The organism is Paenibacillus sp. 2TAB19 (assembly GCF_052115185.1).
Taxonomy (GTDB): Bacteria; Bacillota; Bacilli; order Paenibacillales; family Paenibacillaceae; genus Pristimantibacillus.
This window is the reverse complement of record NZ_JBFRGE010000032.1, coordinates 1-57671: the sequence shown is the minus strand read 5'-3', so window position 1 is coordinate 57671 and position 57671 is coordinate 1. Positions and strand designations below refer to the sequence as shown.

Annotated in this window: 51 protein-coding genes, 1 riboswitch and 1 other annotated feature (1 of these 53 running past the window's edge); of the genes, 42 read left to right on the top strand and 9 right to left on the bottom strand. The window is 50.9% G+C overall.

Going from position 1 to position 57671, the window contains the following annotated elements:
• The 7 genes from rny to pduL form a co-directional block, all read left to right on the top strand.
• On the top strand, positions 1–1108 hold the 3' portion of the coding sequence (gene rny / locus AB4Z33_RS16185) for a ribonuclease Y (protein WP_442050885.1). The gene continues 434 nt to the left of window position 1, outside the view; only the last 1108 of its 1542 coding nucleotides appear in the window; its start codon lies beyond the left edge, outside the window; its stop codon occupies positions 1106–1108.
• Positions 1109–1198: 90 nt separating this feature from the next.
• Entirely contained in the window at positions 1199–1999 is an 801-nt protein-coding gene (locus AB4Z33_RS16180) for a TIGR00282 family metallophosphoesterase (protein WP_442050884.1), read from the top strand.
• A 136-nt stretch (positions 2000–2135) separates the two neighbouring features.
• Positions 2136–2396, top strand: coding sequence for a stage V sporulation protein S (locus AB4Z33_RS16175; RefSeq protein ID WP_006036664.1), 261 nt, complete (start codon positions 2136–2138; stop codon positions 2394–2396).
• A 225-nt stretch (positions 2397–2621) separates the two neighbouring features.
• Positions 2622–3557: a dipeptidase gene (locus AB4Z33_RS16170; RefSeq protein WP_442050883.1), complete on the top strand. Its 936-nt coding sequence runs from the start codon at positions 2622–2624 to the stop codon at positions 3555–3557.
• 401 nt (positions 3558–3958) lie between these two features.
• Positions 3959–5716, top strand: a complete 1758-nt coding sequence (locus AB4Z33_RS16165) for a 2-oxoacid:acceptor oxidoreductase subunit alpha (protein ID WP_442050882.1) — start codon at positions 3959–3961, stop codon at positions 5714–5716.
• On the top strand, positions 5694–6560 hold the full coding sequence (locus tag AB4Z33_RS16160) for a 2-oxoacid:ferredoxin oxidoreductase subunit beta (protein ID WP_442050881.1): 867 nt from the start codon (positions 5694–5696) through the stop codon (positions 6558–6560). Before AB4Z33_RS16165 ends, AB4Z33_RS16160 begins: the two co-directional genes overlap by 23 nt.
• A gap of 94 nt (positions 6561–6654) precedes the next feature.
• Positions 6655–7227 (top strand): phosphate propanoyltransferase, encoded by a 573-nt coding sequence (gene pduL, locus AB4Z33_RS16155; protein ID WP_442050898.1) that lies wholly within the window; start codon positions 6655–6657, stop codon positions 7225–7227.
• Positions 7228–7553: 326 nt separating this feature from the next.
• On the opposite strand, the gene AB4Z33_RS16150 is transcribed toward pduL, so the two are convergent.
• Positions 7554–9047 (bottom strand): MDR family MFS transporter, encoded by a 1494-nt coding sequence (locus tag AB4Z33_RS16150; RefSeq protein WP_442050880.1) that lies wholly within the window; start codon positions 9045–9047, stop codon positions 7554–7556.
• 191 nt (positions 9048–9238) lie between these two features.
• Here AB4Z33_RS16150 and AB4Z33_RS16145 point away from each other — a divergent pair, with 191 nt between their 5' ends.
• From AB4Z33_RS16145 to AB4Z33_RS16130, 4 genes are all read left to right on the top strand, one after another.
• Positions 9239–9841: a TetR/AcrR family transcriptional regulator gene (locus AB4Z33_RS16145; protein ID WP_442050879.1), complete on the top strand. Its 603-nt coding sequence runs from the start codon at positions 9239–9241 to the stop codon at positions 9839–9841.
• 122 nt (positions 9842–9963) lie between these two features.
• Entirely contained in the window at positions 9964–11556 is a 1593-nt protein-coding gene (gene miaB, locus AB4Z33_RS16140; RefSeq protein WP_442050878.1) for a tRNA (N6-isopentenyl adenosine(37)-C2)-methylthiotransferase MiaB, read from the top strand.
• A 23-nt stretch (positions 11557–11579) separates the two neighbouring features.
• A complete protein-coding gene (locus AB4Z33_RS16135) occupies positions 11580–12089 on the top strand; it encodes a RicAFT regulatory complex protein RicA family protein (protein ID WP_442050877.1) in 510 nt (169 codons plus the stop codon).
• A 150-nt stretch (positions 12090–12239) separates the two neighbouring features.
• Positions 12240–12458, top strand: coding sequence for a hypothetical protein (locus AB4Z33_RS16130; RefSeq protein WP_442050876.1), 219 nt, complete (start codon positions 12240–12242; stop codon positions 12456–12458).
• A 90-nt stretch (positions 12459–12548) separates the two neighbouring features.
• On the opposite strand, the gene AB4Z33_RS16125 is transcribed toward AB4Z33_RS16130, so the two are convergent.
• Genes AB4Z33_RS16125 through AB4Z33_RS16115 form a run of 3 tightly spaced genes read right to left on the bottom strand, consistent with a single transcriptional unit; the run spans position 12549 to position 16235 of the window.
• A complete protein-coding gene (locus AB4Z33_RS16125) occupies positions 12549–13685 on the bottom strand; it encodes a Ger(x)C family spore germination protein (protein WP_442050875.1) in 1137 nt (378 codons plus the stop codon).
• A complete protein-coding gene (locus tag AB4Z33_RS16120) occupies positions 13682–15136 on the bottom strand; it encodes a spore germination protein (RefSeq protein WP_442050874.1) in 1455 nt (484 codons plus the stop codon). Before AB4Z33_RS16120 ends, AB4Z33_RS16125 begins: the two co-directional genes overlap by 4 nt.
• Positions 15123–16235 (bottom strand): GerAB/ArcD/ProY family transporter, encoded by a 1113-nt coding sequence (locus AB4Z33_RS16115; RefSeq protein ID WP_442050873.1) that lies wholly within the window; start codon positions 16233–16235, stop codon positions 15123–15125. Before AB4Z33_RS16115 ends, AB4Z33_RS16120 begins: the two co-directional genes overlap by 14 nt.
• Before the next feature lie 112 nt (positions 16236–16347).
• Between AB4Z33_RS16115 and AB4Z33_RS16110 the strand changes: the two genes are divergently transcribed.
• The 3 genes from AB4Z33_RS16110 (at position 16348) to AB4Z33_RS16100 (ending at position 18355) form a co-directional block, all read left to right on the top strand.
• The gene (locus AB4Z33_RS16110; protein WP_442050872.1) at positions 16348–16578 is read left to right on the top strand and encodes a hypothetical protein; all 231 of its coding nucleotides are present in this window, start codon (positions 16348–16350) and stop codon (positions 16576–16578) included.
• Positions 16579–16695: 117 nt separating this feature from the next.
• Positions 16696–17193, top strand: coding sequence for a sigma-70 family RNA polymerase sigma factor (locus AB4Z33_RS16105; RefSeq protein ID WP_442050897.1), 498 nt, complete (start codon positions 16696–16698; stop codon positions 17191–17193).
• Complete coding sequence (locus AB4Z33_RS16100) at positions 17183–18355, top strand: anti sigma factor C-terminal domain-containing protein (protein ID WP_442050871.1); 1173 nt, start codon at positions 17183–17185, stop codon at positions 18353–18355. Before AB4Z33_RS16105 ends, AB4Z33_RS16100 begins: the two co-directional genes overlap by 11 nt.
• A gap of 118 nt (positions 18356–18473) precedes the next feature.
• Here the strand turns inward: AB4Z33_RS16100 and AB4Z33_RS16095 are convergent, their stop codons facing one another.
• A complete protein-coding gene (locus AB4Z33_RS16095; protein WP_442050870.1) occupies positions 18474–19097 on the bottom strand; it encodes a biotin transporter BioY in 624 nt (207 codons plus the stop codon).
• A gap of 124 nt (positions 19098–19221) precedes the next feature.
• Here AB4Z33_RS16095 and AB4Z33_RS16090 point away from each other — a divergent pair, with 124 nt between their 5' ends.
• Together AB4Z33_RS16090 and AB4Z33_RS16085 are read left to right on the top strand one after the other, a co-directional pair.
• Positions 19222–20067: an ATP-binding cassette domain-containing protein gene (locus AB4Z33_RS16090; RefSeq protein WP_442050869.1), complete on the top strand. Its 846-nt coding sequence runs from the start codon at positions 19222–19224 to the stop codon at positions 20065–20067.
• A complete protein-coding gene (locus AB4Z33_RS16085) occupies positions 20057–21766 on the top strand; it encodes an ATP-binding cassette domain-containing protein (protein WP_442050868.1) in 1710 nt (569 codons plus the stop codon). The genes AB4Z33_RS16090 and AB4Z33_RS16085 overlap by 11 nt, the downstream gene beginning before the upstream one ends.
• Here AB4Z33_RS16085 and AB4Z33_RS16080 read toward each other — a convergent pair.
• The gene (locus tag AB4Z33_RS16080) at positions 21761–22357 is read right to left on the bottom strand and encodes an HAD-IA family hydrolase (protein ID WP_442050867.1); all 597 of its coding nucleotides are present in this window, start codon (positions 22355–22357) and stop codon (positions 21761–21763) included. The genes AB4Z33_RS16085 and AB4Z33_RS16080 overlap by 6 nt on opposite strands.
• Positions 22354–23535: an MFS transporter gene (locus AB4Z33_RS16075; RefSeq protein WP_442050866.1), complete on the bottom strand. Its 1182-nt coding sequence runs from the start codon at positions 23533–23535 to the stop codon at positions 22354–22356. The genes AB4Z33_RS16080 and AB4Z33_RS16075 overlap by 4 nt, the downstream gene beginning before the upstream one ends.
• A gap of 174 nt (positions 23536–23709) precedes the next feature.
• Here AB4Z33_RS16075 and lepB point away from each other — a divergent pair, with 174 nt between their 5' ends.
• The 6 genes from lepB to AB4Z33_RS16045 all read left to right on the top strand — a co-directional run bounded on the left by lepB (position 23710) and on the right by AB4Z33_RS16045 (position 30628).
• Entirely contained in the window at positions 23710–24255 is a 546-nt protein-coding gene (lepB, locus tag AB4Z33_RS16070; RefSeq protein ID WP_442050865.1) for a signal peptidase I, read from the top strand.
• A gap of 16 nt (positions 24256–24271) precedes the next feature.
• On the top strand, positions 24272–24607 hold the full coding sequence (locus AB4Z33_RS16065; RefSeq protein WP_442050864.1) for a DUF4184 family protein: 336 nt from the start codon (positions 24272–24274) through the stop codon (positions 24605–24607).
• Positions 24586–25233: a DUF4184 family protein gene (locus AB4Z33_RS16060; RefSeq protein WP_442050863.1), complete on the top strand. Its 648-nt coding sequence runs from the start codon at positions 24586–24588 to the stop codon at positions 25231–25233. Before AB4Z33_RS16065 ends, AB4Z33_RS16060 begins: the two co-directional genes overlap by 22 nt.
• A 181-nt stretch (positions 25234–25414) precedes the next feature.
• On the top strand, positions 25415–26893 hold the full coding sequence (locus tag AB4Z33_RS16055; protein WP_442050862.1) for a sensor histidine kinase: 1479 nt from the start codon (positions 25415–25417) through the stop codon (positions 26891–26893).
• Entirely contained in the window at positions 26871–27566 is a 696-nt protein-coding gene (locus AB4Z33_RS16050) for a response regulator transcription factor (RefSeq protein WP_442050861.1), read from the top strand. Before AB4Z33_RS16055 ends, AB4Z33_RS16050 begins: the two co-directional genes overlap by 23 nt.
• Positions 27567–27598: 32 nt before the next feature.
• A complete protein-coding gene (locus AB4Z33_RS16045; protein ID WP_442050860.1) occupies positions 27599–30628 on the top strand; it encodes an efflux RND transporter permease subunit in 3030 nt (1009 codons plus the stop codon).
• A gap of 91 nt (positions 30629–30719) precedes the next feature.
• Here the strand turns inward: AB4Z33_RS16045 and AB4Z33_RS16040 are convergent, their stop codons facing one another.
• Positions 30720–31124 carry a cupredoxin domain-containing protein gene (locus tag AB4Z33_RS16040; protein ID WP_442050859.1) on the bottom strand — a complete coding sequence of 135 codons (405 nt, stop codon included), beginning with the start codon at positions 31122–31124 and terminating at the stop codon, positions 30720–30722.
• 222 nt (positions 31125–31346) lie between these two features.
• Between AB4Z33_RS16040 and AB4Z33_RS16035 the strand changes: the two genes are divergently transcribed.
• From AB4Z33_RS16035 to AB4Z33_RS15965, 15 genes are all read left to right on the top strand, one after another.
• Positions 31347–32174, top strand: a complete 828-nt coding sequence (locus AB4Z33_RS16035; protein ID WP_442050858.1) for a VanW family protein — start codon at positions 31347–31349, stop codon at positions 32172–32174.
• An 84-nt stretch (positions 32175–32258) separates the two neighbouring features.
• Positions 32259–32594 carry a DUF3889 domain-containing protein gene (locus AB4Z33_RS16030; protein ID WP_442050857.1) on the top strand — a complete coding sequence of 112 codons (336 nt, stop codon included), beginning with the start codon at positions 32259–32261 and terminating at the stop codon, positions 32592–32594.
• 97 nt (positions 32595–32691) lie between these two features.
• Entirely contained in the window at positions 32692–33003 is a 312-nt protein-coding gene (locus tag AB4Z33_RS16025; RefSeq protein ID WP_442050856.1) for a heavy metal-binding domain-containing protein, read from the top strand.
• Between the two features lie 228 nt (positions 33004–33231).
• On the top strand, positions 33232–35625 hold the full coding sequence (locus AB4Z33_RS16020) for a DUF4350 domain-containing protein (protein ID WP_442050855.1): 2394 nt from the start codon (positions 33232–33234) through the stop codon (positions 35623–35625).
• A gap of 56 nt (positions 35626–35681) precedes the next feature.
• Positions 35682–36614 carry an ATP-binding cassette domain-containing protein gene (locus AB4Z33_RS16015; protein ID WP_442050896.1) on the top strand — a complete coding sequence of 311 codons (933 nt, stop codon included), beginning with the start codon at positions 35682–35684 and terminating at the stop codon, positions 36612–36614.
• Entirely contained in the window at positions 36611–37507 is an 897-nt protein-coding gene (locus AB4Z33_RS16010; RefSeq protein ID WP_442050854.1) for an ABC transporter permease, read from the top strand. Before AB4Z33_RS16015 ends, AB4Z33_RS16010 begins: the two co-directional genes overlap by 4 nt.
• 82 nt (positions 37508–37589) lie before the next feature.
• Positions 37590–39347, top strand: coding sequence for a hypothetical protein (locus AB4Z33_RS16005; protein WP_442050853.1), 1758 nt, complete (start codon positions 37590–37592; stop codon positions 39345–39347).
• Between the two features lie 12 nt (positions 39348–39359).
• A complete protein-coding gene (locus tag AB4Z33_RS16000) occupies positions 39360–40349 on the top strand; it encodes an AAA family ATPase (RefSeq protein WP_442050852.1) in 990 nt (329 codons plus the stop codon).
• Entirely contained in the window at positions 40346–41329 is a 984-nt protein-coding gene (locus AB4Z33_RS15995; RefSeq protein WP_442050851.1) for a DUF58 domain-containing protein, read from the top strand. Before AB4Z33_RS16000 ends, AB4Z33_RS15995 begins: the two co-directional genes overlap by 4 nt.
• Before the next feature lie 43 nt (positions 41330–41372).
• Positions 41373–43355: a vWA domain-containing protein gene (locus AB4Z33_RS15990; protein ID WP_442050850.1), complete on the top strand. Its 1983-nt coding sequence runs from the start codon at positions 41373–41375 to the stop codon at positions 43353–43355.
• Entirely contained in the window at positions 43339–46227 is a 2889-nt protein-coding gene (locus tag AB4Z33_RS15985) for a VWA domain-containing protein (protein ID WP_442050849.1), read from the top strand. The genes AB4Z33_RS15990 and AB4Z33_RS15985 overlap by 17 nt, the downstream gene beginning before the upstream one ends.
• A gap of 117 nt (positions 46228–46344) precedes the next feature.
• A complete protein-coding gene (locus AB4Z33_RS15980) occupies positions 46345–46656 on the top strand; it encodes a rhodanese-like domain-containing protein (protein WP_442050848.1) in 312 nt (103 codons plus the stop codon).
• A gap of 127 nt (positions 46657–46783) precedes the next feature.
• Positions 46784–47047, top strand: a binding site (T-box leader).
• Positions 47048–47115: 68 nt separating this feature from the next.
• Entirely contained in the window at positions 47116–49038 is a 1923-nt protein-coding gene (locus AB4Z33_RS15975; protein WP_442050847.1) for an arginine--tRNA ligase, read from the top strand.
• Positions 49039–49125: 87 nt separating this feature from the next.
• The gene (locus AB4Z33_RS15970) at positions 49126–51375 is read left to right on the top strand and encodes a heavy metal translocating P-type ATPase (protein ID WP_442050846.1); all 2250 of its coding nucleotides are present in this window, start codon (positions 49126–49128) and stop codon (positions 51373–51375) included.
• Positions 51372–52058: a sulfite exporter TauE/SafE family protein gene (locus AB4Z33_RS15965; RefSeq protein ID WP_442050845.1), complete on the top strand. Its 687-nt coding sequence runs from the start codon at positions 51372–51374 to the stop codon at positions 52056–52058. Before AB4Z33_RS15970 ends, AB4Z33_RS15965 begins: the two co-directional genes overlap by 4 nt.
• A gap of 6 nt (positions 52059–52064) precedes the next feature.
• On the opposite strand, the gene AB4Z33_RS15960 is transcribed toward AB4Z33_RS15965, so the two are convergent.
• Entirely contained in the window at positions 52065–52523 is a 459-nt protein-coding gene (locus AB4Z33_RS15960; RefSeq protein ID WP_442050844.1) for a FixH family protein, read from the bottom strand.
• A 185-nt stretch (positions 52524–52708) separates the two neighbouring features.
• A riboswitch (cobalamin riboswitch) is annotated at positions 52709–52950 on the top strand.
• Between the two features lie 414 nt (positions 52951–53364).
• Between AB4Z33_RS15960 and AB4Z33_RS15955 the strand changes: the two genes are divergently transcribed.
• From AB4Z33_RS15955 to AB4Z33_RS15935, 5 genes are all read left to right on the top strand, one after another.
• A complete protein-coding gene (locus tag AB4Z33_RS15955) occupies positions 53365–54357 on the top strand; it encodes an ABC transporter substrate-binding protein (protein ID WP_442050843.1) in 993 nt (330 codons plus the stop codon).
• Positions 54358–54360: 3 nt separating this feature from the next.
• On the top strand, positions 54361–55398 hold the full coding sequence (locus AB4Z33_RS15950; protein ID WP_442050842.1) for a FecCD family ABC transporter permease: 1038 nt from the start codon (positions 54361–54363) through the stop codon (positions 55396–55398).
• A 5-nt stretch (positions 55399–55403) separates the two neighbouring features.
• A complete protein-coding gene (locus tag AB4Z33_RS15945) occupies positions 55404–56183 on the top strand; it encodes an ABC transporter ATP-binding protein (protein WP_442050841.1) in 780 nt (259 codons plus the stop codon).
• 41 nt (positions 56184–56224) lie between these two features.
• Positions 56225–57289 (top strand): nicotinate-nucleotide--dimethylbenzimidazole phosphoribosyltransferase, encoded by a 1065-nt coding sequence (gene cobT, locus AB4Z33_RS15940; protein WP_442050840.1) that lies wholly within the window; start codon positions 56225–56227, stop codon positions 57287–57289.
• Positions 57290–57671: bifunctional adenosylcobinamide kinase/adenosylcobinamide-phosphate guanylyltransferase (locus AB4Z33_RS15935; protein WP_442050839.1), on the top strand; the 382-nt coding region annotated here is incomplete at its 3' end. It abuts the gene before it with no gap.

Genomic DNA, 57671 nt, shown 5'->3' with positions numbered 1-57671 from the left:
GGAAGATGCGAAATCAATTATTTTGTCGAATGTCGAACAGGAAGTACGACATGAGACAGCACAAATGATTAAAGAGATCGAGCAGCAAGCGAAGGAAGAAGCGGACAAAAAAGCGCGCGACATTATTTCCCTAGCTATTCAACGCTGTGCGGCGGATCATGTGGCAGAGACGACGGTATCTGTCRTAACATTGCCTAATGAAGAGATGAAAGGCCGCATTATCGGGCGCGAAGGCCGCAATATCCGTGCTTTGGAAACATTGACCGGTATCGATCTCATCATCGACGATACACCGGAAGCGGTCATTTTGTCTGGATTTGACCCGATTAGACGTGAAATTGCTCGTACATCTTTGGAGAAACTTGTGRCTGACGGACGTATTCACCCTGCCCGTATCGAAGAGATGGTCGAGAAATCCCGCAAAGAAGTGGATGAGCGTATCCGTGAATACGGTGAGCAGGCTACTTTCGAGGTTGGGGTGCATGGCTTGCATCCAGATCTAATCAAGATTCTGGGCCGATTGAAATATCGGACGAGCTATGGTCAGAACGTATTGAAGCACTCCATGGAGGTTGCTTACCTGACAGGTCTGATGGCTGCCGAGCTAGGCGAGGATATTACGCTCGCGAAGCGCGCAGGCTTGCTGCATGACATCGGGAAAGCGCTTGACCACGAAGTGGAAGGCTCACACGTTGAGATTGGCGTAGAGCTTGCTAAGAAATACAAGGAGCATCCTGTTGTTATTAACAGTATCGCTTCCCATCACGGCGATTGCGAGGCAACTTCCGTTATCGCAATGCTCGTTGGAGCAGCTGATGCTTTGTCGGCTGCGCGTCCTGGAGCACGTCGTGAAACGCTTGAGACGTACATCAAGCGACTGGAGAAGCTTGAAGATATCTCCGAGTCGTTCGAAGGCGTTGAGAAGTCGTACGCGATTCAAGCTGGTCGTGAAGTGCGCGTTATGGTACAGCCAGAGAAGATCGATGATACGGAAGCGTTCCGACTTGCACGCGACATTACGAAGAAAATCGAGAGCGAACTCGATTATCCGGGGCATATTAAAGTCACCGTTATTCGTGAGACAAGAGCGGTCGAATACGCGAAATAAACAACGAACCACATATGCAATACCGAAAAGTGGCTGCTCGTCAGCCACTTTTCTGCATATAGCGTACAAATAGAAGGAAGTGGATTAAAAGTGAGCACGAACGTATTATTCATCGGCGATATTGTAGGCAATGTAGGAAGAAGCGCGCTTAAACGGGTATTGCCCGCGCTGAAGAGCAAATATAATCCGCATATTATTATTGTGAATGGCGAGAATGCAGCCGCCGGCAGAGGCATTACGGCGAACATAGCGAAGGAATTTTTCGAATGGGGTGTCCACGGCATTACGATGGGCAACCATACGTGGGATAATAAAGATATATTCGAATGGATCGACGATGAGCCAAGACTCGTGCGTCCGGCCAATTTCCATGAGAGTGCGCCTGGTCAAGGCATGGCTTTCATTAAAGCGGGCGGCAAGCAGCTGGCGATCATTAATTTGCAAGGAAAAACGTTCCTGCCGCCGATCGATTGTCCGTTCGCCAAGGCGGATGAGCTGGTAGAACAAGCAAGCCAGAAGACAAACAACATTTTAGTTGATTTTCATGCGGAAGCGACCTCAGAGAAAATCGCTATGGGCTGGCATTTAGACGGCCGAGCGTCGATTGTTGTGGGCACTCATACCCATGTACAAACGAATGACGATTCGATATTGCCCGGCGGCACAGCTTACTTAACCGACGTAGGCATGGTTGGCCCAAAAGAAGGCGTTTTAGGTATGGAACGCAACGCAGTCCTTCATAAATTTATTACCCAAATGCCTGTTCGTTTTGTCGTTGACGAGGGCAAATGGCATTTGCATGCCGTTTCCGTTCAGCTAGACGATGCGACGGGAAAAGCGACGAAAATGCAAAAAATTCGATTGACCGAGGACGAATGGCTGCTTATGTAAGGCTCAAAATCTTTGAAAAGTGCGACTATTCAGAATAGCTTGTAAAGTGTGACGAATAAAGCAGGAATTTTTTAACCTCCCTCGAATACTATTTAAAAGTGGAATCCATCCAACATTCCCAGGGGAGGTACTTTTCATGGATGTATTAAAAGTTTCAGCAAAGTCCAATCCAAATTCCGTTGCAGGCGCATTGGCTGGTGTTCTCAGAGAGCGCGGCGGCGCTGAATTGCAGGCTATCGGCGCAGGGGCGCTCAATCAAGCGATCAAAGCAGTAGCTATTGCACGCGGGTTCGTCGCTCCCAGCGGGGTAGATCTCATCTGCATACCGGCTTTTACAGACATCGTTATTGACGGCGAGGATCGAACGGCTATTAAGCTGATCGTGGAACCACGATAATAACGAAATAGTAGAGCGGCGGCGGAATGTCTGGATGACCGATCAAATCGTTCGCCTGTTTACGTCGTAGACAGGTTTTTTTGACGTATAGGAAGGTATATGATTTTGCTCATACTTTCTCTATACGTTTCGACGAAACGATGGCGTCATAGAAAAGGACGCCGTCAGGCGTTTCTTCTTAAATGCATAGGTTTATTCATATTGTCCCTATAGGTGAGGTGCTACATGAAAGTTGTCGATTTCCATTGTGATGTGCTCTGCAAGCTGCTGGAAGACGAGCTGTTGACCTTTCAAAGCAGCAAGTCAGGCGCACTCGATGTTACATATGAAAGGCTGCAGGCAGCAGGCACGGTGCTTCAAACGTTTGCGATATACATACCGAGGGCAATAAGCGGAAGACTGGAACCGATTCTGGAAAGCATTGATCGATTTCATGAGCAGGTGCTGACATGCGAGAATATGGTGTGGGTACAATCCGCCAGCGATCTGGAGACTTGTCTGGCAACGGGAAAAATCGGAGCGCTGCTCTCGCTTGAGGGAGTGGACGGCCTGCAAGGGAATATGTCCATGCTGCGCACCTTGCATAGGCTCGGCGTTCGGGCGGCTGGCATGACTTGGAATAATGCGAATTGGGCAGCGGATGGCGTGATGGAGCCGCGAGGCGGCGGATTGACAGGCCTCGGGCGCCAATTCGTTGATGAATGCGATAAATGGGGAATCCTACTGGATGTATCTCATTTATCCGAACAAGCCTTCTGGGATACCGCGGAGCGGACGAAAAGGCCGATTATCGCTTCGCATTCGAATGCAAAGACGATATGCAACCACCCGCGCAACTTGTCTGATGACCAGATTAAGCGGATTATCGAGAAAGGCGGCATGATTGGCATAACATTCGTTCCCTATTTCGTATCGGATGCGGAGCGGGTAACGATCGACGACGTTGTGCGGCATATTGAACATATGTGCGAGCTAGGCGGAGAGCGATCGATCATGTTGGGTTCGGATTTTGACGGAATCGATGTCTATGTGGAAGGACTAACCCATCCGGGTGAGCTCGTTAATCTGCGGGAAGCGTTGCTAAAGCGTTATACGGAGCAGCAGACGGAGCGGTTTTTCAGCGGAAATGCGATCGATTTTTTGCTGAAGCAGCTGCCTTAACAAAATATACATCTACGATCTAATTGCGGTATTGATTTCATCTAAACAAACTATCGTTCCCTATAAGCGTTTACATCTTGCATTTTGGCACTTTGACCATTAAAATTGTTGTGACTGTTATAAGAAGATACACATTTATCGCTAGATCATGTCGATATACGTTTCATTTTTAAAATATAAGAAAGTATAAATTTGCTGTTTATACTGTGCTTATATTTCAACGCGAAACGTTAGCTGTTGCCACCAAAGGACGGCGACAGCCGTTTACGCTTGGGCAAGCCGGATCCGTATTTTTCGATTTTACGATGGAATAAACATGATGTCGTCAGAGGGCGGCGACGATCGTTCACGCATGCCATTTTAGAACGTGCTGGAATGGCTACAAAGAGGAGATGGGCATTTTGATCAGTCAATTGTCTTGGAAGATCGGGGGCCAACAAGGGGAAGGCGTCGAAAGTACAGATCGGATCTTTTCCACGGCGCTCAATCGATTGGGCTATTATTTATACGGTTATCGGCATTTCTCTTCAAGGATTAAAGGCGGACATACGAACAACAAAATTCGCATTAGTACAACACCGATTCGCGCGATTTCGGACGACTTGGATATATTGGTTGCATTCGACCAAGAAAGCATCGACCTGAACGCGGTGGAGCTTCGTCCAGGCGGAGTTGTGGTAGCGGATGCAAAGTTCAAACCAACGATTCCGGAAGGTATCGATGCGAGATTATTCGCGGTGCCGATTACGGCGATGGMAGAGGAGCTTGGCACTTCCTTAATGAAGAACATGGTTGCTTCCGGCGCTTCATGGGCGCTGCTAGGCTTGCCGCTCGAAGTATTCAATAAAGCGGTTGAAGAGGAGTTCGGACGCAAGGGCGCAGCCATCGTCGAAAAAAATATTGAAGCGGTTAAGCGCGGTGCCGAGTTCGTTCTTGCGGAAGCTGGCGGACCGATAGATGCATTCAAGCTGGATGAAGCAGACGGCAAGCAAAAGCTGTTCATGATCGGTAATGAAGCGATTGGCCTAGGCTCGATTGCGGCAGGTTGCCGACTCATGTCGGCCTATCCGATTACACCGGCATCGGAAATTATGGAATATTTAATTAAGAAGCTGCCTAAGTTCGGCGGCACGGTCGTGCAAACGGAGGATGAGATCGCAGCGGTTACGATGGCGATCGGCGCCAACTATGCCGGCGTTCGCACAATGACGGCATCCGCTGGCCCTGGCCTTGCGCTTATGATGGAAGCAATCGGTCTTGCAGGAATGACAGAGACGCCGCTAGTCATTGTCAACACGCAGCGCGGCGGCCCGTCTACAGGTTTGCCGACGAAGCAAGAGCAATCCGACTTGAACGCGATGGTTTACGGAACGCACGGTGAAATTCCTAAGGTCGTTATTGCGCCAGCCTCGATCGAGGACTGCTTCTACGATACGATTGAAGCGTTCAACGTCGCTGAACAATATCAAGTGCCGGTCATTCTAATGACCGACCTTCAATTATCTTTAGGCAAGCAATCCTGTGAGCAGCTTGATTACAGCAAAATCGAAATCAAACGAGGAAAGCTTACCGTCGATACACCTGCACTCGAGGGACCAGAGCTGTTCAAGCGCTACGAGCTTACAGAAGACGGCGTCTCGCCGCGCGTCCTGCCAGGCGAGAAAGGCGGTTTGCACCATGTAACGGGCGTTGAGCATGATGAAGTCGGCCGTCCATCCGAGAGCGCGGTCAACCGCCGCAAGATGATGGATAAGCGCCTTAACAAGCTCAATAATATGTACATTCGTGATGCGATTCGCGTGGATGCTCCGCATCAATCGCCTGATCTGCTCATTATCGGCATGGGCTCGACAGGCGGCACAATTGATGAAGCTAGGATGTCGCTTGCGAGCGATAGCGTGACGACGAATCATATTACGATTCGCCAAATCCATCCGTTCCCAACGCAACTGCTGCTGCCGCACCTGCAAAGCGCGAAAAAAGTGGTCGTTATCGAGAACAATGCGACGGGACAGCTTGCATCACAAATAAAAATGCATGCCGGCTTCGCTGAGAAGATCGAGAGCCTGCTCAAATATGACGGCAATCCATTCCTGCCCGCACAGATTTACAAAGCCTGTAAGGAGCTGATCGAAGATGGCAACATTCAAAGAGTTTAGAAATAATGTTAAGCCGAACTGGTGTCCAGGCTGCGGCGACTTCTCGATCCAAGCTGCCATTCAGCGCGCTGCTGCCAATGTCGGATTGGAGCCGGAGGAGCTGGCTGTCATATCCGGTATCGGCTGCTCGGGACGTATATCCGGCTACATTAACGCTTACGGCTTCCATGGCATTCATGGCCGCGCGCTTCCAATTGCACAAGGCGTGAAGCTTGCTAACCGCGAGCTTACGGTAATTGCTTCTGGCGGTGACGGGGACGGCTTCGCAATCGGCATGGGCCATACCGTTCATGCGATTCGCCGTAACTTGAACGTCACCTATATTGTAATGGACAACCAAATCTACGGTTTGACCAAAGGTCAAACGTCGCCGCGAAGCGCGGAAGGGTTCAAAACAAAATCGACGCCTGAGGGCTCGATTGAAACGACGCTTTCACCGCTTGAGATTGCTATGTCAGCCGGCGCTACATTCGTCGCGCAGTCGTTCTCCAGCGATCTGAAGCAGTTGACGAGCTTGATCGAGCAAGGCATTAAACATGAAGGCTTCTCGCTAATCAACGTATTCAGCCCATGCGTAACGTTCAACAAAATCAACACCTACGACTGGTTCAAAGAAAATATCGTTAATCTGGAGCAATTCCCGGAATACGATCCGTCGAATCGTGTTGCAGCGATGAATAAGATTATGGAAACGAACGGTATGCTAACCGGTCTTATCTATCAGAATACGACTCGCAAGTCGTACGAAGATATGATTACAGGCTTTAAGCGGGAAGCGTTGGCGAAAYAAGATATGATGATTACGCAGGATGAGTTCCAAAAGCTTGTCTCAGAATTTAAATAAATGGTATGATGAGCATACGGTCTGCGGGCCGTATGCTTATTTTTTGCAATAAAAACGTATCTAATTATTAAAGATCAGGGAGTGTGACGATATGATACATAAGCTAGTGCCAATCGGCGTATCTGCCAGACATATCCACCTATCCGAGGAGCATGTCGAAGCATTGTTCGGCTCTGGATATACATTAACGGAAATGAAGCCATTGTCTCAGCCAGGTCAGTATGCGGCCAATGAAACGGTTGCTGTGATAGGACCGAAGGGACAATTCGAGAAGGTGCGTATTCTCGGGCCGGTAAGAAAGCGGACGCAGCTTGAAGTATCGCGCACAGACGCCTTCGCCTTAGGCGTAAAGCCTCCAGTCCGCGAGTCGGGAGATATTGCCGGATCAGCAGGCATCAAGCTTCAAGGGCCTGCAGGAGAAGTGACGATTGAAGAAGGCGTTATCGTAGCAGCCAGACATATTCACTTCCATTCGAGCGATGCGGAACGCTGGAATATCGAGGACAAGCAGAGGCTGCGCGTTCGTGTAGGCGGTGATCGAGGCGTCGTATTCGAAAACGTCATTGCCCGCGTATCGGATGAATTCGCTCTCGACATKCATATCGATACCGATGAAGCCAATGCCGCTGGCATTGCTAACGGCGATAGCGGGGAAATCATCGAATAGATTTCTGTCATAGAAATGTACTAGCCATTTGAATGGATTTCTTACAATCTAAAGGCTAGATAAGAGATGATAACAGAGTTTGCTTGGATTATGTACACTCAAATGAACCGTTGAAGGCTGCTTAAGGCTAAAATGCTGGATTTGACTGTAAGTTTTCCAATCAAACGTCACTTATTAAGCGATTTGGCTTCAGTAGCCTGTACGTAATACAGGTAAAACATAATACATCTAAGAGATGTTGCTGTAGCCATACCATACCTATGTTATAAGAAAAGAAGCTGCTTCCCGCGCGAGCGGAGAGCAGCTTCTTCTGTTTTTAAACGTATTTAGTGACCCATCATCATCGTTACATCTGGTTTATCACTTGGATTCTCGCCCGCTTGCAGCTTCGGCTTGCGAAGCAGGATGGAGAACAGAATGCCAAGGATGCCGATGCAGCCTAAGACGAGGAATGTATCCGCATAAGCGGAGTAGAATACATCCGGTCCTGGATTCGAAGCCAAATGATGCTCAGCGCGGCTCGCAAGCAGTGTGGAAAGTCCGGCCACAGCGAACGAGGTCATAACTTGTTGAGCAGCAGCCGTCAGCGACGTAACGCGGCTAACAAGCTCCTTCGGAGCGGATTGGATGATATGCGTATTAAGCGGCATCATCGACAAGCCCATGCCAGCACCGATCAAAGCAAGCGGAATCATCAGCGTGATTAGAGTCGTGTCAGCCGATAATTGCGTGAGTAAAAATGTAGCGATCGTAATGATAATCAAACCGGAAAATACAACAGGACGTGCGCCGAGCTTGTCGTAGAGCTTACCGCCGATTGGCATGAATAAGCCCGCTGCGAGCGCCTGAGGAAGCAGAATAAGGCCGGTCGTGAAGGCGGAATATTCTTTGACCACTTGCAGATAGACCGGAATAAGGAAGATCGTACCGAACAAAGCAATCTGTACAATCCATTGAAGCACGACTCCGCGTGTAAAGTTGCTTGATTTGAATACCCGCAGCTCAAGCAGCGGTTCACTGCGTCTAAGCTCTACGGTGATGAAAATAATAAGCGCGATTACGCCTACGATAATGCCGATAAGCGCCTCAGGCGAGGTCCAGCCGCTGCCAGCGCCGCCTTCTCCGCCGCCAGCCGAGCTAACGCCGTACGCAAGAGAGGCGAAGGCGAGCGGTGCGAAGATCATGCCTAAGTAGTCAAGCGCCGGAACTTTCTGACGTTCAATGCGAGGCAATGTACGAAGTCCGATAATGACAGCAATGATACCGATCGGCAGATTAATCAGGAAGATCCAATGCCATGTAGCATAATCAACGAGCCAGCCTGCAACGACCGGACCAAGAGCAGGAGCGARCAGCATCGGGATACCGATCATGCCCATAACAGCACCTTGCTTGCCCGGAGGGCTAAGTCTGTAAGTAAAGGCCATTGCGATTGGCGCTACCATACCGCCGCCGAGACCTTGAATAATGCGGAACACGATAAGCTGCTCTGCCGTTGTAGCGAGTGCGCATAAAGCGGAACCGAGCGTGAACATGATGATTGACAGCAGGAAAATCTGTTTCGCGCCGAAGCGGTCAGACAGCCAGCCTGCCAGTGGGATAACAGCTGATTGGGCAAGCGCGTATCCGGTAATGGTCCATTGAACGAGCGTCATGGAGCTTTGGAAGTCGTCCATAAGCCCTTTCAGAGCAACGTTCATTGCCGTGCCGTCCAATATAACCATGAACATGCCGACAATAATAGCGAGCAGGGGAGCGATAATACTCTTCATCGAGAATTCAGCGCCATCCTGCTGCGGCTTGATTGAAGCAGAAGCCATTATTATTTCCTCCTATCCTTCTATTGCGGTATGCCGGTTCTCCATGCGTTGACCTGCAACCATGTACAGGATACAATGAGAACGACTACTGCATTTATATAGCGGACAATTGTCCGCACTATAGAATCATAATGAGGATAGTATTAATTGTCAATCCTTTAACGGTAAAATAATTGAAGGAGAAATGTGCAATGACGGCAGCAGACAGCGGCAGAACAAAACAAGAGTTGAGCGCAGCAATTCTGCAGACGGCCCATCACTTGTTTAACGTGCACGGAGTTGAATGCGTCAGCATGCATCAAATCGCCAAATCGGCAGGAATCGGACAAGGCACGCTTTATCGGCGTTATGCCAACAAAGGCGACTTGTGCATGGATGTGATGAAGGACAGCTTCGAGCGTTTCAGTGAAGATATTGAACAGCAATTAAAAACAATGGTAGATCGTACCGTGCAGGATCGATTATATAACGTCGTGTGCAACGTTATTCAATTCCTGGAAACGAAATCGCGGTTTCTCGGCGTTATGCATGCTTCTCAATTAAACGACGTGCAGAAAACCGATTTTTTCGAGTCGCCGCCTTATCATTTTATCCATGGCGCTATTTGCAGCCTGTTGAAGGAAGCGGCCGAGCATGAACTCGCGTATTCCATTGATCCAAGTTATGTGGCGCATTCCTACATATCGGTGATGTCGCCGCATACCCACATGCATCTTCGAACGAGATGCGGATATTCGCTGGCCGAAGTGCAAGAGCAATTTCGACTTACGCATATAGCTCCGTTGTTCAAATAGAGCATCTTAGCGCTATAATCCATCGGCAAGGCATGGATATATGTACCGCTAACTGGTATAATACTGAATTGGACTAGATGTGCCGGAAACAATTTATGTATCTATAAGGAAGTGAGAAGGCCTTGGCTGCCGATCGTACTCAAGAGGACAAGAACAAGAGTAATGTCCAAACGAAGGACTACTCCAAGTATTTTGATTTCAGCGATGCGAAAGTGATCGATCAAGATGATAGCTCAACTACTTACCGGATCAAAGGTAGAATTATAAACATAAATTCGGCGCCCAGCCACAAGGACGAGAAGAAGCGCGGCAAAGAGGACATCGAGGTTCATTACGATTTCTCCATTCCTGAAGAGCTGCGGACACTTGGCTTAGGCAAGCATTATTTGATCCAGACGTACGGTTGCCAAATGAACGAGCATGACACCGAGGTTATGAAGGGCATGTTCGAGCAGATGGGCTACACGGCAACGGAGGATCGACAGCAGGCTGATGTCATACTGCTCAATACTTGTGCGATCCGCGAAAATGCGGAGGATAAAGTGTTCGGCGAGCTCGGACACTTGAAGACGTTGAAGCTGGAGAAGCCCGATCTGCTGCTCGGCGTATGCGGATGCATGTCGCAGGAGGAGTCGGTCGTCGGTCGAATTTTGCAAAAGCATGCGTTTGTCGATATGATATTCGGAACGCATAATATTCATCGATTGCCGCATTTGCTGCAGAACGCATATTTCAGTAAAGAAATGGTCGTCGAGGTATGGTCCAAAGAGGGCGACATTATAGAGAATATGCCGAAGAAGCGGGAAGGCATGCGCGCTTGGGTTAATATTATGTACGGCTGCGACAAGTTCTGTACGTATTGCATCGTTCCCTACACACGCGGCAAGGAACGCAGCAGAAGGCCAGAGGATGTTATCGCCGAGATGCGCGAGCTTGCTAGGCAAGGCTTCAAGGAGATTACGCTGCTTGGCCAAAATGTGAATGCATACGGCAAAGACTTCGAAGACATCAACTACCGCTTTGGCGATCTGATGCAGGATATGTCCAAGATTGACATTCCGCGTATTCGGTTCATGACAAGCCATCCTCGCGACTTTGACGATCATTTGATCGAGGTGCTTGCGGGTCGCGGCAACTTAGTCGAGCATATCCATCTGCCTGTTCAGTCCGGCAGTACGGAGACGTTGAAGCGAATGAGCCGCAAGTACACGCGCGAGGCATACTTGGAGCTGGTCGGCAAAATTAAGCGGGCGATACCGGACGTTTCACTGACGACCGATATTATAGTCGGTTTCCCTGGCGAGACGGACGAGCAGTTCGATGATACATTATCGCTAGTGGAAGAGGTAGGCTTCGACTCCGCTTACACATTCCTTTATTCACCGCGTGAAGGGACGCCTGCTGCCGTGATGGAGGACAATGTTCCTCTTGCCGTTAAGAAGGAGCGATTGCAGCGGCTGAATGCGCTTCTCGGAGCGATATTCCGTGAGAAGAACGAGCAGCTTCTCGGACAGATCGTAGAAGTGCTGGTCGAAGGCGAGAGCAAAAATAATGCAAACGTCCTATCAGGACGCACCCGCACGAATAAGCTCGTTCACTTGGAAGGGCCGAAGGAATGGATCGGACAGTTCATTCATGCGAAAGTAACGGATGCGCAAACCTGGTATATCAAGGCTGAAGCGCTTGAAACACATACACAAGAAGCAGTTAGTTAATGACGATACAGGAGAGATGTTAAATGGCAAACCAACAGACAGCGGCAAACAAAACGGATCAGCACGGTCACGATCATCATCATGAGCACGGCGAGTTCTGCAGCAATCATGAGATTCCGTCGTTCAATACTCGCGACCTCATCGTGAAAGAAGATATTATGGCCAAAGCGAAAGAACTGGCAAGCGTCATCTATACTTCGGAGGAAGTGCAGCATTACCGTCGCGCCGAAAAGCAAATTAATAATAATGAGCGCGTTCAGGTTCTCATTAATCAGATCAAGAAGAAGCAGAAGGAAGTTGTCGCGTTCGAGACGACGTTCAAAAACGCCGATATGGTGAAGAAGATCGAAGCCGAGATGGAGACGTTGCAGGATGAGCTGGACGGCATTCCGATCGTAACCGAATTCCAACAAAGCCAAACGGATATCAACTACTTGCTGCAGCTCGTCGTATCGATTATCCGCGATACCGTTTCGGAGAAAATCAATGTAGAGGATGCTTCACCGGCTGAAGATCCAGAGGAATGCATGTAAGACTAGTTGTGAATGTGAATTGGAGAAACCCTCGTGTAATGGCGTTGGGTTTCTTTTTTGTTTAGCATTAGCTGTTTTGGGCAGGGTTGAATATCGAAAAATAGGGGCGTATACTGGGGAGATATCAGATCGGGAAGGGAGAGATGGGATATGACGGTTGGTAAAATGCTGCGTAATGTTTTTTTGGGTCTTATATTTGGTGTGTTAGCAATTGGACTTATGCCTTTTTTGATCGTTTTTAATTGGGCGGAAATGCTCAATCTAGCCGAGATCGAAACCTCGCCGCTCCTTATGCTTTTGGGTCGTTTTATCGGGCCAGCCAAGCGTAGCGTCAATTCAGACGATCTTAAGCAACGATCCGATCAATAACCGATTTCGTTTTGTCTATTCATTTCATACATGACCCGGAGAAGTAGCCTTATTGAAGGCTCTTCTGCCGGATCTTTTTTTATGCTTCCATTACATCAAGAAGTTCGAATGATCGATTCTCGTATGGACTTGAACTTCGAAATCGGCCAATCCGTAACGATTCTCCATCCAGTCGGATTTCATTGCTTTCCACTGCTTCGGATTACTGCGGTGAATTCGTTCGCCAATGCCTAGTAAGTCGACTTTCTGTTTCTGCGTGTATTGAAAGAATTTCTGGATGTCTTGCTCGATAATGGTATTGAGCTGGCCTTCCCACACATGGATCGTATCCGGCGTTATATCCATTCCTTTGCAGGTTAGATTAGTAATGGTCAAATCGGCATTAATCGTGATCGATACGCGCGATTCCAAACTCGCATTAATGTTAACGTTCGTTTTTGCTTTGCTCATTATATTTTCTAACGTGACATGCCCGCCGTCATCGCAAGTAATGCTTTCGATTGTGCCTTCCATCAGATTGCTTGCTCGAAGATAGGCTTTCGTTAAGGACGGCGACAGCTTGCCTGACAGTCGATCGCCGTGAAACGCATACATACCCGACGCTTTCAAAATGGATTTATCTTCATCAGCTGCTTGAATAGTCGGATAAATAAGCGGAATCGCTATATCCTTAAATTCGTTCGTGTAGTCCCGATAAGCCATTAGAAGCGTTGTTTTCGAGGTTTGACCGGTAGATTTGCCGCCTTCGACCAACCCTTGAAACACTTGCGAATTAATGGTCGCGCTTGGAGATGACAATTGCAAAATCTCAAACGCGTTCCCTTCCGTTATAAATAACAAAGCCGTATTGCGGAATTGGCGCAAGCGGCGGATGGCTTCGATCTGCGGCATAATGCCTTGCTCGGCGATCGCCTTGCTAAACAAGATGCTGGATGCATGCCCCCAAAGAAGCATTCGGTCCGATTTATTTCTCATTTGGCGAGCCGCTTCGAACAGGCTTTCACCTTCTTGCGACAAATAAAATTTATCGTTTTGCATGCCTTTCGGTTGTTGTCCGCTTGGCGTTATTTTAGAAATTTCAGCGGTCAGTTTTATGTTATGTTTATTCCCCTTATCGATCGCGAGGGAATGCACGATATGAATTTCGTTCAGCTCCACGCTGCCCACGCAGCCGGCAGTTGACAGGCTGATAAGGGCAAGAATAAGGAACGCGCAGACTCTGCTCATTTTTTTGCCCCGTTTCTGTAACGAAGACGACGTAAGGGGTGAAATAGAGTTGGACGTTTACTGTTGAAAGTACTCGGCCTTCGGATCGCGATATCTCCGAGTAATTCGAAATCGAAAGGAGCCGCCGGTGACAAGTAAGGCACGCCGAACGATCGCAAAGAGGACAAATACGTCATGAGCATAATAACCCCGGCTACGATGCCGACATAACCCATTAATGAAGCCAGCAGCGTCATTCCGAATTGAATCATTCGGATGACATAGTTGATTGCAGTGGACGGAAGCGTGAACGTAGCTATGCCGGTAAGCGCAGCGACAATAACCATAATAGGAGATACGATACCCGCTTGCACAGCGGCTTGGCCAAGGATTAAGGCGCCGACAATGCTGACAGCTTGGCCTACCTGCTTAGGCATCCGAACGCCTGCTTCGCGCATGATTTCGAAGGCGATCATCATCGAGAAACTTTCGACAACGGCAGGAAAAGGAACCGGTTCCTTCGCGGAAGCGATGCTCTGGAGAAGGGGCGTCGGCACAAGCTCATGGTGAAACGTTACAGTAGCGACATAAAAACCAGGCAACAGCATGCCAATGATCGCACACAGCAGCCGCATGATGCGGATGCTTGAACCGATATAATAATTCCAAGCATAATCTTCGCTTACTTGGAACGCTTGCAGGAAAACGAACGGCAGCATCATCACGAAAGGAGAGCCCTGCACAACAATTGCGATCCGGCCTTCAAGCAAGCCTCCGACGACTCTATCCGGTCTTTCGGTTGACTCGATCAATGGCAGCAATGTTCCTTGGTTATCGACGATCCACTCTTCAATTGTATTGTCTCCCGGGACGAGGTCTCCCGGAATTTCATCGAGCCGCCGATGCACCTCCTTCAGCAGAGAAGGGTTTGTCACGCCTCCTATCGATACGACGGCCAAACCTAATTTCGTAATGATCCCGGTAGAGCGGTATTCGACCATCAGATCGGGAGAAGGGCAATGATAACGGATTAAGGCGAGGTTGTTGCGAAATGATTCGGTAAAGCCGCTGCGCGACCCTTTGACCGAAGCTTCGCTAACGGGCTCTTCCACATTGCGGAGTTGTACATCAAGCGTGTCATAGGCAATGCCAAGCTGTTTGTTGTGAAACAAGAGTACGGTCCGTCCCAGAGCCAATTCCGTTGCTGCCTCCGCAATTTTATGCAGCTTGTATTTGCTTGACAACATCCGTTGCAGCGACGAAGAGTTGCGGTCGGATATGGACAACTCAAGTTCACGAAGCTTCGTTTCGTCGGCAAGCCCCCTCAAATAACAGACGGTAATGTCATCTTGTCCTTCTTTGACGGCTTGAAAGTCAATAATGACCAAGTCTTCCGTATGTCGCATTTTCTCTGTCAGCCATTTTTTGTTTATATCCGGGGACGAAGACAACAATTGATCATCCGCTTCCATATGGTCTATCCTCCGATGACGTTTGGTGTTTAATTGCCGCCCCGACGAGCAGCAGTACAGGGAGCGCGAGCTGGAAAAGTACAAAATACCATGCTTGCTTGTCGTAAAAGCTGCTCATCTCGATCAAGCCCCACACTTTATACTTCGAGCTGATAACGATACCTATCGCCATCGGTATAATGAACAACCGTGGGTTGCTAAGTCTGAAGCATTCGGTCAACGCTTGTAAGGACGACCAAAAATAAACGGTTATTTTCAAGAACGAACTCATGACCCAAATGGCGATCAAAATGGCGTCAAGTCTTTCAATATTTCGGAACAATTGAATGTTTTGAATCAGGCTGATGATGGGATACGTAAAGCTGCTCGTCGCCTTCCCCCCGAATACGACACTGCAGCCAATGACTGCCATCATCAGAAAGATGCCGGAAATAACGACTCCGGCAACCGCGTATTGAACGGTCTGTTTTGAACGTTTCACGTGATTCAAAACCATGGATATGAACATAAGATCGCCAAACCAAGAGACGACCACGATTGTACCATTCAGCGGTTGCATAAAGCCGTTCTCCAGCACCGGTAGCAAATAGTCAAAGTGGTACTCTTTGATCAACAGCAAATAAATGACTAGAAAGGTTATGATCGTGATCAAAAAAATCATAAACGCGACTCTTGAAATGACCTCCAATCCATGAAAGACGGCATAGGCACACATGATTATGCCAATGAGGAGATACCAATTTTGCGGAATCATCGGGTTCAAGGCAATGACGAAAAACTGGGCGAACTCTCGAAGCACCCAAGACGACACATCCATAAAGTAAAGGATGAAAATAACCGCCAATAGTCCGCCTCCCGGGCGTCCGAGCACATGCGTGCAAATAGCTATAAGGCTTTTGTCTGGGTACAGCTTATTCAGTTGCAGGAAGACCAGCAGGTTCAATGCTCCGCCCAAGATGCCGATAAGGACTAAAAACCATGCATCTCGGTCCGCATAATGCGATAAGGAAGACGGCGCATAAAGACTGGAAGTACCTACGGTGGAAATGACGATTAATGCCATTAATTGTTGGTTCGATATCATCATGCGATGCATCATAGTTAATAATTTCCTCTCTTTAATAAACTAAGTCTGTCCCTGAAGCTGTAAATTATTCGCATGCCTAACGGCATAATAGGGGCATAATGGAAAGACGAAGGAGGGAACTCGAATGAAAGGATATTGGATAGCGATGATTATCATTGCAGCTTGGTTTATTGCGCTGCTCCGCTATTTGCCCGGTAATGAGAATTACATAAGCGAAGCCAGATTTCCATGGACCTTCGTCTATATTGACGCCCTTACTTTTATCCCTCCAATGGTTTTGTTAGTAGTGGCAGACGTTCTATACCGGAGAAAACAGAAACAAAATCATGTAGGTTCAAGTGAGAATAGAGATTGAAACAACCGCATCTTGAGGATGCGGTTGTTTTTTTTCATGCTAAGTGTAACTTTTTGGGAGCTGATGCGTGTATAGGATGTCAGCGGCGGAAGGGAGGCGGCGAAACCGAACAATCAACTGGACGAACTTTACAAGCAATATATGCAGGATGTTCATCGTTACTTGTTATATCTCACTGGCGACCATTACGCGGCCGAGGACTTGCTGCAAGAGACGTTCTACCGCGCTTACCTATATCTAGAAAGCTACGATGGCGAAAGGGTGAAGCCCTGGCTGCTGCGCGTTGCTCACAACGCTTTCATTGATTACAAGCGTAAGGAAAAGCGAAGCAAGCCATTTGCATCTATCTTCTTCCGAAACATACGTGCGCCGGCCAAGCACTCGCCGGAGTCTGTTCTGCTGAGACGCGAAGAGCTTGGCGAGCTTGGTCTAGCCGTCGCCAGCTTACCCGAGAATCAGAGACAAGCGGTGCTGCTCTATGATTACCAAGGCTTGAGCTATCAGGATGCAGCGGACATTATGGAAATAGGATTAGCTAATTTCAAAGTGCTGCTCTTCAGAGCGAGGCAGCAGCTTCGCAAGCTGCGCGAGAGGGGAGAAGACGATGAGCGGTGATTTCAAACAGCAATTGAAAGCGTATAGAGAAGGGAAGCTAAGCCAGGAGGAGCGGGAAGAGCTTGAAGCGGAGTTAGCAAAGATGGAGCTTTATCAATCGCATCTCGATGAGCTGCTCGAAGAGGAACAGCGGGATACGATAAGCGAAGTTGGTTCGATGCAGTTAAATCCGAAACGGGCGAAAGAGCTTATGCGCCGAGGCAAATGGCGTGCAAGGTCTTGGAGCATTGGCGGCGTAATCGGGATAGTGCTTGCAGCTATGATCGTTAATTCGATTTTGACTTCGATTTATTACGGCTTAGGGAAACCGGAAAAACGTAATTTGTATGCCGATGTTATTGAATCGGCGATAGCCGTGACTAGTCCTAATATGAGAATAAGCCTAAACAGCAATCCCGCCTCTGTGTTAGGCATTAAGTATTTTGGCGACTTGGTGAAGCAAGTAGGCGACGAGCGTGTCTACATGGGCGATCTGAATACAACAATGTTTCTTGGGTGGCCGAGGTTAATTGATCAAAACGATAACAAAAATTCGTCAAACCGTTATACCCCCTTTTATTTGCCAGACGAAAGTTACGAAGAAAATGGTACTCCCGGCTCTTCAAAGCTAAGTTCGTTGCCGGAGGGAACGGTCGCGGAAGTGTATGTTTCTTTTGATCGGATGTATTCAACGGATGAAGCGTTAAAGTTGTTCGAAGGCAAGGATATGGAACCGGTGTGGCTTGCTGTGTATACAGGTGAAGCGGGAGAGGAAGGGACTGCTGCGGTGAGACATCCCGTTGGCTTCCCTACGATGCCTATGTGGCATGAAGAAGACGGTTACACGACGGTATATGAAGAGAGAAAAGTATTGTGGTGGACAGTCGGCAGCGGATCGACAACCTCTTATCCTGGTGTAGAAACATACGGAAGCGGAGATGTTCGGAATGAGAATTTCGTCAATACGCTTCGTTTGCTGAGCAAAAATAAGACGATTACGAATTATTATACGCACTTCTTTGATGCGGATCAGGTGCTTGATTATGTCGAAGAGAACGGGGTTACCATATATGGAATGGTCGTTACTGGCCCAACGAAGGAATTGCTCAAGTTGAAGGACGCGCCGTTCGTTCGCTATTTGCATGTTGGGGAAGCAAGGTTATGGAACTGGGATGAGCGGTAGTAACATGTTATTCCATACAATGTCTGTAATAAGAAAAAGCTGTCTGATCATTAAGATCCAATAGGATCGAAGAATGATCAGACAGCTTGTTTTTTTTGAAGCTTGCGATGCCATTTCGTTACGGCGATACCGTCTTCGTATAAGTATCACGGGTTGAACCAGTTGACGAGCGAATATAGGCAATGTAAGGTGTTAAGGAGATAGCTAGCACGGCACCCAATGCGGACTTAAGGGCGTCACCGATAATGAACGGGTAGAAACCGCCTGTCATCGCTTTCGCAAAGTTCCAATTGAGCACATGCATAAGCCAAGGAATACCCGGCAAATACGTTAGCAGCGAGCTGAACAATTCAAATGCAAGGAATAAGGCAATGAACAATACGATTTTGTTGYGCTTGAATGTTTCGTTGCTTAGCGCCCACCTAACGGCGAGGCTGATAAGCAGCGCGCAAAATGGAAATGCAATGATAAAGCCGCCGGTGTGGCCAAGCAAATACGAGATGCCGCCCTTGCCATTAAATAGCGGTAAACCGATGGCGGTTAACAAGATGACGGTGAAGATGCTTAAGAAGGCGTTGCGCGGTGTAAGGAACAGTCCGGCTAGCAATACGCCGAACGTCTGAAGCGTAATCGGAACTGGAGAGAAGCTGAGCCTTATCGATAACGAATTCATAACAATGAATAACGCGGCGAATAAGGCGGTAAATACAAGCGCTCTTATATTATTGGTTTGGACAGGCATAACTTCGGATCGACTCCTTTATGTAGTTGCTTTTTAACTGTTAACCAACTATATTTGATTTGTGGTTAACAATTCGGATTGTAGCACAATGATTTGGTTTGGGGAAGAGGTTGGGTGAAAAAAATTGAATTTCATTTCTGAAGTAGAGTTGTCGGGCGTTACGGTTCGTCCGATCGCATTCGTTGAAAGGCAACAACCAATAGAGCCGATATTAAAGCAGGTTGATTTACATATACGTTCAGGCGAGTGGATTACTTTAGTAGGGCGCAACGGAAGCGGAAAGAGCACGCTTGCCAAGGTCATCACTGGCGGAAGAGTCGATGGGTTATCAGGAAACGTTAAGCGTTCTGATCCTGAGAGTCGATTAGTGCCGATCGTCATGCAGCAGCCCGAAGCGGCAATGGTCGGCGCTACGCCATGGGAAGATGTTGTTCTTATGTTGGAGCAGAATGAGGCTGAGGAGCAAGCTATAGCAGCTTTAGCCGAGCAGGCGCTTCAAGCCGTAGGCTTAGGCGATAGGTTGCATCAGCCGATCAGCACTTTGTCGGGCGGACAGAAGCAGCTCGTCGCCATTGCCGGCTGTCTCGCGGTCTTTTCGCCGCTGCTTGTGCTGGATGAAGCTACTTCGATGCTTGATCCTGAAGCGGCCGCCTTCGTATTAAAGCAAGCGAGAGCGATCCATAGCAAAGGGACGACCGTCATCTGGATTACGCAGAAGCTTGACGAGCTGGATGAAGGGGATCGTATCGTTGCCATGCAGGATGGCGGTATCGCGTTTGATGGAAGCGCATCGAATTGGTATAGAAGAGAAGACGGGCATGAAGGAGACAGCGTATGTGAGAGTCTTGGCTTTGATGCGCCTTATACGGTTCAGCTTGCATGGGAGATGGAGAGGTTAGGTTTGTCGCTTGATCCATTTCCGATCGTGCCGGCGATGCTGGCGAAGGCGGTGAGCGGTTATGGGGGCTGATTGGCGACTTAAGGATGTATCGGTCGTTACAGATGGACCAGAGCGAAAGACGCTGTTGAAGCAAACTAATATACGGTTCGAAGCTGGCAAGATTACGCTGCTCGTCGGACGCAATGGAGCGGGAAAGTCGACGCTGCTGGAGACGCTGGCGGGACTGCGAGAGGCGCGTAATGGCGAAATTATGCTCGGTGATGAGCCTTTATGGATCAAGAAGGGGCGGCGAAGGAAATTAAACGCCTCGGTATCGCTGCGTTTCGGCCTGTCGATGCAGCATTCCGAGTCGCAGTGGTTTCTGTCCACGGTGCGCGGCGAACTGCTTTATTCGATGAAGCCGTACAAGGTATCGGCGGAAGTTGCGGAGCGAAGGATCGAGCGGGCGATGGCGTCAGCGGGTCTTGACGCCGAGCTGTTAACGCGCGATCCTTGGACGCTCAGCGGCGGACAGCAGCGACGTCTGTCGCTCGCCTGCTTGCTGGCGTGCGAGCCGGAATGGCTGCTGCTGGACGAGCCGACGGCGGGTCTTGACGCCGTCGGCATTCGCAGCCTGTGCGCGGTGCTGGAAGCGCACAGGGCTGCAGGGCGCGGAGCGGTCGTGGTGACACACGACCTCGACGCGCTGCTGCCGCTCGCGGATGCGGTTGCCGTCATCGAAGACGGCAACGTCCGCGAAGCGGCACCCGCTGCGGCGGCGCATGCGCATGCCGCAGCTGCGCCGGAGGCGCTGCGCGCGCTAGCCGCGCTGCGCGAGGCGACGGCTATGCCGCCGCAAGAGCCTGCGGCGCCCGCGCGGAGCGGCGGGGCGCCATGGCCGTCGCCGCGCGAAGCAGCCGCGGCGGCGGCAGAGCAGCTGGCGCGCCGCAATGGCGGGCGCGCCCCGCAACCGTCAGCGGCGGCATCCGCGCCGCCCGCCGTCAGCCCCGCCGCTGCCGCGGCCACAGCGGCGGACGCCCCTAAGGGGCGTCCGCCGCGCGCGGATACATTCGATCCGCGCGCGCTCGTCGCGGCTTATCTGCTGCTCGCAGCCAGCCTGCTCGCCCAACAAAGCTTGGCCGCGCTTGCGCTTGCGGCCTGCGTGACGGCGCTGCTGCTCGTGCCTTTCCGGCAGCATATCTACCGGTGGGCAGGCGTCATTCGCGCCTATGCGTACTTTATCGTCATTATCGGCGTCATAAGCGGCATCCAATTCCGCCCGCTTGCCTTTCTATGGAGCAGTGCGGAGCCGACCGTGCTGAGACTATGCCAATTGCTCGTCGTAATGATGCTTGGCATGCCGATGCTGCAATTAGTAACCCCGCTGCGTCTGCAACGATCCATTCAGCAGACCTTCGGATGGATGTCGCGCCTGCGCATCCCGATTCATTCCTTTGCTTTGCTCGTTACGTTGATTTTTAGGTTCATACCGCTGCTGGCAGGGGAATGGGAGAGGTTTGCGAAGCTTGCTCATGCGAGAGGGAAGGCGGTAACGCCGCTGCGCAGCGTTCCAATTAAGATGCTGTATTCCGTCATTATTCCATATATTCGATCGATTGTACGACTAGCGGAGCAGATGGCCGATGCATTAGAAGCACGCGGATTTGGTCACGCTCGCAAGAAGCCGACGTACGGATTCCGGCTGCGATTCGGCAAGCCTGATTACGTACTGCTTGCCGCAACGCTCGCCGCTAGCGCCATACAACTAATAATCGCCGCCTCCTTATAGGAGAGCGGCGATTTTGTTGATCCATTGTCCATCGTGATCGGCAAGCAACGTCCGCCAGCCATGCTGCTCCGCCTGCTTCAGATTGGCGGGATGATCGTCTACGAATAGAATGGGGGCGTCCGGCCCCAGCAGACTATTGACATGGATGAAGATGTTGTCGCTAGGCTTCTTCATGCCGACATCGCTTGAGACCGTAACCGTGGAGAAATGATGGCGGACAGGCTCAAGAATCGGCTTCACCCAATCTGCAACATGATTGCTTAGAATGTGGATGTCGGCCTTATCGCTCCAATCTGCAACCTTATCCAAAGCAGGAAGCGCAGTCAGACTCTCCGCCAAATAATGCTGAGCCTTTCCGGTATCAATGGAAGGGAGCTGCACTTGCAGCCACTCCCAGAAATCCGTCTCTGTAAGCTGCCCAGTCCATAGCAGCTTCGATATTTGCTGTTTGTAATCCGCATATAAATGGTCGACCGCCATCTCGGCGGCCTCGGCGAGCATATGCCAAAACGTTGGCGATAAATTCGTAGCGAGCACGCCGCCAATATCAAGCACTAGCTGTGTTCGCTTCTCGCTAACAGCACCTGTCATAAGCTGATGCCCCCAGAAGAAGAAGGTTTTGCTTTTCGTGCGCTTGCTCGTTCCATAGAAGACCAAAGCCATACGAGCAGAGCTGCCGCAGCGCCCAACATCGCTCCGAATACGAAGCCGCTGTCGAGTCCCCAGCTCTCATTAAGCCATCCGGCAAGGAATGGTCCGGAGAACATGCCGATCGCATACAGCGCTTGATACAAGCCCATTGCCGTTGCGCGCCCAGGCAGCTCGACATCCCGTATAGATAGAGCGAGCAGCAGCGGAAGATGAAGCCCTTGGGCAAAGCCGTTAAACGCTTGTGTAATGACGAGCATTTCATACGATTGGAAGAAGGCCATCGAAGCGGTGCATAACGAGCTAACGGTAAAGCCGAGCCCGATTGTTCCCCAATAGCCGAATCGTTTAACGAACCAGGAAGCCGTCAGCGAAGAAGCTATCGCATGAGGAAGCATGAAGGCGAATACGAGCAGCGTCAGCAGCGAGCCGTTCGCGCCGAGCTGTTCTGCCTTAAGCGGCGTAAAGCCGAACATCGTGATGAACAGCACGCCATGCGCTAATATCGAAAGTATCGACACCTGAAGGAGCAGCTTCGTGCGAATAACATTTTTGACCATTGCGAAGGACATCGCAGGTCGGCTGTCTGCAGCAAGCTTTGGTTCCTTAAGCGAGAATGCAAGCGCAAGACCAATTGCGGATAGGATGGCGCCTGTAATGAAAGGGGCATTGTCGCCAAGGCCATCGTTCAACCAGCCGCTTAGCACCATGCCGAGCATCTGTCCGGATACGATCATGACGCTTATATTGCCCATCGCCCGGCCTGTCTGGCCTGCTCCGAAATAGCTTGCATATAAGACGGTGAAAGCAACCCAGGTCGACGCGCAGACTCCTGCCATCATACGGCCCGCAAGCGGCCATGCCCATATTCCTGGAACAATGAAGAGCAGACAGCTGATGCAGGAGGTAATCATGCCGAGCAAGACGAATGGTTTGCGCTTGCCCCATTTGTCCGACATAATCCCAAGCGGGAAGCGGCCAAGCATCTGCACGAAGCCATAGCTGCCAAGAACGATGCCGATCATTTGGAGCGACAGCCCGCGACCGCTTAAGTAAGGGGTAAGAATGGGTACGTAGGTGTACATGGATGTCCAATACAGAATGGTAACAATGGTAAACAACAGTTTTTGTGAGCGATCATTTACTGGCATAGGGCTATAAAAAACTCCTTTCCCTAACACTTTAGCGCATGAACCTCGAAATTGTCACTTGCTATTTTGTAAGGGATCGTGGAAACTTTATCCATGGATAAGCGTATAAATCTTAGTCATAAATGATAAAGAGGTGAGTGACATTTGAACGAGGAAACAGCGAAGAAGAGCAAGTGGAAGAAGGAATTAAGGGATTGGTTCATGTCTCTTGCGATTGCCATTATTGTTGCGATGTTATTCCAAAATTACGTTTACGCCCAGTCTCAAGTTCATAACGTCTCGATGCAAAATACGCTTGTAGCCGGACAACGCCTGATCGAGGATAAATGGTCCTATCGCTTCCATAGTCCTGAGCGCGGCGATATTGTCATTATTAACGGACCGGAAAGCGAGCTTCGACTCGTGAAGCGAGTCATTGGTTTACCGGGCGATGTCATTGACATTCGTGATGGGGAAGTATACATAAACGGCGAGAAGCTTTACGAGGACTATGCGAAAGGGAACACTTTCGCAGGTATGTACGAAGTTCCGTTCACTGTCGAACCTGGTTATTTATTCGTTATGGGCGACAATCGCGAGCATAGCATGGACAGCCGCGAGCTGGGCCCGATTAAGTTATCTAGCATTGAAGGCAAAGCGGTATTCCGTATTTGGCCTATTAATAAATTCGGCGGTTTGTATGACCGCTAGAAGCGGAGAATAGGCAATGCCTTTTACCTTGTCACATCCTTTATATGCGGCTCCGCTCCGCAAGCTTATGCCTTCGCTAAGCCTAACAGGACTCGTGCTCGGAAGCATGGCTCCCGACATGGAATATTTTGTGGCCATGCAGCCGTATCGTTCAATTGGCCATTCCTTTATCGGTTTCCTGACCCTTGGACTTCCTCTGTGCTTAGCGATTGCATGTGCTTATCATTGGATTGTTGCGCCCAGGCTGCATTTGTTCATGCCTGCGATCGGCGGGATTAATACCTTTGTCAATCAGCAATTGTTGCCAAGGCGACTGGCACATAGGGCTGAATGGGCTTTTTTGATGCGTTAGCCATTCTTGTTTGGTTGTTGTCTGCCGGGATCGGTTTTATGTCGCATGTGTTTGTCGACAATTTTACGCATAGCGGCGGTTGGTTCGTGCAGCGGATACCGGCGCTTCAAATGATGATTGCAGGGGAATATGCACATCACTGGCTGCAGCATTCGCTATCCGCGCTTGGGTTAGCCGTGCCGTTCATCATTCTATGGTATCGTTGGGCCAAATGGCATAAAACGATATCCGTCAATCAGTCAGCAATGCCGCGGCCAAACCTTCCATTCCTTAAACGTTTGCCGCGGAAAGAAACGCTGCTGCTTCCTGTATTCGCTTCGCCTTTTTTGCTAGGAAAGCTGTTGATAACGGATCAATGGTTATCCATTAGCATATGGGCTGTAGCGCCAATAACGAGCTTCCTTATAAGCTTATATTTCGTTTCGCTTTTACTTGGGACAGGCTATCGGTGGAGGAAGGCAGTGGCGATATTCTTGCCTTCGCTAGTCATTCTTGTCTACACTTTGCTCGATTGGAATGCGGAACGGTCGCTTATAGGCTGGATCGTTTTCATTTGGCTGCTTGCTGCTTCAATCATTGCAGGGGCGAGATTATGCTGCCAAGGCAGCGACGATACTTGTCGTTAAATATTAACAGCATTAATTATAAATCGCATAAATGATAAATTTCTACCGCGCTAAACGTAATAATTTTGTAAGAAATGGTTACTAGTTCGTTTAGAAATAGCCATTATGATAAAAGATAGATTGACGCGTTAATAAATCTAATAAAACAGTGTGAATAAGCAATAGGCAGGGCGTGTATCGAATGTCCATTCGTGTAAAGCTGTATGTGTCTTACCTGGCTATGACCGTAGTTCCGTTCATTCTCATGATCGCTTTCTTAATGTTCGTATTTCATGCTGGAGGCATGCAGGACATCAGGCAGTACATCGAGATCGAAAAGACAGAGAAGATGAGTCAAATGTTGATTTACGGCGAGCTCTCGTACGTTATTGAGAACGATTCGGACAAGATGAACGAGGAGAGTTATGTGAACGATCTGCAGTCGAGGCTTAGCGAGCAATGGGCGGGTCTGCTTATTGCTAAGGAAGGAAAGCTTGTATCGATTCCTCCTTTCCTGCAAGAGCTGTCTCCGGAAGAAGACTGGCAACAACTGCTGGACAATCCTCCAGATAAAGCGCCGCTTGGATTGTTCCGGTTCGAGACAGACGCCTTCGGCTTCCGGTATCCCGATGGCAGCGAAGGAGAGATGCTGCTGCTCCGGCGATATGACGTCGTTCCGCTCTTCTGGCGTCCGTTAGGCACCGCAATCGGCCTTGCGTTCGTCGCCCTGACCGGTTTGCTGTTAACGTACTTTGTGTCGCGCAGTATTATTAAGCCGATCCAGCAGCTTAAGACGGCTGCGCTGCAGATCAAAGACGGCGACTTGTCGCAGCGGCTTGTGAAGACGGGCAGAGGTGAGATTGGCCAGCTGAGCGCCGCGTTCGAGGCGATGCGAATACGTCTGAAGCAATCGATTGATCAAAGCTTGCTGTACGAGGAAAATCGGAAGATGCTGCTGTCCCATATCTCGCATGATCTGAAGACGCCGATCTCGGCGATCAAAGGTTATGTCGAAGGTATAATGGACGGTATTGCCAATACCGACGAGAAGCGGGAGCGGTACATGCAGACGATCTACCGCAAAGCGGGCGATATGGATCAACTGATCGACGAGCTGTTCCTGTTCTCCAAGCTGGACCTGCAGACGGTTGCCTTCGATTTCAAAGTGCTGGATATTAAGCGATATTTGGAGCATTTTCTCGAAGAGCAGCGTTTTGATCTGGAAAAATCGGGTGTTAAACTCACCTACTCTGCACCAGCTAAGCAGTCGATTATGATAGCGGCTGATCCCGATAAGCTTAGCCGGGTGCTCACGAATATTTTGAACAATTGCGTGAAGTATATGGGGCAAGAGGGAGAAGGCAGCGAGAAGCGGATTGACGTAACCATCCAGGACGAAGATCGATATGCGGTTATCGAGCTGGTGGATACAGGTCCGGGAATAGAAGAGGAGGATCTTCCTTATATATTCGATCGATTCTACCGAGCCGAACAGTCGCGCAATTCTGAGACCGGCGGCAGCGGTCTTGGGCTTGCCATAGTCAAACAAATAATCGAAGGGCATGGCGGCGTCGTATGGGCTGAAAATGCGATAAATGGCGGAGCTCGCTTCTTCCTGAAGCTGCCGCTTGCGACAACGCCTAAAGCGGTGACTGAACATGAAGAACATACTGATCATTGAAGACGAGAAAGCTATTGCCGAGCTGGAACGCGATTACTTAGAGAGTTATGGCTACAGCGTACAGATTGAAGGCCGAGGAGATATCGGCTTAGAGAAGGCGCTTGCGGGAGAGTTCGATCTTATCATTCTGGATGTTATGTTACCGAAGCTGGACGGCTTCGAAATATGCAGACAGATCAGGCAATCACATAATATTCCCATCCTTATGGTCACTTCGAAGAAAGAAGATATTGATAAGATTAGAGGCTTGGGACTGGGAGCGGACGATTATATGACGAAGCCCTTTAGTCCGAGCGAGCTTGTAGCAAGAGTCAAAGCCCATCTTGCCAGATACGAGCGATTGACCGGTGACCGGTCAGGCGGAGAACGTGGCGAACAAATACGAATTCGCGGCTTGCTGATTGATAAGCCTTCCAGAAGAGTGACGATTCACGATAACGAATCGAGCCTGACTTCGAAGGAATACGAGCTGCTGCTGCTGCTCGCTTCGCATCCGAACCGCGTATTCGAAAAGGAAGAGCTGTTCGAGAGAATATGGGGTCTCGATTCGAACGGCGACGCAGCTACGGTTACGGTACACATTCGGAGGCTGCGCGAAAAAATAGAGCATGATCCGTCGAACCCGCAATATATCGAGACGATATGGGGCGTCGGTTATCGCTTTAAAGTATAAACAGACAAACAAAGACTGGGGAGTGAGAGGTTTTGAAGAGCATCATTCGATTTTCATTAAACAATAAGTTTGCTTTATGGATCTTAACCGCGTTAGTTATGTTCGCCGGCCTTTATTCCGGATTGAACATGAAGATGGAGACGATGCCGGATATTACGATACCGATCGTAAGTGTTACGACGGTACTTCCCGGCGCTGCCCCGGAAGAAGTTTTGGAGAAGCTGACTAAGCCGATCGAGCAACGGACGAGAAACTTGGAAGGTGTCGATGTCGTTAGCTCGACTTCCTATGAGAATGCGTCGTCCGTCGTTATCCAATACACATTTGATACGGATATGGACAAGGCAGAGTCGGAAGTGAAAAGTCTGCTTGCAGACTTGAACTTGCCTGAGGGTGCACAGGACCCTCAAGTATCCCGACTAAGCTTGAACGCATTCCCAGTTGTATCGCTTAGCTTGTCGGATGAGAAGCTATCCCTTGAACAATTGACGAAGCTGGTGCAATCGAGCATTCTGCCTGAGCTGCAAGGTATCGAAGGCGTAGCGAGCACCCAAATATCCGGACAAAACGTAATGGAAGGCGAGTTGGCGTTCAAGCCGGCAGCCATTGCCCAATACGGACTGACCGAAGATATGATTAAAGGCATGATTCAGGCTTCGGCTGTTAAAGCGCCGCTTGGTATTTTTGAATTCGGCGATTCGGAGAAAGCGATTGTCGTTGACGGCAACGTTGTAACGGAAGACGATCTGAAGAACCTATTACTGATGCCTAATGTGAAGCTCAGCGATGTTGCGGATCTGAACGTTGATGGCAAGGCAGAGTCGATCTCCCGTACGAATGGCCAAGACGCGATCGGCATTAACATTGTGAAGGCAGCCGATTCGAATACGGTCGATGTCGTGAACAAGGTAAAAGAAACGATTAAGGACTTGGAGCAAGAAAATGACGGTCTCGTTATCGTCACGACTCTCGACCAAGGAAAGCCGATCGAAGATTCCGTCCACACGATGATTAACAAAGCTCTTATCGGCGCAATCTTTGCGGTCATTATTATTTTGATCTTCCTGCGCGATATTCGCTCGACAATTATTGCAGTGGTATCGATACCGCTTTCGATCTTGATCGCTTTGCTTATTTTGAGCCAATTGGATATTACGCTTAACATTATGACGCTTGGCGCAATGACGGTCGCGATTGGCCGGGTTATTGACGACTCCATTGTCGTCATTGAGAACGTCTATAGAAGAATGGCGCTGAAAGGCGAGAAGCTGAAGGGCAAAGATTTGATTTTGGACGCGACGAAGGAAATGTTCGTTCCGATAATGTCCTCCACAATCGTTACGATTGCCGTATTCCTGCCGATGGCACTCGTATCTGGCATGATCGGTGAACTCTTCATGCCGTTCGCGCTTACGATCGTGTTCGCGCTGCTTGCATCGCTGGTTGTAGCGATTACAGTTGTGCCGATGCTGGCGCATATGATGTTCCGCAACGGACTTAAGCCAGGCAAGGAGCATCACGAAAAGCCAAGCCGCTTGGCGGAATGGTACAAAAAAGTATTGAGCAAGTCGTTGAACCATAAAGGCATCACATCGCTTATTGCCGTTGTGTTGCTCGTTGGCAGCTTGTTCCTCGTGCCAGTAATCGGCGTCAGCTTCATTGCCGGCGACGAGCAGAAGAGCGTTATGGTCACTTACAATCCAGCACCGGGCGAAACGCTTGAGCAAGTCACGGCGATGGCGCTTGAAGCGGAGAAGCTGTTGCTCGCTCGTGAGGAGCAAGGCATTGAGATCGTTCAATATGCGGTGGGCGGATCCAATCCATTCAGCCCTGGCGCATCGAAGCAAGCGTTGTTCAACTTGACGTACAACGAAGATGCGAAAGGATTCATAGAAGAGAAAGAGAAGATCGTACCGCTCTTGCAAGAGCTTGGCGGCAAAGGCGAATGGAAGCAGCAAGATTTCGCCGCCGGCGGTCTTGGCGGCTCAGGCATGTCGATGCTCGTGTACGGTCCTGACATGGAAACGATCACGCCGGTCGTTGCTGACTTAACGGCGAAGCTGAAAGAAAACCCGGATTTGAAAAAAATCGACTCCAGCTTATCGGAGACTTATGAGCAGTACCGAATTGTTGCCGATCAATCGAAGCTAAGCCAATACGGCTTAACTGCAGGCCAGATCGCGATGGCGCTGAGCCCGGTACGCGAGACGCCGCTGCTCACGACGATTGAGAAGGACGGCGAAGATGTTAACGTTTATGTGAAGGTCGAGCAGAAGACTTACAAAGAGAAGGCTGACCTTGAGAACGTGATGTTGAAATCGCCTCTGGGTACTGAAGTTGCCCTGAAAGATGTCGTTACGATCGAAGAAGGCGAATCGCCAAATACGATTACAAGCCGTGACGACCGCATTTATGCGGAAGTGTCCGCTGAACCGACAGGATCCGACATCGGCGCAGCGTCGGCTGAACTGCAAACGATGATTGATGAAATGGAGCTGCCTGCCGGTGTTAACATTGAGATGGGCGGCGTAACGGAGCAAATCAACGAGTCGTTCACACAACTCGGATTGGCGATGCTTGCAGCCATTGCAGTTGTTTACCTCGTACTCGTTATTACGTTCGGCGGCGCATTAACGCCATTCGCAATACTGTTCTCGTTGCCGTTCACCGTTATCGGTGCACTCGTCGGCTTGTTCTTGGCTGGCGAGACCTTAAGTGTTACCGCAATGATTGGCGCATTGATGCTGATCGGTATCGTCGTCACGAACGCGATCGTACTCATCGACCGCGTTATCCAGAAGGAGAAAGAAGGCTTGTCCGTTCGCGAAGCGTTGCTTGAAGCAGCAGGAACAAGACTTCGTCCGATTCTGATGACTGCAATTGCTACAATCGGTGCTTTGCTGCCGCTTGCACTCGGATTCGAATCCGGCGGCATGATTTCCAAAGGCATGGCGGTTACCGTAATCGGCGGTTTGACTAGTTCAACGCTGCTTACGCTGATCTTCGTACCGATGGTATATGAATTGGTAAACCGTAAGAAGAAAAAACAAGCTCAAGCGTAATGGAAAGACATCGCTTATAGCATAATCAACAAAAAAGCTGATCCTAGCCCTTGCGGCAGATGGATCAGCTTTTTTTGCTTGTATATGACCGCTAGGAAACCGTTAATTTGCCTACCATATCCGCATGGCCGGAGCCGCATTGGATGGAACAGTGGAAGTCGTAAGAGCCGGCTTTGTCGACCGTAAAGGTAGCGCTCTCGCCGTTTTTCAAATTAACGTTGAAATCCGGAATTTCCAGGCCATGGTTGCCGGTGTCGTTCTTTAGCGTAATCGTTACTTTATCGCCTGCGTTCAACTTGACGTCAGGCGGGTCAAATTCAAAGTTGGTAGCGTTCACGGTAATCGCTTTTGCTTCGCCGCCGCCATTACCGCCATTTCCAGCGGGAGGCGTTGTACTGCCGTTATTATTGTTGGCGTTGTTGTTGCCGCAGCCGCTTAATGCCATAACCGCTGCCAATGCAGTGACCGTGAATGTCAATGCGAGCTTCTTCTTCATGCTGTAATCCTCCTCGAATGGTGCTGATGCGTTGGCTGGTTAGCCAATTCTGTCTTCCATTAACGTTCCCTACAATACCTGCTTTTAAACGTAAAATCTCGCTTTATCGATACTGTAATGGTCGGTTGAGACCGTTCTATCGTGCAACTATTTTCGTAGCGCATTCGTTCGATATTACAACAAGCTGTATGGTATCCGAATCCATAAGGGGGAAGTCATTTTATGATTGAAGCTTCAATGCATCATCGCCCGGTTAAGCGATCGAAGGCTAGATTATTAGTCGGAAAATGGTGGTTCACAATCAAACGATATGCGACTTGGCTGTCGCCAAAGGTGAAGATGGCAAGGGAACGTTCTGAAAGCGATCTTGTCTACAATATTTTTTCTCATCGGACGCCATTATTCCGGCAGCTTAAGGAAGTTGATCGTTGGCTGCATACCAATAAGGCGATTAACTTAAAGCTGGCCGCGAACAAGCTCGACGGTTTAACGCTTAAGCCTGGCGAGACGTTCTCCTATTGGCGGACGATCGGCAAGCCTACACGTAGCAAAGGGTATGTAGAGGGAATGGTGTTATTTTATGGCGGTTTTAAGACAGGTGTTGGTGGCGGACTATGTCAAATGTCGAATTTGATTTACTGGATGACGCTGCATACGCCGCTGACCGTAACGGAGAGGCACCGTCACAGCTACGACGTATTTCCCGATGTCAATCGTACGCAGCCGTTCGGGAGCGGGGCAACATGCGCGTATAACTATCTAGATCTGCAAATTAAAAATACGACTGAAGCAACTTACCAATTACGGGTATGGGTAAGCGAAAACGAGCTTTTTGGCGAATGGCGATCTGATTTGCCTCATTATAATCGCTACGAAGTGTACGAAAAAGAACATATCATGGCATCGCAGCCATGGGGCGGTTATATTCGAAGCAATGTCATTCATCGCAAAACATTTAATCGTGAGCAACAGTTGCTTAATGATGAATATATCTCATCCAACAATGCCTTAATGATGTATGCGCCGCTGCTGGATCAGCCGGTCCGTTAACGTATAGAATATGGATGGAGAGGTGAACCTATTTCTATTGTTATGGATTTTAGACAAAGGAAATAGGAAGGTGTTGTCATACCTATGCTCCGTCATATCGTTATGAAGGCGGTATTCGTACTCTTAAGCTTTACCAATTCGGATGTGATGTCCGGAGAAGAAGCATCAGCGCTGCATGCAGAACCCAGCTATGCGAAGTGGGGAAAGCTAGCCATGGAGGAGACAGCCAAGGCGTATCGTGACGCTTCTATAATTGATTACAAATATGAAGGCAGGCACGCGATGGGCCGAGACGAAGCCGAGGAAAGTTTCCTGCTATGGGTTAAGCAAGGCGGCCGAGAATTCGGCGTTCGCGTTACGATAAAGGTCGAAGCTGCCGCCGATAAGCTTAAAGGTGTCAGTTTGGTGGAAGTAAAGTAAAATAATTGAAACAGAATCGAACGCTTGAACGTATTAGCGCTTAACAGACGACATTGCCGCAAGCGTCTAATACAAGGAAGATGAGAGGAGCAGTTTAATGTTAATCACAACAACACCGACCATAGAAGGACGTCCGATTTTGGATTATACAGGTGTAGTGACCGGAGAGGCGATCATGGGGGCCAACGTCGTACGTGACTTCTTCGCATCGATAACCGATATTGTCGGCGGTCGTTCGGGGGCCTATGAGAGCAAGCTGAAGGAGGCTCGCGATGTTGCCTTCGAAGAAATGAGGATGCAAGCGTCAAGGATCGGCGCGAATGCGATTGTTGGCATCGACATCGATTATGAGGTCATTCGGGACGGCATGCTGATGGTAGCTGTCAGCGGAACGGCAGTTCGAATCTAATTGGCGCACTCGTTCCAATAGTCATATAATTACAAAGAAAGCGACAATGCTGCGACCCTCGTAGAGTAGTTGTTGCTTTCTTTTTTGTGTGCTTTAGGATTGTACTTAGCCGTCTTTAGCATAATCTATCATTTGCAACTAAATGATTCGCTTATTCGTTATGATAGAGATGTTGATAGAGATGTGCTGCTTAGGATGAGGGGCTTATACAAAGAGAGGAGTCAGAATGTGAACCAATTGAACAAATGGTTGATGCGATTTACGATGTTTGTCGTCGTATGCGGCTTGCTTGCCGCAATGGCATTGCAGACAGGAAGCACTGCGATTGCTGCGCCTCAGACTGAGGGAATAGCGATTCAAGCAAGCGTTGGTTATCAAGGGACGGTGAAGCAAAACGAATGGTATCCGGTCCGATTCAAGCTGATCAACCAGACGGGAGAGGACGTAAAGGGCGAGCTCGTCCTGACGGCGGTATCGTCGATGAGCAATACGTCTGTCGACTATGTAGCGTCAGCTGAGCTTCCTATGAATACGGAGGTAGAGCTGACGATACCCGTTCCGGGTGATTCGCTTTCGAAAAATACGAGCAAAATTCGGTTTTTTAAAGGTTCAGTAAAAGATGGTAAAACCATTCCGATACTCGGTAACGATTACATAGAGACAAGAGTTAGTTCAAGCTATACGATCGGTGTCATTTCCCGTGATCCCGATACGTTTAATTTCATGCCTTCGCTCAATCAGCGCGGCTACGATATTACCGTCATTCCCATCCCGGAAGACGAGCTTCCGCGGGAAGGTATTTTGCTAGAAACCTTAAATACGATCGTTATTAACGATATGGCAACGAGCAATTGGAAGCCAGAGCAAGTGGACGCTATTAAAGACTGGGTCATTCAAGGAGGAACACTCGTATTGTCCGGCGGTGCAGGCTATAGCAAAACATCGCAAGCGTTCCAGGATATTGCACCGGTTATTGCCGGCGGTACAACCGAGCTAACGAGTACAACAGCGTTAACCTCGTATAGCGGAACAGCGCTCGAGAACGCCGATTCGATAACGGTTTCTACGGGACAACTAAATGAGGCACAGTCACTGCTAGAAGAGAGCGGCATAGAGCTTGCTGCATCTCGCAAGGTCGGTCTAGGCACGGTTATCTATGTGGCCTTTGATCCTTCGCTTGCCCCGCTTGCGACATGGGCGGGAAGCGCATCTTTATGGTCGAAGCTGCTTCAAGGTTCGTTATCGCCGCTCACGCAAGGGATGGTCAACGTATCCGATAATATGTTTTGGGAGTACAGCAATCTAATCGATCAGTTTCCTTCCGTTAAAGCGCCTGAATTCCTATTATTGCTCGTCATGTTCGTTATTTATATGATTATCGTTGCACCGGTACTATATATCATTTTAGCGAAATCGGACCGCAGAGAATGGGCATGGTGGCTCATTCCTTCCGTATCCATCGTAACAGGCATCATCATCTTCTATTTCGGTGCTGCCGATAAGCGGGAGATGAATGCTCATACGATTGAGATTGTAGAGCTGACCGGTCAAGGCGATGCGGTCAAGTCGGGAGCAACGGGGATTTTTGTGCCGAACGGCGGTAATATGAAGCTTGCCTACGACGAGGAACGGCATATGATCCCATACCCTTCAGACAATCAATCCAGTATGGGCGGCAATCTTGCATTGAACAACAATACTCAGCTTCAGATTGCGGAAGGTGCGTCATCTGTCCTGTGGCGATCTGTTCCCTATTGGTCGACGCGCAAAACGTTGCTTGATAAGCAGACGATTCGAAACGAAGCCKGGCAGCTGGAGCTTGCTTATTCCAATCCGAACGGAAAGGTTGAAGTCAAAGTTACTAACAAAACGGCTACGGATCTGACGAGCGTCTCTTTAATTATGAATGGCAGCGTCCAGCGGATTGGAGACTTGAAAATAGGCGAGAGCGGTTCCGTTGCACTGCCTAGTACAGCGAATAGCCAGCTCGGCTATTATCCGTACGGCGATATGGTCTTCCCTGGCACATCCGGTTATAACGGCACCGACATCGAGTATTCGCGCGAGCGCGAGCTCGTCAATATGTATATGAATCGTAACAATAGCGGACTTGCGATGGGTTCGCCGCTAATTGTAGGCTTCAGTATCAACCATGATCCGCACTATACGGTGAACGGCGATAAAGTGAAGGCCGATAATTTGACCATGTGGGTGCAGCAGCTTGGCGAGGTGACGCTTGCGGGCAACCGGATCCAAGTGCCTGTTGGTATTATTCAGCCTATCATTACCGATAATGGCCTGCAGCGTATGGATCACTATGGCAACGGAATTATGGGTGTCGGAAGTGGCGAGCTCCAATTCGAATACACCGTTCCCAATGCAAAAGGGGTTAAATACGATAAGCTCGAAATCAGTTACAACTCGCAATATGCATCTTCTAATGGTGTGTGGAGCATATGGAATGAAGTCAGCCAGCAATGGGAGGATGCTACAATGCTTGCTTCCGATGTAGCGGAATACTTGGTTAACGAGCAGTCGATTCGTATGAAGCTGACCGTCACATCGGACATGGAGACGGCATTGCCGCAAATCGCATTGGAAGGAGTGACGATTTCCAAATGACTACGAGTAATAGAGTAGATAACGATGCAATTGATGATAACGCCACTGCTGTTCCGATGATAGAAATTAAGCAGTTGGCTAAGCATTTCGGAAATTTTCATGCACTCAAAGGAATAGATCTAACGATTGCCAAAGGAACCGTATTCGGCTTCGTGGGGCCGAATGGCGCAGGCAAGTCAACGACGATGTCGATCTTGGCTACGCTGATGGCTCCGTCGTCGGGATATGCGAAGGTTGACGGCATCGACGTGACGAAGCACCCTCATGAGGTGCGTAAGCGCATCGGCTATATGCCGGATTTCTTCGGTGTATACGATCAATTCAAGACCGTAGAATATTTGCATTTCTACGGTGCGAGCTACGGCATTCCGAAGGCGGAGCGTGAGCAATTGATTCCGCAGCTGCTGGAGCTTGTTAATCTAAGCGATAAGAAGGATGCCTACGTCGACACGCTATCACGCGGTATGAAGCAGCGTCTCTGCCTCGCGCGATGCCTTGTTCATGATCCGGAGCTGCTCATTCTTGATGAGCCGGCATCAGGGCTTGATCCGCGTGCCCGCATCGAGATGCGCGAAATACTGCGAGAGCTCAAGTCAATGGGGAAGACGATCATTATTTCTTCGCATATATTGCCGGAGCTAGCGGAAATGGTCGATGAAATCGGCGTTATCGAGCATGGGCAGATGATCGCGCAAGGCAATGTCGCCGACATTCAAAATCGGATGCGCGTCAAACGGTTTCTTCATATTCGATTGCTTGAACGCGAGGACGAAGCGGAAGCTTTTCTGCGCGATCGTCCGCATGTGAACCGGTTGCTGCGCGATGAACGGGGCATACAGGTGCATTTCAGCGGACAGGACGAGGAGCAGTCGGCTCTTCTGCATGATCTAATTCATGCTGGATTTAAGCTTGTCTCCTATAGTGAAGCACAAACGAATTTGGAGGATGTGTTTCTCGAAATTACGAAAGGAGGCGACGGCGACCAATGAGAGAGCAAACGGCAGGAAAAAACGGATTAAGCTGGCGGGCTAAACTCATTAATCCGGTGCTGAACAAGGAGTTCCGGCTTCGGATGCGAACGCCCCGTTCGATGTGGACGTTGTTTTTCTATTTGTTCGCGATCGGCTTAATGGCGCTTAGCGCGATCTATTTGACGCAGGTCATATCGGGCAGCGGGCGCTCGTTCGATCCTGAAGCGAGCAAAGTTTTATTCTACTTCTTAAGTATGGCGCAGCTTGGTCTTATAGCGTTTATGGCGCCAGGCCTGACAGCAGGTGTCGTTAGCGGAGAACGGGAGAAGCAGACGCTTAATCTGCTGCTGACGACGCAGCAAAGCTCGACGACGATTATTTTGAGCAAGCTCGTGTCGTCGCTAAGCTTCATGGTGCTCATCGTTATAAGCACGATACCGATATACAGCATGGTTTTCCTATATGGCGGCATATCGCCGAAGCAATTGCTGCTTGTGTTTCTGTTTTATATTTTCATGATGCTTGTACTGGGCTCGTTCGGCATTATGTTCTCGACACTATTCAAGCGAACGATGATTTCGGTCATTGTGACGTACGGTATAACGTTGTTTATGTTCGCGGGCACGGCGTTGTTGTTCTTCGTCATGGTAGGAGTGACGGAAGGATTTTCTCAGAACGGTTCCCAAACCTGGGTCGGACATATTATAGCCTGGAATCCAGCAGCTGCGCTGTACAGCATATTGGATCCGGAAATATCGCAGCAGGTATACAATTACGGAAGCTACAGCGGTGTTGCGCCTAAGAAACCATGGCTCGCATTATGGCAGGAGTTTATCMTAATTTATTCGATTCTGTCCGCTCTAGCGCTTTGGACGGMGATTGGGAAGCTGCGGCCGAGATTGAAACGCTAATCATGATCGATAGATACGGAAACCAAGAAGGTATTTAACCACATTAATGATGAACAATAACTTGAAAATAGGAGGGGCGGATATGAAGGGAAATGTGCTGTTAGAGCTGTTAAGACCGGTTAGGCGAAGGCTGACGACATTCATCGTTATCCGCTACTCGCTGCTTGGTTTGTTAAGCGGGAGCCTCGCTGGTTTACTGTTCCTGATTGCCAGCCGGATTTGGCCAATTCTCCATGTGCGCGACTATGCTGCCGCTGCAGTTGGACTTGGCCTATGCGTTGGTTTCGCTATCGGCTTGTGGAAGCGTGCTTCCACAAGAGAGGCGGCGCGGACGATGGATAAGTCGGGCACAGAGGACGCGATTCGTACGGCGCTCGATGGACTCGAGCGTCCGGATGGTGAAGTGCAGCCGATTGTGCGGCTGCAGAGGGAAGAGGCAACCGCAGCGGCGCAGCGTTATGTCGGAGAGCTGCATACGCGGTTGCCTTGGCCGGCTTGGAGCAGATGGCGCAAGCCGGTGTATGGGGTGGCAGCCGTCTGGTTCGTGACGGCTGCTTTGCTGTTATGGCCCAATCCGCAGGATGATCGGGCACAGGCGCTGGCGCAAGCGAGAGATCAGCTTGCGCAGCTGGAGCGCGAGGCGGAGAAGCTCGCCTCGCAGGCCGAGGAAGCTTCGCTGCCTGAGGCGGCGAAGCAGGAGCTGTTGCAGCCGCTTGAGCAGCTGCGAAGCAAGCTGGACGCGTTAAGCGGCGACCCGCTTGCGGCGCTCGAGCAGCTCGAGGCTGCGATGCGCGAGCTGCAAAAAGCTGCCGACCTTGCGAAGCAGGCGGCGGAACGGCTGGAGACTGCCGCGAGCGAGATGAGCGGCGACAGCAACTTGCGGCAATTGGCTGAAGCGATGCAGGACCGCGATGCGGAAGGCGTGAGCAATGCGATCGACAGCTTGCGTTCGGAGCTGCAGCGGTTAACGGAGGAGCAGCGTGAAGCAATCGCGCAGATGATGGAGAAGCTCGCTGCTGAGCAGCCGAATCAGGAGGGCGAAGGCAGCGAGGGTCTGGCATCGGCGCTGAAGAAAGCGGCGGAGCAGGCACGTGAAGGCGGCGAGTCTGCAGGTGAGAAGGATGGATTAAGCGAACTTGAACAAGCGCTTAAGGAACAATTGTCACAGGAGCAGCTGGAGCAATTGGCAAGATCAATGGCGGAGCAGCTTGGGCAAGAGGGCAATGCGCTGGCCAGCCAAGCAGCTGCCGCTGGAGCTAATGTCCCTTCCGCATGGGCGGGGGGAGCGGCAGGCAGCGGCGGTGCTTCCGGAGAGCAAAGTCCATCAGGCGGAGGTTCAAGCGGATCATCGTCAGGCCAAGGCAGCGGGTCGAATCCGAGCGGAGGCTCTGGCGCTTCACCAAGCTCGGGACAAGGAGAAGGTTCAGGAGTCGGGTCCGGGCAAGGCAACGGATCGGGGTCTGGCTCAGGGCAAGGAAGCGGGTCAGGCTCCGGCACCGGAACGGGCCAAGGAAACGGCTCKGGTTTGGGTCAAGGCTCTGGTTCCGGCTCCGGTCAAGGAAACGGGGCGGGTGTCGGGATGGGCGGACGAACGCTCATCACCACGCCGCGCAATATGGCCGGCTCCGGCAATTCGCAGCAGGACGGCGGACCGTCTACAGGAGGCCAGACGGAAACGGGCGGCAAGTCGCCGATGGTTGACGGCATGACACGTCCTTACGAGGAAGTGTACAACGAATACGAAGCCGAGGCGAAGGAGTCGCTAGGCAGATCGCAGCTTCCGGCCAGCATGCAGGATAAGGTGAAGCAATATTTTGAACAAATTCAACCGAACCGATAATAGGAGGCTTATATGATAGAGTCGAAATCGCAATTGGATGAGGCAGCCTCGCGAATCTCCCTGCTGAGAGAAGAGATTGGAAGAGTGATCGTCGGCCAGCAAAATGTAGTCGAGCAACTGCTTTGGTGTTTGCTGGCAGGCGGACATGCGCTGCTTGAAGGCATTCCAGGACTCGGCAAGACGATGCTCGTAAGAACGGTGGCTGACTGCGTATCGCTGCTGTTCTCGCGAATCCAGTTCACGCCTGATCTGATGCCCTCGGATATTACAGGAACGACATTAATTGATTTCTCTGCGCAAGGAGTAGCTGTTCAGCGGTTCCAGCCGGGGCCATTGTTCGGCAATCTGGTGCTGGCCGATGAGATCAATCGCGCAACGCCGAAGACGCAGAGCGCCCTGCTCGAAGCGATGCAGGAGGGAACGGTGACGGCTGGCGGCGAAACTCATGTGCTGCCTAAACCGTTTTTCGTGCTGGCAACCCAAAATCCGATCGAGCAGGAAGGCACCTATCCGCTGCCGGAAGCGCAGCTTGACCGCTTTCTGCTGAAGATCGGCGTGGACTATCCGAGCAGGGAAGAACTGAAGCAGATTGTACTGCGCACGTCATCAGTGGAGCAGCATAAGGCGTCCGTCGTCATGGACGGTGAATCGTTGTCTGCCATTCAGCTAATGGCGAAGCAAATATTGCTCGCTGACGAGCTGCTCGATGCAGCCGTGAAGATGATTATGATGACGCATCCCGGCGAGGCGGATGCGCCAGACGATGTTAAACGGTATGTCCGTTTCGGAGCCGGCCCGCGGGCGCTTCAAGCGATCGTCGGGGTAAGCAAGGTCCGGGCCTTATGCGCCGGGCGATTGCATGTTAGCTGGAACGATATCCGCGAAACGGCATTTCCGGTTCTGAGACATCGGATTGTGCTTGGTTACGAGGCGCAGGCAATGGGGCTGTCCAGCGATCGCATGACCGAGGCGATCTTACAATCGATCGAGGCAGAGCGATGAGTGAAGCTCAGAATCACTCACCGATACAAAAGCTAAACGCTGAAGAAGCTTTGAGGCTGCTATTCCCGGATATGTCGCTGCTAGGTCGTATTGAGCAGCTGCGGATTGCTTCCCGAAGCAAAGTGAAGGGGACGTTGGCAGGCAAGCGAAGATCGGTTTCCTTAGGCGGCTCTCAGGAGTTCGCCGATTACCGGCCCTATGCGCCAGGTGATGATATTAGACGAATCGATTGGAGTGTCTATGGCAGGACAAGGCGAGCTTATGTCCGTCAATATTGGGACGAGCAAGAATTAATCGTCCATATGTATGTCGATATTTCGCGTTCGATGTCGTTCGGCGAGCAGGAAACGAACAAGCTGCAGTACGCTTTAAGGCTCGCGGCGAGCGTAGGTTATGCCGCGCTATGCGGTGATGATCGTGTAGCTATGAAGCTGTTCACTGACCGCATCGTGCAGGAGCTTCCGCCCGTACACGGCAGAGCCTCATCGCCAAAATGGTTTCAGTTCATTGCGGATGCAACGCGTAGCATCGATTACGAGCAATCATCCGAGAGCGATTTGTCTACGCTTGATCTTTCTGCTGTGTTTCGGGCGCCAGGAGTACTTCCACGCCGAAGCGGCGTATCCTGGCTATTGACCGATGCGATGTTCGAAGAAGGAATCGAAGCGGCGATCGTATCGCTTCAAGCGGCGAAGCAGCAGGTTGTTCTATGCCATCTGTTATCGCCTTCCGAGCTGGACCCGGAGCTGAGCGGAGAGCTTAAGCTCATAGACAGCGAGCTCAAAACCGGCAAAGATATAGCGGTCGGTCACCGGCTACTCTCCGACTATCGCAAAGCTGTATCGGAATACATAGAGCGATTGAAGCAACTTTGCGCCGAACGGGGAGTAATCTATGTATTCGTGAATACAGGTATTTCACTCAACGACACGATCCATCATATTTTGCTGCCTGAACAGGCACTAGCGGGCAAGTCGTAATTAATCTTAAGCCCGGGCAACGGCTTTGGAGAGGAGGTCCAATATGCAGTTTTTGTCGCTTCCGTCGGCATGGTTTGCGATTCTGTTGCCGTTGATTGCGGCTATTTATATTTTGAAGAGAACGTACTTAGAGCAGGAAATCGCAAGTCATATGCTGTGGCGAAGAGTGCTGAACGAACAGGAAGCGAACAGGCCTTGGCAAAAGCTGCGGAGCAGACTGCTGCTGCTTCTGCAATTGTTGGCAGCGCTGCTGCTCATTTTTGCGCTTATGCAGCCGGTTATTATGAGACCATCTACAACTAGCGGGCATGCAGTCATCGTCATCGATCGATCAGCGTCCATGACGGCCCGCTCGGCTGACGATGGAGACGGACGCGGAACCAAGCTGGAGCAAGCCGTGTCCGAAGCGGAGCAGTGGCTGTCGGGCCAGCCTGCCAATCGGCCGATTACGTTGGTTGTGACGGGACAGCAGCCTGAAGTTCTGCTGTCGCGTACGAAGGACCGCGGAGCATTGAAGGAGAAGCTCCAGTCGATTGCGCCTGTCTATGGCAGGACAGACAATTCGGCTGCATTGTCGCTAGCACATTCTTTGCTGCTGGATGAGCGTGACGGAGAGATGGCCATATTCACTGACGGATTATGGCCAGACGCTGCGGAGGCGAATGCGATACAGCTAAATCATAATGTGTCGCTTAACATTACCGGAAATCCAAAGCAGCGTAATAATCAAGCGATTTTATATTTCGGGATTAAGGCTGATGCGAACAATGATGGGAGTTATTCAGCGGTCGTCACGATCAATAATGACAGTCAGGCTGTACGGAAAGCACAGCTCGACATTTGGGCTCAGGATGCTCAAGGCAAGTTGACGCTTGCCGCCGAGAAATCCGTCGATATTGCTGCGGGGGAATGGGAGAGCGTACAGTTGTCAGGTTTGCCGGCAGCCTCTTATTATAAAGCTGAGCTTCGTCATTCGACGGACGCTATATCGATCGATAATAGCGCCTATCAATTCCCTGATACGCCGCGTGCAAAGGAAGCGCTTCTCGTAACGGATGGCAATCTATTTCTGGAGAAGGCGCTGCAGTTGGCAGGCATTCTAACGGTTAGAGTCAGTCCCGATAGCGTTGTGCCGAGCGGAGAARTCTCCCAAAATATAGATTGGATCGTACTTGATGGCAACGATCCGCGTCTATATGGCGAGCCTGGCTGGGCATCGCTGCTGGAAGCGAAGCCGCTTTGGTTAATCGACCATCCAACGGAAGAGGATGGGCAGAGCGCAGTCCCATCGAACGCACAAACGATCGTTCAAGAGCACCCGGTAACCTCCTACATCACGTTCGCTGACACGCATATTGGAAGGCTTCTTAAGCCGCCGGCAGAGGAGCTTGGCTGGGGGAAGCCGGTATTGACCTATGGCGGCATACCAGCAATCTATGCTGGAGATGCGGGAGGTAAGCCGAAGCTGAGGTTCACCTTTAACCTTCAGGATACCGATCTGCCGCTCAGATCCGAGTTTCCGGTGCTGATCGTTCAAGCAGCCGAGTGGATGAGCGGAGGCTCGCAGCTTGAGCTTGGCATAACCTCGGCAGATCAGCTTATGGAACTATCTCTTCATTCGAATTCAATCACTGCGCAATGGGAAACCATGGAACTGCTGGACAACAGCCTGAAGCCTGAGCAATCGGTTGGAAACAGTCCCGTCATGCTCGAACGACAGGCTAAGGACATCTATGAAGCGCCTTCCGTGCCAGGCCTTTATCGGCTGGTTGAAGTCGATGCCGAAGGAGAGGTAGTCGGGAGCCGTATGCTTGCTGTTCATGCGGATGCTGCAGAGCTCGCGTCTTCACCTGAATCATCGCCTGAGCTCCGACTCACCCAAACGAACCAAGCGAATGAACCTAATCAAGCTGTCGCGCACCGGACGAATGAAACGGCTCTATCTCTTGTTGTGTGGGCTGCAGCGCTATTGCTGTTCTTGATGGCGGCGGAATGGGAGGTGTACCGACGTGGGCATTCAAGCTGAAACGCCTTGGGCACTTCTGCTGCTGTTGCCTTGGCTGCTGTATATGATTTGGATTATACGTTCCACGATTCGATTGAAGGGCGGTCGCAAGGCAGCGGCGATTACAATAAGAGGCATGATTACGCTGTTGCTCATTGCCGTCATAGCACAAGTACAACCTTACGTTATTAATCAGCAGCGAAGTATTGTCTTCGTAGCAGACCGCTCTGCCAGTATGCAGGCCGATGAGCGTATAGGTGAATGGATCACAGGCGCATGGGCTGCCAGAAACGAGGACGATAAGGCAGGCGTCGTATCGGTGGGACTGAATGCAGCTGTCGAAAGGACGATATCGAACGAGCTCATAGGTGATTCTGCTGACTTCACCTTCCGAACAACGGTTAATAATCGGTTCACCGATCTGTCCGGGGGCGTGCAGCTGGCTGCCGCAATGCTCTTGAAGGAAGGTGGAGGGAGAGTTGTTCTGCTCTCCGATGGAGCGGAAAATGCAGGCGATGTGAGGCGACAAGCGAGATTGCTCGCAGGCGCGGGGATTGCCGTTGATGTTGTTGAGATCCATACAGAGTCTATTAATGACGCTGCAATCGAATCGCTTGATGTACCTGCCACGCTTACGCAAGGGGAAACCTTCACTTTCGAGATTTCGGTATCGAGTACGACATCTCAGCAAGCCGAGCTGCGCTTATTCGCTGATAACGAGGAAATATCGGTCACTCAGGTGCAACTGGAGAAAGGGGATAATCGTTTCGTTCTGAATAGTATTGCAGTTGAACCAGGCTATCACCGCTTCAGAGCCGAATTGTATACAACTAGTGATGAGCAGGCAGCTAATAATACGGCATACGCCTTCAGCCGGGTTGCGGGACCGCCGCATGTATTGATTGTAGAAGGACAACCGCAATCGTCGGCCAATGTTGAAGCTGCACTGTCTGCTTCATTCATCGGTCATACGACGATTATGCCGGAGCAGCTCTCTGTTGAGCTGGCAGAGTATGCAAGCTACGACAGCATTATTTTAAACAATGTGCCAGCTACTCGAATTGCGGAGAAGCCGATGGAATGGCTGGGCAAAGCCGTCAGCGATTACGGTGTCGGTCTCGTCATGCTCGGCGGAGAAGACAGCTTCGGCTTAGGCGGTTATTTCAAGACGCCTGTCGAGCGGGCGCTGCCCGTCTATATGGATTTGCAAGGCAAACGCCAGATACCTTCTCTAGGTCTCGTGCTCGTGATCGACCGCTCCGGAAGTATGTCGGACGGCAAGCTGGAGCTGGCGAAGGAAGCGGCAATCAGGACGGTCGAGCTGATGAGAGACGTAGATACGGTAGGGGTTATTGCCTTCGATTCCGCACCATGGTGGGTGGTAGAGCCTGAGAAGCTGTCGAACCGCGATTCGATTATTGAACGCATTCAAGGTATTCAATCCGAAGGCGGAACCGAAATCTATAATGCGCTCCAAGCCGGTTATGAAGGGCTTCTAGAAGTGGATGCGCAGCGCAAACATATGATTTTGCTTACGGACGGTCAGTCGGCGACGAATCCTGGTTATGAGGCGTTAACCGATGCCATTGTAGAGGATCAAATGACGCTCTCTACGGTCGCGGTAGGCGATGGAGCAGATCAAGCGTTGCTTGAACGGTTGGCGAAGGCTGCCAAAGGGCGATTTTACTTCACCAAAGACCAAAGCACGCTTCCTGCCATCTTCAGTCGCGAGACGGTAATGATGTCTCGTACTTATATTGTGGAGCAGTCGTTTACGCCAGCAGTCGCTAGGGCCGCTGATTGGGGGAAGCTGTGGAACGGCGGCGTGCCAAAGATTAACGCTTATATCGCCGCAACAGCGAAAGAAGCGGCGGAAGTCGCTCTATTGACGCCGGATGGCGATCCGCTGCTAGCCCGCTGGCAATACGGCTCTGGACGATCCGTCGCATGGACAAGCGACGTTACGGGCAAGTGGGCACGCGAATGGGTGCAGTGGCCTGCATTTCCAACCGTGCTTACCGAATTGGTGAAGTGGACGTTCCCTCAGTTTGTGAACAATCCGTATTCGATAACGACCGAGCAAGACGGCGGCCAAGCCACTTTGAAGGTACGCTCAGAAGCTGATGCGGGCTCATTCGACAGTGCGCTGTCCGCGGGGATTGAGGACGAATCAGGCAGCTATTCCGTTCGCCGCTTAATGCCGATCGGGCCGGGAGAGTATGAAACGACCTTGCCTGCGACAGAACCTGGCGTTTATTTGGCTCAAATCGGACAGAAGTCGAACGGAAACGCAATTGAAGGCGGTACGACATCGGCTTTCGTCATTCCTTATTCGCCTGAATACCGATTATCGAACACGGGCGGTCCAGAGACGATGGCTCAGATCGCCGCCACGACCGGCGGGCGCAAATTGCTTTTGGACGATCCTCAATCGGCATTTGATTTCAAGCCGCTGGAGGCTCGCAAGCCGATCGATTTGACGAATAAACTGCTCGTCGCCGCTTTGCTCCTTTGGTTGCTGGATATCGCGCTGCGTAGGCTGTCATTGCCTTACGGACGGATGCTCGAATGGGCGGGAACTTTGTTACGGCAACGCAATGGACGTAATAGCAGTCATACGAATGAAGTTTTAGAGTCAACCAATGCGGTATCGAGGCTAAAGAGAAGGACAACCGAAGCGAGCCGCTTCTACGGCGGCGTGTCTGGAATATCTCCATTCAAAGAGAGCGACAATCGAACAAAGCCGAGTGAATTGTCACCTTCAGCGAATGCGACTGCATCTGTGACGAACACGAATCAACCCGGCCCGAGCGCTGCTCGGCTAGAGCGGGATACTGCAACGGACGGAACGATCAACCGTCTGCTCGCAGCCAAAAACAAAAAGCGGAGATAGCCGCAGATATGGCTTCCAATAGCAACCGTTCTCCTTCATATGGACACGAGCGATAGGACGCGATACAATTCATATCAACGACTATAATAAGCAGCTACGCTTGAAGGAGATGTCTATATGGCTCAAGAACTGACGACGCAGGAACTGGAACAAAAGCTTAAAAAYGGCGAGACTATCAATTTGATTGACGTTCGCGAGGTCGATGAATGGGAAGCCGGCCATATTAAAGAGGCACGCAACATTCCATTATCGGAAATCGTTCAGCGTGTTGACGAGTTCCCGCAGGAAGAGATGGAGATCGTCATCATCTGCCGCAGCGGCGGACGAAGCGGCAAAGCATGCGACTATTTGGGCGCGCTGGGCCATACCGTTATTAACGTGTCGGGCGGTATGCTTGCTTGGAACGGCGAAGTTGTAACCGGCGAATAATCGCATAATGAGGAATATGGCGGCACTAGGCTTCTTAGCTTAGTGCCGCTATTTATTATCCCCCTTGACAATGCTAAGCGGCATCGTGTATAAATACGTTTAAGATATATTCAGAATTTTCACAAATCTAACATTAACGAACGGGACAGTAATCTTAGGACGGATAGTCGCAGCGAGCCGGGACAGTGGAAGCCGGTACGGATGTCTATGATGAAGCGGGCCCGGGAAATGGTTTGTCGAAGCGATTCCGCGCAGTCAAGGTCAATGCAAAGGCGGCTATCGGAGTAGACAAATCCGGTCAATGACCGTTATCAAATCGAGTGATTGAACCTCATTGCAGGTTCAATACTTAGAGTGGTACCGCGGGAATCAGCAAGCTCTCGTCTCTTTATTATAGGAGACGAGGGCTTTTTTGGCGTTCGGACTCGATTTGACGATAACAAGGAGGAGGAATATAAAGTGTTGAAAGAAAAATTATTAACCGCATTAACTAATGCCGTAAATCAGATCGCAACGGAAGAAGGGTTGGTGCTCCAGGACAAAGTCAATGTCGTAGTGGAACATCCGGCTAACGAGGCAAACGGCGAGTTCAGCAGCGGCATAGCGATGCAATTGGCAAAGCATCTAAAGCGTGCTCCTCTCGTTATTGCAGCTCAGGTTAAAGAAAAGCTGCAATCTAATAACGCGATTAATCAGCTATTCGCAACCATCGATATCGCTCCGCCAGGCTTTATTAATTTCTATGTCAATTGGGAGCAGTGGGCGAAGCTAAATGAGGATGGAGCAGCAATAAAAGCCAAGAAGCAGCAAAAGCATAAGCACAAGGTACTCATTGAACATACGTCGATTAACCCGAACAAGTCTGCCCATATCGGTCATTTAAGAAATTCTTGTATCGGTGATACGCTAGCAAGATTGATGAAGCAAGCCGGACATCTTGTAGAGGTGCATAATTACATCGACGACCTTGGCAATCAATTAGCCGATACGGTCGTTGGCATTCTGAACACGTGGGCCGCTCAGTCGCATGCGAGATTTGGCGATTTCTGTTGGGAGACGTATGCGAAGGTGAATCAAGCGTATAAGGAACAGCCCGAATTGCTGCAAGAGCGTTCACGCGTACTTGCTCACTTGGAAGAAGGGGGCAACAACATTGCTTGGATGGGGCTGCTTATCGCTGAGCGCATCGTAAGCGAACATGTCGAGGAGATGAAGCAGTTCGGGATCGATTATGATGTGCTCGTATGGGAAAGCAGTATCGTTAGCGGAGGATTCTGGGGGCGCACCTTCGAGCTGCTGCAGCAAACGAACGTCTTCAGACAGGAGCAGCAGGGGAAGCTTGCAGGCTGTTGGGTGCTTGGAAGCGGGCAGCCGGCACATGAAGCTGACAACCTGATAGAACCTTTAGAAGCCGAACAATCCGAGCAGCAGCAAGGCGAACATCAAGCAGACAAGGTGCTTGTTCGCTCGAATGGAATTCTGACGTATACGGCTAAGGATATCGCTTATCATCTGTGGAAGTTCGGCTTGCTGGACAAAGATTTTCGTTATCGCAAGTTCGGCATAGGTCTATGGTCTACGCAAGCAGGAGGCGTGAAGAAGAAGATCGGCAAGGCAGATGTCGTTATTAATGTGATCGACCAAAGGCAGCAGTACCCGCAGGCCATGGTGAAGCAAGCGCTGTTAGCGTTAGGTTACACAAGTCAAGCCGAGCAGCTCAAGCATGTCAGCTATGGGGTCGTGTCATTAAGCCCATCTACAGCTGCCGGACTAGGCGTAGACACCACAGCTGGCAAACATGCTTATCCGATGTCCGGCCGCCAAGGTATCGGGATCAAAGTGTCGGAACTGCTCGACAGAATGGAGGGCATTATCGATGCCAAACGTTCAAGAAAGCAAGGTCTTACGAGTCGAACAATAGCGGCTGCTTCCATTCGTTACTACTTGCTGCGCTTCCATCTGCAGACAGAGATTGTGTTCGATCTGGAGCAGGCGACCGAAATATCGGGCAATACAGGCGTGTATCTGCTTTATGCCTACGCTCGGGCTTGCAGCATTATGGAGAAAGCCGCGCAAGCAGGCGTTCATGTGTCGGAGGTCCAGGTCGATCAGTCGCTCGACAAGCAGGAGCATGCCGTTCTAAGGCAGCTATGCTACTGGCCGGAGGTATTGCAGGCGGCGGAGCTCGAGCTTGCGCCGAACATCATCTGCAATTACACCTATGAGCTGGCAACGTTGTTTAATCATTTTTATGCGACATGTCCAATACTGAAGGCATCTCCTGCTCAGCGCCAGCTGCGCTTATGGCTTACGCAACGTTACAAGCAGACGCTTGGCGAGGCGCTCGATATTCTTGGATTACCTGCTCCCGAAAGCATGTAACCTCACATTCCATTCATGCAAACGACTGGTCCCACATATAAATGAACCCAGATGGGTACAGGCATCGGTTGGAAGGAGGCGGGTTCAATGAATTCGCCGGATAACGGAATAATGATCGACTTTGCCGTGCAGGGAATGAGCTGTTCCGCTTGCGCGGCACGAATAGAGAAGTCGGTAGGGAAGATGGAAGGCGTCTATGAAGCGGCAGTAAGCTTCCCGCTGCGCACCGCTTGGGTGCAATTCTCGCCAGAGCGGGTAAGTCCCGAGCAAATCGCCGAGCGCGTAAGCCAGCTTGGCTTCACGGCTTCATTAAGCGAGCATGGCGATACGGGTCTGCGCAAGGAGCATGCGATACTAAAGCTTCGATTAATCGTCTCGCTCCTGCTGACACTGCCTCTGCTGCTTACTATGGTTCACCATTTGCCAATCTTATCGCCGCTTGCTGCTTATATACCTGCATGGCTGACATTGCCTTGGCTGCAGCTGGTGCTAGCGACGGTGCTTCAATTCGTTATCGGCATGCCCTTCTACTTCGGCGCTTATTATGCGCTTAGGCAGAAGAGCGCCAATATGGACGTGCTCGTTGCCGTAGGCACGACTGCAGCTTATCTGTACAGCCATTACATCGTGTTCCAGCAGGATCTGTTAAGCGGTTCGAGCTTTGGGGCAGAGATGCCCGCGCTATATTTCGAGACGTCTGCGGTTGTCATTACCGCCGTGTTGCTTGGCAAATACATCGAAGCTTCCGCTTCGTTAAAGGCGAACCTCAATACAGCCGGCTATGCCACCCTTCAAAGCCAGACGGCTGCCGTTGAGCGCGCCGGCCTAGTGACGCAGCTTCGTACGGAGTTCGTGCGAGCGGGCGATACGGTTATCGTCGAAGCCGGCGAACTTGTGCCGGTTGACGGAACGGTTATCTCGGGTGACTCATCTGCCGATGAAGCGCTGTTGACAGGGGAGAGTACGCCCGTTGTGAAACGTGAGGGCGATTCCATCTGGGCAGGCACGCGCAATGTCGGCGGCCGGCTCCGCATATGGACGAAGGCTGCTGGCCATGATACGCTGCTGAGCCGAATCGGTGAGCTTGTCAGGCAAGCACAGCGGTCCAAGTCGTCGATCCAACGCAATGTGGATGCGGCCGCTGGCTGGTTCGTACCGCTAATGCTGCTGCTAGCTGCACTTACCTTCATCCTATGGAGCGCTGTGCTTGATCCAGGCAATTGGAGCCGGGCGTTCGTCAGCTCCATCGCCRTTATGCTGGCTGCTTGTCCGTGTGCGCTCGGGCTGGCTGCTCCGATCTCGCTCGTGCTGGCCTCGGGCCGTCTGGCGAAGCAAGGCATCGTCGCGAAGGAAGCGGGAGCGCTGGAGCGTCTTGCTCTGATCGATACCGTTATATTCGACAAGACGGGTACATTGACCGAGGGCAAGCCGAGAGTAAGCGCGCTCCAACCGCTCAAGGGCAGCCGCTCTTCGGCGCTCCGTCTTGCAGCGGCCGCGGAATCGGCATCGTCGCATCCGCTAGCGGCTGCAATCCGTCAAGAAGCGGCGAAGACAGGTCTTGTCATACCTATGCCCGAGAGCCAAGTGTATACGCCCGGCGGCGGAGTTGTTGCCATGGTCAACAAGCAGCAGGTCGGCGTCGGCAATGCGGGCTTCGCGAAGTCGCGGGGCTGGCTGGTCAGCGAAGAGGGAGAGAAGTTCGCGAAGAGCAAGGAAGCAGCTGGGGAGACGGTACTGTTCATCGCTATTAATGATGAATGCGTAGCTATGATTGCCCTTATTGATTCGGTGAAATCCGACGCCAGATCGGTCGTCAGGGATTTACGATCGCTTGGCGTATCGATTCTGCTGGCGACAGGGGATCGGGAAGCGCCTGCCCGGGCTGCGGCAAAGGCAGCAGGGATTACCGAGGTGCACGCTTCCATGCTGCCCGAAGCAAAGCAGTCGCTTGTCGAGCGGTTGAAGGATCGGGGCAAGCGAGTCGCTATGGCCGGAGACGGCTGGAATGATGCGCCGGCGCTCGCATCCTCCGATGTCGGCATCGCGATGGGCAACGGGACGGATGCGGCGCTCGCAGCCGGACATCTGTCGCTGCTTAATTCGCGATTGCTCGCCATTCCTGGAGCCATTCGAATTAGCAGATTAACGCTTCGCAACGTGCGGCAAAATCTCGCTTTCGCCTTCCTCTATAACGGCATCATCATTCCGTTCGCGGCGCTCGGCATGCTTAAGCCTTGGATGGCCGGAACGGCGATGGCGCTGAGCTCCGTATCGGTCGTCGGCAACGCGCTTCGGCTAGGCGGCCAAATTAAGCGCGAGGAACGGAGACGTCGATGACGCTTACGTGGAATCTGATCGGCTTAATCGTGCTGACAGGACTGTTCAGCGCACCGCATTGCATCGGCATGTGCGGAGGCATCGTGTCGACCGTATCGCTTCAATCGACAGTGTCAGCCCGCCGTTCCATGCTGCTGTACAATGCAGGTCGCATCACGTCTTATACGGTGCTTGGCGCAGTTATGGGCGCAGTCGGCTCATTCGTCGATCTCGCCGGCAAGCTTGCGGGCATTCAAGGCATTGCTTCAATCGTAGGCGGCTGCTTCGTATTATTATGGTTATGGCGCAGGTTTCAACTGCCGCTTATGGGCAAGCTGTCTGCTTTGCTGCATAAGCGGTTGGTCGGCAGAACAGGGAAGTCACCTGCCAGCGAAACTACGCATTTGCTTGCGACGGGCATTGCTTTCGGCTTCCTGCCTTGCGGCTTGACCTATGCGATGCAGATGAACGCTGCGGCCAGCGGCTCGCCATTGGAAGGCGCGGCCATCATGGCTATCTTCGGACTATCTACGTTYCCGGCGCTAGCTGCCGCGGCTTCTATCGCTGCTTTCGCCGGCAGGCGCTGGAGAAGATTCATGCGCAAGGCAGGCGTAGTAACGGCAATTGCTGTAGGGCTATTGTCCATTATGCGGGGATTGGCCGTGAACGGCGTCATTCCGAGCATTTCGCCGTGGTTATGGTAACGATCATCAGTGGACGGCAGAGAGCCGCCTTGCAAGGATATAGTTGCCATCCGCCGTATCCAGCGTCAACGTTGCTTTCCACGTTCCAGCCATCAACGGCATGCCTTCGCCCTCGTAGACGCCGGGAGCGGTCTCGGTTAACTTGAAGCTGTAATTGCCGCAGTTCATTCCGATCATATCTAACACGATGGATAACTCAGCGTTACGTAACGGCGCTCCCTCGGAATTTCTAAGACTGAGGCGAAAATCATTCAGATCGAGCACTTTGGCCGGATAGCGGCCGATCTCCCACGTCAATGAGCCTTCTTCGAAGGAATGCTCCGTGACGGCAGGTGGGGCAGCTTCCGTCGTTTGCAGCCACGCGAACGCAGCGGTGATGATGACGGCAGCGGCAAGCAAGGCGAGCGACCACTTAAGAAGTGGCRTTCGTGCTCGGGTCGTTACTATTGATTCGTCAGAGCTCATGATAAGCGCACCTTTCTGTATCTTTTTTTGTAGGCAAGAAACCAATTAACAGCGTCTTTAGTTACCTATGCGGCGCAGTGGGATGACAGAACGCCGGCGACGTTCAACAATAGTCTGACTTTGGCGATAGGGATAGACAAAAGATTGGAAGATGTGTATAGTTACATCTGACAATTTCATAGAAAATAACTAGGTGTCGAGAAGGTTTATATGAGCAGCTTGAATGCTGCTTAAACAACCGCTCCGACTTAATAGGGAAGCCGGTGAGAATCCGGCGCGGACCCGCCACTGTAAGGAATGGCCGGAGAGCGACTGCTCTCGTTGCAAGGCCGATGCCGCGGCATATTGTCACTGAGCTTGGACGCTCGGGAAGACGCCGATGGCATATATTCCAAGTCAGGAGACCTGCCTGCTTATTAACGCTGAATCCTACGAGGAACTAGGAGGTGTTGCACACGAGTAGTAGCTATTTGCCGCTTTGGAAGCGGAATTCGCGCAGCATTTCTGACAAGACGTCGGAAATGCTTTTTTTTGATGTTTAAATCTTATCAAGTAGTGCCTTTTGATTGGATTTTATACAAGTAAAAGGCTTGCAACGCGTCCATATCTACGTTTGATTGGATATTGTGCAGCCAAATGGACGGGGAAGCGCGACAAGGGGCCAAAATGCCGATTTTGACTGTATGTTTTCCAATCAAGCGTCACGTAAAGGTCGATTGGTCCCGATTAGGCTGTATGAAATACAGGCTAAAAGTAACATCATGTTTTATTCGAAGGTAACAGCTATAACGAGTAAGGCCGATTTGCTAGATAAATAGAACGTATAGGAGTGTGCTAATTAATGAATAAGATGAACAAAGCTTGGATTGGGCTGCTGCTGGCGATGATGCTCGTCATCATGACTGCTTGCGGAGCGAACGCCAATAATGAGGGACAAGCATCGAATCAACCATCGAATGCGGCTACGGAAGCGCCGACGAACGCGCCTGACAACGAACAGGAAAGCGCAGCAACTACGGAATATCCGCTTACGGTGAAGGACGATACGGGAACGGAAATTACATTCGCGCAAGCACCTACGAAGATCGTTTCGCTGGCGCCAAGCGAGACGGAAACGATCTATGCGATCGGATCCGGAGAGCAGGTCGTTGGTGTGGACAGCTATAGCAACTATCCGGAAGCGGCAGTAGCTAAGCAGCTGGTAGGCGATATGACGACGAATATTGAGGTAGTTACGGGGCTTAATCCGGATCTGGTCATTGCTTCTTCCTCGATGAACGTGGATGCGATTAAGCAGCTTCGCGAGCTTAATATCCCTGTATATGCAACGGATCCGCTAACTTATGATGCAGTAGTTGCCAAAATCGATACTTTAGGTAAAATTATGAATAGACAAGCAGAAGCTGCCGCAGTTGCTGACCATATGATTCAAGTGAAGCAGCAGGTAACGGACGCAGTGAAAGACGCAGAGAAGAAAAATGTGTATTTGGAATTCTCGCCCGGCTGGACGGTGGGTTCTGGCACTTTCCTCGATGAGCTGCTGACGCTAGCTGGCGGAACGAATGTGGCAGCCGGAAGTCAAGGGTGGTTCGAGGTGAACGCGGAAGAGGTCGTTGCCAAAAATCCGCAACTGATTGTGTACCCAGCATGGAAGGAGGAGCCGAATCCGATTGTAGCCGGTATTGAGAGCCGTCCTGGTTGGGACGTTATCGATGCAGTGAAGAACAAGCAAATGTTCGCCGTGACGGAAGACCCGCTCGTACGTGTAGGTCCGCGTCTCGCCGATGGATTGCTTGAGCTTGCGAAGGTTATTCACCCGGATCTCGTCAAATAAGCAATGAAACATAAAGGTATCATTTATGGAGGAGCAGCTTTGCTCCTTCTTGCCGTTTCTATGATCATAAGTCTTTCTATTGGTACGTCGGGTCTTACGGTAAGCAAGGTATGGGGCATACTTATTCACGAGCTTCCGTGGGTGAAAGGGGGCGAAGATCTCTATACCAAGGGTGAAATAGCCATTGTTACGCAGGTAAGGCTGTCCCGCGTGCTGCTTGCCGTCCTTGTCGGCGCCTGCCTAGCTCTTGCCGGCACAGGTTTCCAAGGCGTGCTGCGCAATCCGCTTGCCGATCCGTATACGTTAGGCGTCGCCTCAGGGAGCTCGGTAGGCGCTGCCTTTATTATTTTGTTCGGACTCCAGATGGCTTTAGGCATGTGGACGATTCCTCTTGTCGCCTTTCTGACGGGAAGCATCACGTTGTTTGGCGTATTCTGGCTATCGCGAAGCAAAGGGGCGATGCATATTGAAACGCTTATTTTATCCGGTGTCATCATTCAAGCCTTCTTAGGCGCTTTCGTATCGTTCATGGTGTCGCTGTCTGAAGGCGTTGTCAATCAAATTCTGTTCTGGCTCATGGGTTCGCTTGCGATGCGCAACTGGGACAACGTATATATGCTCATTCCGTTTCTTRTCATCGGATTCCCAATTATTCTCATCTATAGCCAATCGCTCAATTTATTCGTTCTAGGCGAACGCCACGCCGCCCATGCCGGCGTTCGCGTGGAGCGAACGAAGCTGATCGTGCTGATCGCATCTACGCTGCTTACGGCAGCTGCCGTATCCGTATCAGGCGTTATCGGCTTCGTCGGGCTCGTAGTACCCCACTTGATCCGCTTGCTCGTGGGGCCGGATTATAGGCTGATTACGCCGCTTGCGGCTATTGGAGGCGGCATATTCGTCTTGTGGGCGGATACGCTCGCGCGTAATGCGCTTAGCCCGCGCGAAATTCCGCTAGGCGTCGTGACGGCGCTGATCGGCGCGCCATTCTTTGCCTATCTGCTCCATCGTCGTAAGATGAATGGAGGCGGTCAGCTATAGCTATCTTGGAGGCAAAAGGAATTGTACAGACGATTCAAGGCCGAACGGTGCTTCATGAGCTCGACTGCTCATTCACGGAAGGCAAGATCTATGGCATTATAGGGCCTAACGGGGTCGGCAAGTCAACGCTGCTTCATCTGCTGTCCGGCGTTGATAAGGCAGCGAAAGGCGAAGTGCTGCTGGCAGGAGAGCCAATCGTATCGTTGCCGCGCAAAACATTGGCGCGCAAGATGGCCGTATTGCAGCAGGGCGGATTGCCCCCGGTCGGGTTTACGGTACGTGAGGTCGTTGGCATGGGGCGTTATCCGTATCAGAGCTGGCTTGGCAATGAAGAGAGTGATCCGGCGGAAATCATCGATGAGGCGATCGAGGCAATGGGTCTGGCTGGACTGCAGGAACGCAGGATGGATCAACTAAGCGGCGGAGAACGGCAGCGCGTTGCGCTTGCGAAGCTAATGGTTCAAGAACCGTCGATCATATTGCTTGATGAGCCGACAACGTATTTGGATATCGGGTACCAAGTGMAATTGCTGGATACCGTGAGGTCATGGCAGCGGGAGCGTGGATTAACCGTTATTGCCGTATTGCATGATCTTAACTTGGCTTCATTATATTGCGATGAGCTCGTCGTCCTGCATGAAGGGAAGATTGCTGCCGTCGGAACGCCTAAGGAAGTGCTGACAACGTCGTTAATTGAAAAGGTATATGAAACAACAACAGCTATCGTGCCGCATCCGGTAACGGGCATGCCGCAAATTATGCTGCAGCCTAGCGCATCGGTCTAACGGATATTTTCGGATTTTGGAAGCAAGAGGGGAGCAAGAACATGAATAACAAATGGCAGGATACGCTGGAATCTGCGGTCTCCCGCATACGGGAATTCGATCATAAAGCTGCTGAGCAGGCACAGCAACATTCGGACAGCTTGACGAAACCTCCCGGCAGTCTCGGCAAGCTGGAGGCTATTGCTTGTCAGCTTGCCGGCATATCGGGTCATCTATGGCCGGATATGACCCGCAAGACGGTCATTGTTATGGCGGGCGATCATGGTGTATGCGAGGAAGGTGTCAGCGCATTTCCTCCTGCAGTGACGCCGCAGATGGTGCTCAACTTTCTGAATGGCGGCGCTGCCGTTAATGTGCTCGCAAGACAAGCAGGCGCGGATGTGATCTGCGTTGATATTGGCGTCAACGCCGATCTGGAGCATCCGAAGCTCGTTAGCCGCAAAGTCGTTCACGGAACGGCTAATATGGCGAAGGGGCCGGCAATGACGAGAGAGCAAGCGCTTCAAGCGATAGCGGCAGGTATCGAGCTCGTCGATGAGCAGGCAGCGGCAGGTGTTCGGGTGTTCGCGACGGGCGAGATGGGCATCGGCAATACGACGGCTAGCTCGGCAATCGCGAGTGTGCTGACGGGTCTTTCGCCGGAGCAGTCTGTAGGAAGGGGAACAGGTATTAACGATGAGGCGAGAGCTCGCAAGATTGAGGTTGTAAAACGTTCGATCGCGGTTAATAACCCCGATCCTACCGACCCGATTGATGTGCTTGCCAAAGTCGGAGGCGCTGAGATTGCCGGCTTGGTTGGCGTAATTATCGGAGCTGCGGCTAACGGCTGTCCTGTCGTGATAGACGGCTTCATCTCATCTGCAGCTGCGCTTGTAGCTTCACGGATCACGGAACAGACGAGGCCGTATATGCTTGCATCGCATCTTTCCCACGAGCAAGGACATTTAAAGCTGTTGGCAGCTATTGGTTTGTCGCCGATGATTCAGCTGGAGATGCGTCTTGGCGAGGGAACGGGCGCCGTATTAAGCTTTCATTTCATAGACGCTGCGCTGAAGCTGATGCAAGAGATGGCGACATTCGAGAGCGCCGGCGTGTCCAAAGGGTAGGTGAATGATGTGGCCATACTCGTAACGGGTGGCGCTCGCAGCGGCAAAAGTAGCTTCGCCGAGCAATATGCAATGAGAACCGGCAACCATGGTGTCTATATTGCAACCTGCCAATCGTATGACGAAGAGATGAATGAACGCATCGCGAGGCATCAGCAAGACCGTGAAGGCACGGGCTACGCTTGGAGGACGCTCGAAGAACCGTATGAAGCAGCACAGCTGATCGATAAGCTTCGGATCGAATTCGGGGAATACGAGCAGAATGCTGCGAAGGCTGTTCCTGCGCTGCTGCTGGATTGTTTGACGCTTTGGCTCACGAATTGGATGCTTCGCGTCGATTACGAAAAGCTCGGTGAACAACGATTGGAGCAGGAGATAACGA

Excerpts from the sequence above, each read along its gene's own strand:
- AB4Z33_RS16175 (WP_006036664.1), top strand. The coding sequence starts at position 2,136 with ATGGATGTATTAAAAGTTTCAGCAAAGTCCAATCCAAATTCCGTTGCA.
- AB4Z33_RS16170 (WP_442050883.1), top strand. The coding sequence starts at position 2,622 with ATGAAAGTTGTCGATTTCCATTGTGATGTGCTCTGCAAGCTGCTGGAA.
- AB4Z33_RS16145 (WP_442050879.1), top strand. The coding sequence starts at position 9,239 with ATGACGGCAGCAGACAGCGGCAGAACAAAACAAGAGTTGAGCGCAGCA.
- AB4Z33_RS16135 (WP_442050877.1), top strand. The coding sequence starts at position 11,580 with ATGGCAAACCAACAGACAGCGGCAAACAAAACGGATCAGCACGGTCAC.
- AB4Z33_RS16130 (WP_442050876.1), top strand. The coding sequence starts at position 12,240 with ATGACGGTTGGTAAAATGCTGCGTAATGTTTTTTTGGGTCTTATATTT.
- AB4Z33_RS16125 (WP_442050875.1), bottom strand. The coding sequence starts at position 13,685 with ATGAGCAGAGTCTGCGCGTTCCTTATTCTTGCCCTTATCAGCCTGTCA.
- AB4Z33_RS16120 (WP_442050874.1), bottom strand. The coding sequence starts at position 15,136 with ATGGAAGCGGATGATCAATTGTTGTCTTCGTCCCCGGATATAAACAAA.
- AB4Z33_RS16115 (WP_442050873.1), bottom strand. The coding sequence starts at position 16,235 with ATGATGCATCGCATGATGATATCGAACCAACAATTAATGGCATTAATC.
- AB4Z33_RS16110 (WP_442050872.1), top strand. The coding sequence starts at position 16,348 with ATGAAAGGATATTGGATAGCGATGATTATCATTGCAGCTTGGTTTATT.
- AB4Z33_RS16100 (WP_442050871.1), top strand. The coding sequence starts at position 17,183 with ATGAGCGGTGATTTCAAACAGCAATTGAAAGCGTATAGAGAAGGGAAG.
- AB4Z33_RS16085 (WP_442050868.1), top strand. The coding sequence starts at position 20,057 with ATGGGGGCTGATTGGCGACTTAAGGATGTATCGGTCGTTACAGATGGA.
- AB4Z33_RS16080 (WP_442050867.1), bottom strand. The coding sequence starts at position 22,357 with ATGACAGGTGCTGTTAGCGAGAAGCGAACACAGCTAGTGCTTGATATT.
- AB4Z33_RS16065 (WP_442050864.1), top strand. The coding sequence starts at position 24,272 with ATGCCTTTTACCTTGTCACATCCTTTATATGCGGCTCCGCTCCGCAAG.
- AB4Z33_RS16060 (WP_442050863.1), top strand. The coding sequence starts at position 24,586 with ATGGGCTTTTTTGATGCGTTAGCCATTCTTGTTTGGTTGTTGTCTGCC.
- AB4Z33_RS16055 (WP_442050862.1), top strand. The coding sequence starts at position 25,415 with ATGTCCATTCGTGTAAAGCTGTATGTGTCTTACCTGGCTATGACCGTA.
- AB4Z33_RS16050 (WP_442050861.1), top strand. The coding sequence starts at position 26,871 with ATGAAGAACATACTGATCATTGAAGACGAGAAAGCTATTGCCGAGCTG.
- AB4Z33_RS16040 (WP_442050859.1), bottom strand. The coding sequence starts at position 31,124 with ATGAAGAAGAAGCTCGCATTGACATTCACGGTCACTGCATTGGCAGCG.
- AB4Z33_RS16035 (WP_442050858.1), top strand. The coding sequence starts at position 31,347 with ATGATTGAAGCTTCAATGCATCATCGCCCGGTTAAGCGATCGAAGGCT.
- AB4Z33_RS16030 (WP_442050857.1), top strand. The coding sequence starts at position 32,259 with ATGCTCCGTCATATCGTTATGAAGGCGGTATTCGTACTCTTAAGCTTT.
- AB4Z33_RS16025 (WP_442050856.1), top strand. The coding sequence starts at position 32,692 with ATGTTAATCACAACAACACCGACCATAGAAGGACGTCCGATTTTGGAT.
- AB4Z33_RS16015 (WP_442050896.1), top strand. The coding sequence starts at position 35,682 with ATGATAGAAATTAAGCAGTTGGCTAAGCATTTCGGAAATTTTCATGCA.
- AB4Z33_RS16000 (WP_442050852.1), top strand. The coding sequence starts at position 39,360 with ATGATAGAGTCGAAATCGCAATTGGATGAGGCAGCCTCGCGAATCTCC.
- AB4Z33_RS15995 (WP_442050851.1), top strand. The coding sequence starts at position 40,346 with ATGAGTGAAGCTCAGAATCACTCACCGATACAAAAGCTAAACGCTGAA.
- AB4Z33_RS15955 (WP_442050843.1), top strand. The coding sequence starts at position 53,365 with ATGAATAAGATGAACAAAGCTTGGATTGGGCTGCTGCTGGCGATGATG.
- cobT (WP_442050840.1), top strand. The coding sequence starts at position 56,225 with ATGAATAACAAATGGCAGGATACGCTGGAATCTGCGGTCTCCCGCATA.